56 protein-coding genes (2 of these 56 running past the window's edge) are annotated in these 56,540 nt (G+C 54.0%); 17 read left to right on the top strand and 39 right to left on the bottom strand.

The features are described from left to right. Positions 1 to 310: the 3' end of a TlyA family RNA methyltransferase gene (locus TALK_RS10485; RefSeq protein WP_085618575.1), read on the top strand. 434 nt of this gene lie to the left of the window's left edge; only the last 310 of its 744 coding nucleotides appear in the window; its start codon lies beyond the left edge, outside the window; it ends in the stop codon at positions 308 to 310. A gap of 27 nt (positions 311 to 337) precedes the next feature. On the opposite strand, the gene TALK_RS10480 is transcribed toward TALK_RS10485, so the two are convergent. Beyond that, positions 338 to 766 carry a GlcG/HbpS family heme-binding protein gene (locus tag TALK_RS10480; RefSeq protein WP_085618573.1) on the bottom strand — a complete coding sequence of 143 codons (429 nt, stop codon included), beginning with the start codon at positions 764 to 766 and terminating at the stop codon, positions 338 to 340. A 101-nt stretch (positions 767 to 867) separates the two neighbouring features. After that, on the bottom strand, positions 868 to 1,767 hold the full coding sequence (locus TALK_RS10475; protein ID WP_085618571.1) for a LysR family transcriptional regulator: 900 nt from the start codon (positions 1,765 to 1,767) through the stop codon (positions 868 to 870). Between the two features lie 236 nt (positions 1,768 to 2,003). Between TALK_RS10475 and TALK_RS10470 the strand changes: the two genes are divergently transcribed. Then, complete coding sequence (locus tag TALK_RS10470; RefSeq protein WP_169715000.1) at positions 2,004 to 2,936, top strand: DMT family transporter; 933 nt, start codon at positions 2,004 to 2,006, stop codon at positions 2,934 to 2,936. A gap of 23 nt (positions 2,937 to 2,959) precedes the next feature. Here TALK_RS10470 and TALK_RS10465 read toward each other — a convergent pair whose 3' ends face one another. The 5 genes from TALK_RS10465 to fabI form a co-directional block, all read right to left on the bottom strand. After that, positions 2,960 to 3,427 carry a DUF2269 family protein gene (locus TALK_RS10465; RefSeq protein WP_085618567.1) on the bottom strand — a complete coding sequence of 156 codons (468 nt, stop codon included), beginning with the start codon at positions 3,425 to 3,427 and terminating at the stop codon, positions 2,960 to 2,962. A 41-nt stretch (positions 3,428 to 3,468) separates the two neighbouring features. Then, positions 3,469 to 4,074: a TetR/AcrR family transcriptional regulator gene (locus TALK_RS10460; protein ID WP_085618565.1), complete on the bottom strand. Its 606-nt coding sequence runs from the start codon at positions 4,072 to 4,074 to the stop codon at positions 3,469 to 3,471. Between the two features lie 204 nt (positions 4,075 to 4,278). After that, a complete protein-coding gene (locus TALK_RS10455; protein ID WP_169714999.1) occupies positions 4,279 to 5,718 on the bottom strand; it encodes a hypothetical protein in 1,440 nt (479 codons plus the stop codon). A 101-nt stretch (positions 5,719 to 5,819) separates the two neighbouring features. Continuing rightward, positions 5,820 to 6,911 carry a chorismate synthase gene (gene aroC, locus TALK_RS10450; RefSeq protein WP_085618561.1) on the bottom strand — a complete coding sequence of 364 codons (1,092 nt, stop codon included), beginning with the start codon at positions 6,909 to 6,911 and terminating at the stop codon, positions 5,820 to 5,822. 80 nt (positions 6,912 to 6,991) lie between these two features. Further along, complete coding sequence (gene fabI, locus TALK_RS10445) at positions 6,992 to 7,822, bottom strand: enoyl-ACP reductase FabI (protein ID WP_085618560.1); 831 nt, start codon at positions 7,820 to 7,822, stop codon at positions 6,992 to 6,994. 205 nt (positions 7,823 to 8,027) lie between these two features. Between fabI and TALK_RS10440 the strand changes: the two genes are divergently transcribed. Further along, entirely contained in the window at positions 8,028 to 9,386 is a 1,359-nt protein-coding gene (locus TALK_RS10440) for a YihY family inner membrane protein (RefSeq protein ID WP_085618558.1), read from the top strand. 18 nt (positions 9,387 to 9,404) lie between these two features. Here TALK_RS10440 and TALK_RS10435 read toward each other — a convergent pair whose 3' ends face one another. Continuing rightward, complete coding sequence (locus TALK_RS10435; protein WP_245829831.1) at positions 9,405 to 10,253, bottom strand: SDR family NAD(P)-dependent oxidoreductase; 849 nt, start codon at positions 10,251 to 10,253, stop codon at positions 9,405 to 9,407. A 213-nt stretch (positions 10,254 to 10,466) separates the two neighbouring features. Then, positions 10,467 to 11,864 (bottom strand): mechanosensitive ion channel family protein, encoded by a 1,398-nt coding sequence (locus TALK_RS10430; RefSeq protein ID WP_085618556.1) that lies wholly within the window; start codon positions 11,862 to 11,864, stop codon positions 10,467 to 10,469. A gap of 242 nt (positions 11,865 to 12,106) precedes the next feature. Between TALK_RS10430 and TALK_RS10425 the strand changes: the two genes are divergently transcribed. Beyond that, entirely contained in the window at positions 12,107 to 12,610 is a 504-nt protein-coding gene (locus tag TALK_RS10425) for a MarR family transcriptional regulator (RefSeq protein ID WP_085618554.1), read from the top strand. A 37-nt stretch (positions 12,611 to 12,647) separates the two neighbouring features. On the opposite strand, the gene TALK_RS10420 is transcribed toward TALK_RS10425, so the two are convergent. The 4 genes from TALK_RS10420 to TALK_RS10405 all read right to left on the bottom strand — a co-directional run bounded on the left by TALK_RS10420 (position 12,648) and on the right by TALK_RS10405 (position 14,994). Then, positions 12,648 to 12,896 (bottom strand): hypothetical protein, encoded by a 249-nt coding sequence (locus tag TALK_RS10420; protein ID WP_085618552.1) that lies wholly within the window; start codon positions 12,894 to 12,896, stop codon positions 12,648 to 12,650. Next, positions 12,893 to 13,309, bottom strand: coding sequence for a DUF411 domain-containing protein (locus TALK_RS10415; RefSeq protein WP_085618550.1), 417 nt, complete (start codon positions 13,307 to 13,309; stop codon positions 12,893 to 12,895). The genes TALK_RS10420 and TALK_RS10415 overlap by 4 nt, the downstream gene beginning before the upstream one ends. Positions 13,310 to 13,417: 108 nt before the next feature. Then, positions 13,418 to 14,353 (bottom strand): DnaJ C-terminal domain-containing protein, encoded by a 936-nt coding sequence (locus tag TALK_RS10410; RefSeq protein ID WP_085618548.1) that lies wholly within the window; start codon positions 14,351 to 14,353, stop codon positions 13,418 to 13,420. Between the two features lie 164 nt (positions 14,354 to 14,517). Beyond that, positions 14,518 to 14,994: an RT0821/Lpp0805 family surface protein gene (locus tag TALK_RS10405; protein ID WP_085618547.1), complete on the bottom strand. Its 477-nt coding sequence runs from the start codon at positions 14,992 to 14,994 to the stop codon at positions 14,518 to 14,520. A gap of 147 nt (positions 14,995 to 15,141) precedes the next feature. Here TALK_RS10405 and pdxH point away from each other — a divergent pair, with 147 nt between their 5' ends. Then, positions 15,142 to 15,762 carry a pyridoxamine 5'-phosphate oxidase gene (gene pdxH / locus TALK_RS10400; protein ID WP_085618545.1) on the top strand — a complete coding sequence of 207 codons (621 nt, stop codon included), beginning with the start codon at positions 15,142 to 15,144 and terminating at the stop codon, positions 15,760 to 15,762. A gap of 145 nt (positions 15,763 to 15,907) precedes the next feature. Here pdxH and TALK_RS10395 read toward each other — a convergent pair whose 3' ends face one another. Beyond that, positions 15,908 to 16,213, bottom strand: a complete 306-nt coding sequence (locus tag TALK_RS10395) for an ArsR/SmtB family transcription factor (RefSeq protein ID WP_085618543.1) — start codon at positions 16,211 to 16,213, stop codon at positions 15,908 to 15,910. Positions 16,214 to 16,559: 346 nt separating this feature from the next. Here TALK_RS10395 and TALK_RS10390 point away from each other — a divergent pair, with 346 nt between their 5' ends. Beyond that, positions 16,560 to 17,417, top strand: coding sequence for a universal stress protein (locus tag TALK_RS10390; RefSeq protein ID WP_085618541.1), 858 nt, complete (start codon positions 16,560 to 16,562; stop codon positions 17,415 to 17,417). A 203-nt stretch (positions 17,418 to 17,620) separates the two neighbouring features. Continuing rightward, a complete protein-coding gene (locus tag TALK_RS10385) occupies positions 17,621 to 17,821 on the top strand; it encodes a hypothetical protein (protein ID WP_085618539.1) in 201 nt (66 codons plus the stop codon). A 35-nt stretch (positions 17,822 to 17,856) separates the two neighbouring features. Here the strand turns inward: TALK_RS10385 and TALK_RS10380 are convergent, their stop codons facing one another. Continuing rightward, positions 17,857 to 18,606, bottom strand: coding sequence for an SOS response-associated peptidase (locus tag TALK_RS10380; RefSeq protein WP_085618537.1), 750 nt, complete (start codon positions 18,604 to 18,606; stop codon positions 17,857 to 17,859). 229 nt (positions 18,607 to 18,835) lie between these two features. Here TALK_RS10380 and TALK_RS10375 point away from each other — a divergent pair, with 229 nt between their 5' ends. Continuing rightward, a complete protein-coding gene (locus tag TALK_RS10375; RefSeq protein ID WP_085618535.1) occupies positions 18,836 to 19,579 on the top strand; it encodes an SDR family NAD(P)-dependent oxidoreductase in 744 nt (247 codons plus the stop codon). 59 nt (positions 19,580 to 19,638) lie between these two features. On the opposite strand, the gene TALK_RS10370 is transcribed toward TALK_RS10375, so the two are convergent. From TALK_RS10370 to TALK_RS10320, 10 genes are all read right to left on the bottom strand, one after another. Then, the gene (locus tag TALK_RS10370) at positions 19,639 to 20,145 is read right to left on the bottom strand and encodes a GNAT family N-acetyltransferase (protein ID WP_085618533.1); all 507 of its coding nucleotides are present in this window, start codon (positions 20,143 to 20,145) and stop codon (positions 19,639 to 19,641) included. Positions 20,146 to 20,222: 77 nt separating this feature from the next. Beyond that, the gene (locus tag TALK_RS10365) at positions 20,223 to 20,762 is read right to left on the bottom strand and encodes a hypothetical protein (protein ID WP_085618531.1); all 540 of its coding nucleotides are present in this window, start codon (positions 20,760 to 20,762) and stop codon (positions 20,223 to 20,225) included. A gap of 200 nt (positions 20,763 to 20,962) precedes the next feature. Next, positions 20,963 to 21,385: a nucleoside diphosphate kinase regulator gene (gene rnk / locus TALK_RS10360; RefSeq protein ID WP_245829829.1), complete on the bottom strand. Its 423-nt coding sequence runs from the start codon at positions 21,383 to 21,385 to the stop codon at positions 20,963 to 20,965. After that, positions 21,382 to 22,014: a hypothetical protein gene (locus TALK_RS10355; protein ID WP_085618529.1), complete on the bottom strand. Its 633-nt coding sequence runs from the start codon at positions 22,012 to 22,014 to the stop codon at positions 21,382 to 21,384. Before TALK_RS10355 ends, rnk begins: the two co-directional genes overlap by 4 nt. Before the next feature lie 333 nt (positions 22,015 to 22,347). Further along, a complete protein-coding gene (gene hemA, locus TALK_RS10350; protein ID WP_085618527.1) occupies positions 22,348 to 23,565 on the bottom strand; it encodes a 5-aminolevulinate synthase in 1,218 nt (405 codons plus the stop codon). A gap of 565 nt (positions 23,566 to 24,130) precedes the next feature. Continuing rightward, positions 24,131 to 25,531, bottom strand: a complete 1,401-nt coding sequence (locus TALK_RS10345; protein ID WP_085618525.1) for an aspartate aminotransferase family protein — start codon at positions 25,529 to 25,531, stop codon at positions 24,131 to 24,133. Positions 25,532 to 25,736: 205 nt separating this feature from the next. Further along, a complete protein-coding gene (locus TALK_RS10340; RefSeq protein ID WP_085618523.1) occupies positions 25,737 to 26,579 on the bottom strand; it encodes a universal stress protein in 843 nt (280 codons plus the stop codon). A 178-nt stretch (positions 26,580 to 26,757) separates the two neighbouring features. Beyond that, positions 26,758 to 27,393, bottom strand: a complete 636-nt coding sequence (locus TALK_RS10335) for a hypothetical protein (RefSeq protein WP_085618521.1) — start codon at positions 27,391 to 27,393, stop codon at positions 26,758 to 26,760. A 340-nt stretch (positions 27,394 to 27,733) separates the two neighbouring features. Next, a complete protein-coding gene (locus TALK_RS10325) occupies positions 27,734 to 29,485 on the bottom strand; it encodes a multicopper oxidase family protein (protein ID WP_169714998.1) in 1,752 nt (583 codons plus the stop codon). Between the two features lie 718 nt (positions 29,486 to 30,203). Further along, the gene (locus tag TALK_RS10320; RefSeq protein ID WP_085618515.1) at positions 30,204 to 30,893 is read right to left on the bottom strand and encodes an orotate phosphoribosyltransferase; all 690 of its coding nucleotides are present in this window, start codon (positions 30,891 to 30,893) and stop codon (positions 30,204 to 30,206) included. A gap of 260 nt (positions 30,894 to 31,153) precedes the next feature. Here TALK_RS10320 and TALK_RS10315 point away from each other — a divergent pair, with 260 nt between their 5' ends. The 3 genes from TALK_RS10315 to TALK_RS10305 all read left to right on the top strand — a co-directional run bounded on the left by TALK_RS10315 (position 31,154) and on the right by TALK_RS10305 (position 34,205). After that, the gene (locus TALK_RS10315; RefSeq protein WP_085618513.1) at positions 31,154 to 31,420 is read left to right on the top strand and encodes a helix-turn-helix domain-containing protein; all 267 of its coding nucleotides are present in this window, start codon (positions 31,154 to 31,156) and stop codon (positions 31,418 to 31,420) included. A 129-nt stretch (positions 31,421 to 31,549) separates the two neighbouring features. Further along, a complete protein-coding gene (locus TALK_RS10310; protein ID WP_085618511.1) occupies positions 31,550 to 33,283 on the top strand; it encodes a SulP family inorganic anion transporter in 1,734 nt (577 codons plus the stop codon). A gap of 136 nt (positions 33,284 to 33,419) precedes the next feature. Next, complete coding sequence (locus tag TALK_RS10305; RefSeq protein WP_085618509.1) at positions 33,420 to 34,205, top strand: enoyl-CoA hydratase/isomerase family protein; 786 nt, start codon at positions 33,420 to 33,422, stop codon at positions 34,203 to 34,205. 26 nt (positions 34,206 to 34,231) lie between these two features. On the opposite strand, the gene TALK_RS10300 is transcribed toward TALK_RS10305, so the two are convergent. The 7 genes from TALK_RS10300 to TALK_RS10270 form a co-directional block, all read right to left on the bottom strand. Then, complete coding sequence (locus TALK_RS10300) at positions 34,232 to 34,741, bottom strand: DinB family protein (RefSeq protein WP_085618507.1); 510 nt, start codon at positions 34,739 to 34,741, stop codon at positions 34,232 to 34,234. A 27-nt stretch (positions 34,742 to 34,768) separates the two neighbouring features. After that, positions 34,769 to 36,058, bottom strand: coding sequence for a multidrug effflux MFS transporter (locus TALK_RS10295; protein WP_169714997.1), 1,290 nt, complete (start codon positions 36,056 to 36,058; stop codon positions 34,769 to 34,771). A gap of 425 nt (positions 36,059 to 36,483) precedes the next feature. Beyond that, positions 36,484 to 37,893 (bottom strand): TRAP transporter large permease, encoded by a 1,410-nt coding sequence (locus tag TALK_RS10290; RefSeq protein ID WP_085618502.1) that lies wholly within the window; start codon positions 37,891 to 37,893, stop codon positions 36,484 to 36,486. A gap of 23 nt (positions 37,894 to 37,916) precedes the next feature. After that, the gene (locus tag TALK_RS10285) at positions 37,917 to 38,492 is read right to left on the bottom strand and encodes a TRAP transporter small permease (protein ID WP_085618500.1); all 576 of its coding nucleotides are present in this window, start codon (positions 38,490 to 38,492) and stop codon (positions 37,917 to 37,919) included. Positions 38,493 to 38,532: 40 nt separating this feature from the next. Continuing rightward, positions 38,533 to 39,528, bottom strand: a complete 996-nt coding sequence (locus TALK_RS10280) for a TRAP transporter substrate-binding protein (RefSeq protein ID WP_085618498.1) — start codon at positions 39,526 to 39,528, stop codon at positions 38,533 to 38,535. 587 nt (positions 39,529 to 40,115) lie between these two features. Continuing rightward, entirely contained in the window at positions 40,116 to 41,471 is a 1,356-nt protein-coding gene (locus tag TALK_RS10275; protein ID WP_085618496.1) for a sigma-54-dependent transcriptional regulator, read from the bottom strand. Between the two features lie 55 nt (positions 41,472 to 41,526). After that, positions 41,527 to 43,533, bottom strand: a complete 2,007-nt coding sequence (locus TALK_RS10270) for a sensor histidine kinase (protein ID WP_085618494.1) — start codon at positions 43,531 to 43,533, stop codon at positions 41,527 to 41,529. Between the two features lie 225 nt (positions 43,534 to 43,758). Between TALK_RS10270 and TALK_RS10265 the strand changes: the two genes are divergently transcribed. After that, positions 43,759 to 44,754, top strand: a complete 996-nt coding sequence (locus tag TALK_RS10265; RefSeq protein WP_085618492.1) for a mitochondrial fission ELM1 family protein — start codon at positions 43,759 to 43,761, stop codon at positions 44,752 to 44,754. A gap of 18 nt (positions 44,755 to 44,772) precedes the next feature. Here TALK_RS10265 and TALK_RS10260 read toward each other — a convergent pair whose 3' ends face one another. Next, a complete protein-coding gene (locus TALK_RS10260; RefSeq protein WP_085618824.1) occupies positions 44,773 to 45,699 on the bottom strand; it encodes a LysR family transcriptional regulator in 927 nt (308 codons plus the stop codon). 157 nt (positions 45,700 to 45,856) lie between these two features. Between TALK_RS10260 and TALK_RS10255 the strand changes: the two genes are divergently transcribed. Both TALK_RS10255 and TALK_RS10250 read left to right on the top strand, forming a co-directional pair. Then, entirely contained in the window at positions 45,857 to 47,038 is a 1,182-nt protein-coding gene (locus tag TALK_RS10255) for an MFS transporter (protein WP_085618490.1), read from the top strand. Between the two features lie 116 nt (positions 47,039 to 47,154). Continuing rightward, entirely contained in the window at positions 47,155 to 48,090 is a 936-nt protein-coding gene (locus TALK_RS10250) for an EamA family transporter (RefSeq protein ID WP_085618822.1), read from the top strand. A gap of 153 nt (positions 48,091 to 48,243) precedes the next feature. On the opposite strand, the gene hemN is transcribed toward TALK_RS10250, so the two are convergent. Then, on the bottom strand, positions 48,244 to 49,599 hold the full coding sequence (hemN, locus tag TALK_RS10245; RefSeq protein ID WP_085618488.1) for an oxygen-independent coproporphyrinogen III oxidase: 1,356 nt from the start codon (positions 49,597 to 49,599) through the stop codon (positions 48,244 to 48,246). A 93-nt stretch (positions 49,600 to 49,692) separates the two neighbouring features. Beyond that, a complete protein-coding gene (locus TALK_RS10240; RefSeq protein WP_245829827.1) occupies positions 49,693 to 50,229 on the bottom strand; it encodes an HIT domain-containing protein in 537 nt (178 codons plus the stop codon). A gap of 137 nt (positions 50,230 to 50,366) precedes the next feature. Between TALK_RS10240 and TALK_RS10235 the strand changes: the two genes are divergently transcribed. Further along, positions 50,367 to 51,650 carry an NAD(P)/FAD-dependent oxidoreductase gene (locus tag TALK_RS10235; protein WP_085618486.1) on the top strand — a complete coding sequence of 428 codons (1,284 nt, stop codon included), beginning with the start codon at positions 50,367 to 50,369 and terminating at the stop codon, positions 51,648 to 51,650. A 53-nt stretch (positions 51,651 to 51,703) separates the two neighbouring features. On the opposite strand, the gene TALK_RS10230 is transcribed toward TALK_RS10235, so the two are convergent. After that, the gene (locus TALK_RS10230) at positions 51,704 to 52,405 is read right to left on the bottom strand and encodes an FMN-dependent NADH-azoreductase (RefSeq protein WP_085618484.1); all 702 of its coding nucleotides are present in this window, start codon (positions 52,403 to 52,405) and stop codon (positions 51,704 to 51,706) included. A 131-nt stretch (positions 52,406 to 52,536) separates the two neighbouring features. Between TALK_RS10230 and gcvA the strand changes: the two genes are divergently transcribed. Both gcvA and otnI read left to right on the top strand, forming a co-directional pair. Continuing rightward, positions 52,537 to 53,427: a transcriptional regulator GcvA gene (gene gcvA / locus TALK_RS10225; RefSeq protein WP_085618482.1), complete on the top strand. Its 891-nt coding sequence runs from the start codon at positions 52,537 to 52,539 to the stop codon at positions 53,425 to 53,427. Positions 53,428 to 53,535: 108 nt separating this feature from the next. Continuing rightward, positions 53,536 to 54,321: a 2-oxo-tetronate isomerase gene (gene otnI / locus TALK_RS10220; RefSeq protein WP_085618480.1), complete on the top strand. Its 786-nt coding sequence runs from the start codon at positions 53,536 to 53,538 to the stop codon at positions 54,319 to 54,321. 18 nt (positions 54,322 to 54,339) lie between these two features. Here otnI and TALK_RS10215 read toward each other — a convergent pair whose 3' ends face one another. The 3 genes from TALK_RS10215 to TALK_RS10205 all read right to left on the bottom strand — a co-directional run. Then, positions 54,340 to 55,116, bottom strand: coding sequence for a hypothetical protein (locus TALK_RS10215; RefSeq protein WP_085618478.1), 777 nt, complete (start codon positions 55,114 to 55,116; stop codon positions 54,340 to 54,342). Positions 55,117 to 55,146: 30 nt separating this feature from the next. Further along, on the bottom strand, positions 55,147 to 56,409 hold the full coding sequence (locus TALK_RS10210) for a glycerate kinase type-2 family protein (protein WP_085618476.1): 1,263 nt from the start codon (positions 56,407 to 56,409) through the stop codon (positions 55,147 to 55,149). A gap of 83 nt (positions 56,410 to 56,492) precedes the next feature. Then, positions 56,493 to 56,540, bottom strand: the final stretch of a protein-coding gene (locus TALK_RS10205) for a FadR/GntR family transcriptional regulator (RefSeq protein ID WP_085618818.1). Its footprint extends 702 nt past the window's final position; the window shows 48 of its 750 coding nt (coding positions 703–750); its start codon lies off the right edge, out of view; it ends in the stop codon at positions 56,493 to 56,495.

Genomic DNA, 56,540 nt, shown 5'->3' with positions numbered 1-56,540 from the left:
AATTGATATCGTCGTTTGCGATGCCAGCTTTATCGGCCTTCGCACCGTTCTTCCGGCCAGTATGGAACTGGTCAAGCCGGGCGGCTGGCTGATTGCGTTGATCAAGCCGCAGTTTGAGGTCGGTAAGGAACGTGTCGGGAAAAAGGGTGTGGTCCGAGAACCGGAACTGCATCAGGAAGTTTGTGATACGATTTCCGATTGGCTGGAAAACCTGATGGGATGGGAAGTGCTGGGCATCGCGACCAGCCCGATTACCGGGCCGGAAGGCAATGTTGAGTTTTTGATCGGTGGGCGGAAACCGGCGCTATAATTGCCGGTTCCTGCCAAAATGTTTGTCTTACTTGCCGATGACTTTCAGGAAATGATCGATCCCGGCCTGGGCGCAATCCTGATCCTGGGGCGGGGTGCCGGAACTGACCCCGATGCCGCCGACGACATCCCCGTCTACCGAAACCGGCAATCCACCGGCCACAATTGACAAGCGGCCGTTGCATTCGGAATCAATCCCAAAGGCGACCATGCCCGGCTGGGCGACGGCGGCGTATTCGTGGGTGGCCTTGCGCGCACCTGCGGCGGTGAAGGCTTTGTCCTGGGCAATGGTCGTGCTGGTGACCTTGCCGCCATCCATACGTTCAAATGCAATCAAAACACCGGATTCATCGGTAATTGCGATACACATCGGAATGCCGATTTCGGTTGCACGGTTGCGCGCGCCTTCGATCAGGATTTTGGCATCGTCGATCGACAGGCGTTTGATTGTCAGCATTGGAGGGGCTCCGGCAGGTTTTAGGGCAAAATGCTCTAGGTTAAAATCTGCGGCATCTTAGGGGGCGGGTTGATGACGGATCAACCTGATAAAACGTCTTTTCACATCGTGGAAGCAACGGCGATCATCCTGCCAAGGTCGCTGGCGTCACTTCCGGCTGGTGCAAGGGCGGCAATGGCACCAATTGCCAGTTCGCGGATTGCCGGTGTCGCCTGATCACGTACCAAAAGCGAAACATCAACCTTTGGCAAAGCAGGCAACTGCGCATCGTCAATAATATGCAGCCCGGCATGTTGTGCTGTGCAGCGCGGCATGACGCCAATGGCATGACCGCCATCAACCGCTGTGATGATCAGCGAGTTTGAATTGCTACTGTGGCTGATGTGAAACGGGATGTTGTGGCTGGTTAAAATCTTGGTGACCGAACTGCGGATGACGCATCCTTCGTGAAACACCGACAGACGCAAGGGCCGCGCATCAAGATCAAATTGCCGGTCGGCCACCCAGACAAGCGGTTCGGATATGACATGAAGGGACGGTGTTTCCAGATCGGCGGTCAGGATCGCAAGATCAAGTTCGCCACTGGCAACGCGTTTGCCAAGATTGCGGCTGAGATCGGCATGGCAGCTTATTTCCGTATCGGGCAGGCGCAATGCCGCCACGCGCAGAATTTCCGGCAGATAGACCGCCGCGTAATCATCAGGCAATCCGATGCGTAAAACCGAAGGTGCGGCATCCAGAAGATCGGCCAGCATTTTGTCGTTCAGGCCGATAATACCCTCGGCATAGGATTTGACGACAAGGCCGGTGGTGGTCGGGGTGATGCGTTGGCGATCACGGGTGATCAGCGGTGCCCCGACGGTTTCTTCAAGTTTTTTGATCTGTTGGCTGATGGCAGGTTGCGTGCGCAAAAGCCGTTCGGCCGTTCTGGTGAAACTTTGCGTTTCAAGTACGGTCAGAAAGGTTCTGAGCAGGTCAATATCGACATTAAGCAGGGCCATAAGCGCAATTTATCCCGACGATAAGGCGAAGCAATTTCACTTCGATATAGCATCGCTGCAAGATAAGTGCATCAGCCAAGGCATGTTTTGCACAAACCGGGGAAACCCCCGGGGCCGACATCGCCACCGTTTCGAAAGACCCGACCATGACCCAAGCCATGCATTCAGCCGGAAGTACGTCTGTTGCTCCCTCCGCCACCACGGGAATGGGGCATGGCCAAAGCGGAGTCTTACCATTGGTACAGTCCACAATCTGGGCGGTTGTTGCCCTTGCGGTCTCGGCAATTCTGATGGGGCTTGGTCCGGTCTTTGTGCGGTTTAGCGGTGTTTCGCCCGATGCCTCGGCTTTTTGGCGTGTTGCGCTTTCGGCCCCGCTTTTGGGCGCAGTCGTCTTTTTGATGCCGGCGGGATCATCATCCCGGTCCCTTGATCGCCCGATTACGCCCCTGTCAAACCGGGTGGGTCGCCTTGCCGGTGTTTTGACCGGCAGGGGGGATGCGGGCCTGATGATCCTTGCCGGTCTTTTATTTGCCGGTGATCTGGTGACATGTCATATGGCGATTGAAATGACCACGGTCGGCAATGCCATTTTGCTTAATAACCTGGCGCCGGTGATTATCGGGTTATTGGGCCTGTTCGGGGTGGCACGCAAGCCCGGTGTGATGTTTTGGTGCGGGGTGCCGTTTGCGATTATCGGGGGCTATTTCCTGTTTCGCGCCAGCGATGCCGGGGCGGGATCAATGCGGGGCGATGCCTTTGCGGTTCTGGCGGCATTTTTCTATGCCGGGTATCTAATTGTGATTGCGCGGTTGCGCCGCCATCACAATGCGACTTCGATCATGTTTTGGAGCACCCTGACCACCGTGGTTGCCCTTGGCATCATGATGGCGATCAAGGGCAATTTTGTTTTGCCACCCGATATAACCGGTTGGCTTTCGTTGCTCGCACTTGCGGTTTTGGTTCATGCGCTGGGGCAGGGGCTTGTTTCGGTTGGGCTGAAACGTGTGGACGAGGCAACCGGATCGATGATTTTGCTGTTGCAGCCCTTTGTTGCATCAATCCTTGGCGCGGTCATTCTGGGAGAGATGCTGAACCAGTGGCATATCATGGGCAGCGGATCGGTGATTGTTGCGCTTTTGATTGCAACAAGGCGTCGCCGAACGTTATAGGCGGCAGGGGGCAAAGGGGCAGTTTAGCGCGCAATCATGAACCATAATGTGCCCAGTGGCAGCACGGTTGCGATAATGCCAAGCACGGTCCAGAGCTTGACGCATTTGCCATAGGCTTCAGGCATTGTTGCTTGGCCCGCAGCAGCAGTTTTGGCCGCCAGCTTTGACATATAAAGCTGTAACGGCAGCAAGCCGGTCAGCCATAAAACCGCCGCCATGGCAAACAGGCTGATGCCGATCGTCAGATGCGGACTATCGGAAATTGCGATGCCCCCGGCATGAAACAGGCCAATGCCGCCAATCACCACCAAGGCAGCACCTAGTGCGGTAAAGGCCAGATCGGTGATATTCACCAGCCGACAGGCAAAGGCGATGATCACCGGATTGCCGGTACGATCGGCAAGGCTTTTCCACACCGCCGTTACGATGATATTGCCCAGAAACAAGACAGCACCCAGCAGGTGAATGAATTTGACGGTGGTGTATTCCATGTGCGGGGTCTCTTGATTTTGCCGAGGGTCTGGCGTTTGAATTAATGGTGTTCAGGCGCGGTCAAATCTTCGGCCAGTAATCCCAGAACAAAATCATCAAGATTCTGATCGGCGGGCGGCACTATCATGCCGTCAATCACCAGCATGGCGATGCCATGTGCGCGGCTCCATGCGGCAAGTGCGCGGTTATAGGCCGTTGCGGCCTCGTTAAGCGTCATATTCGCGCTGCGATCAACCGAGGTGACGGCGCGTTGCAAGACATCAAATGCATTGTCGGCGGCCTCGCGCAATTCGGGATATTGATCAAGCGGCGGACGTTCCCGGCCAAAGATCAGGCGAAAATGTTGCGGGAAATCGACAGCAAAATGGACATAGGCCGCGCCAAGCGCCATGACGCGTTCTTGGTGGTTTTCAACCTGTGCTGCAACATTTTCCAGCCTTTCGGCAAAGCGTTCCAGCGCATCAATCGCCACTGCCGCCAAAATGCCATCCTTACCGTCAAAATGGCGATAGGGCGCGGCCTCTGAAACTCCGGTCAGGCGTGCCAGACGGCGCAGTGACAGACCACTTGGGCCTTCTTTGGTCAGGATGTTTTCAGCTTGTTGCAACAAAACATTGCGGACGTCACCGTGGTGGTATTTCCCCATAAGCTCGTATCTCGTTTTTCTTATGTTAACTTTGTTAACATTATAGGCTTGATCCCCTAAATACAAGCAAAAAAGAACCGCCCATCGGGCGGTCCAGTTGGTTCTGGGGAGGCATGTCGTTGATTTGGAAGCCCCGGGTCGGAAACCGGGGGAAAGCAAAATATCTGAGCGTGCGGGCGGTGAGCCGGGGCGCCTGGTGTTGGCTCAGGACTTGGTAGCGGCGTCGGTTGGCGTTGTGTCGGTGGCTGCACCAGCGTTATCGGCGCTATTGGCGTCATCGGGTGCTTTGGCGTCCGGGGTTTTGTCGGTGTCGCTGTTTGATGTGGTTTTGGGCGCGGTGTCGCTGGCGCTGGCGGCAGTATCGGATGACGATGCATCGTTTGTGGCGCTGGATGTGTCGGATGTGGTTTCGGTCGGCGTGGCGGGCTTGGCCGGGGGGGCATCTGATGCCGGTTTGTTGTCCGTATCCGGTGCGGGCGCCGAGGTCGTCGCCGCATTACTATTTGCGGTATCCGTATCCGGGGACTGTGTGGTGTTGCTATCCGCCTCAGACGTGCCGCCGGTCGCGGGCGTTGCCGGATCGGTTGTTGTGGCCGGGGGCGTTGCGGTGTCCGATGCCGGGGTTGCGTCCGGGGATTGGGTGGGGGCGGCTGTGTCGGCCGTTGGTGCTGTGGTCGTATCTGCATTGGCATCAGCATCAGCATCAGCATCAGCATCAGCCGCAGTGCTCGTGGTGGCATCGGCGGTTGGTTCTGCTGTCGTTGCTGGCACCGTCGCTGCCTCGGTCGCAGCGGTATCATTGACGGCTGGCGCTGCAGTTGCGTCGGTTGGGTTTGTGGGCGTTGCCGCGTCGGTTGCAGGTGTCGCAGTTCCGCTGGCATCCGTTGTGGTGCTGGCCGGAGTGGTGGAAGGTGTCGTCGTGGCGGTATCCGTAGCTGCCGCAGTTGCCGGGACTGCTGTCGCTGTCGGTGCTGCATCGGCTGGTGTTGCCGTTCCCGTCGGGGCTTCGGGTTTGGTGTCTGGCTTGGTATCAGGCTTGGTATCAGGGGCGGTCGATAGCGTTGCCGAGGGGGCTGGTTTTGCCGGGGCGGATTTGTCGTGATCGGGCCGGATCAGGAAGCGATCAGCCAGGGTGTCGCGCCCGATCAGCAGCGGCTGGGAGATACCGGGCATTTCAAGCAGGCCCAGTTCGACATCGCATTCGACATTTCGCAAAAGCATCCGGGTGCGGATTACGGGCGCACGCACGGGGGTGCTGTTGGCATTGGTGGTGACCTGACGGAATGTCGAAACCGGCATGGAAAGCTGCCAGGTGATTTGGCGCTGGGTCAGTTTTTCGGATTTTTTGGGTGCACTGTCGACGGTGAGAGAAAAGGAAACGGTCGATGGCGTGGCCGGGGTGGTTTCGTCGCCTGTGTCCATGCTGGTATCGTCGTCATCATCGGGCATCGGGTCAATGACAAGGTCTTTGACGAACAGGCAGCTTTGCGGTGCGGCACCAAGGATCATGGCGGGCAGGGCCGCAATGCCCCAATCGGGCAAGTCGACCGGTTCATCGGCATAAAGGACGGTGCGATTGCCCAAACCAGTATCCCGACCGGCAGGCTTTGACGCCGAGGCCGGTTTGTTCGCAGATGCCAGCATGATGAGGGCTTTGTACAATGTCGGGTTCATGCACCGTTGACGATGCGAAACCGGACTTGTGACAAAGTTAACCGATTAAATTGACGGTGCGTTGGAGAAGGTTATTTGTTGCGGTTCCAGCCATCACACTGGCCGCGATGGCGCAGCAAATGATCGGCCAGAACGATGGCGGCCATGGCCTCGCCAACCGGGACGCCGCGAATACCAACACAGGGGTCATGGCGGCCCTTGGTGACGACATCGACGTCTTTGCCAAAGATATCGACACTTTTGCGCGGGGTTAAGATCGAGCTGGTCGGTTTGACGGCAAAGCGCACGACAACATCCTGACCCGATGAAATCCCGCCAAGAATGCCGCCAGCATGGTTGGAGCCAAAGATCGGTTTGCCGTCTTCGCCCATGCGCATTTCATCGGCATTTTCGATGCCGGTCAGTTCGGCAGCTTCGAACCCGTTGCCGATTTCAACACCTTTGACGGCATTGATGGTCATCATCGCCTTGGCAAGATCGGCATCAAGTTTGTCATAAACCGGATCACCAAGGCCGACCGGAACGCCGGAACAGACGACTTCGATCACGGCACCGACGCTGGAACCGTCTTTGCGCAGGCCATCAAGGTATTCTTCGAAGACCGGAACGGCGGCTGGATCGGGGCAGAAGAACGGGTTGTTATTAACCTCGTCCCAGTCCCAGTTATCGCGGTTGATTTCCTTGGTGCCCATTTTGACCAGCGCACCCCGGATTTTGATGTCATCGCCCAAAACCTTGCGGGCAATTGCACCAGCGGCCACTCGCATCGCGGTTTCGCGTGCCGAAGAACGCCCGCCACCACGGTAATCGCGAATGCCGTATTTTTCCCAATAGGTGTAATCGGCATGGCCCGGGCGGAACTGGTTTTTAATCTCGCCGTAATCCTTGGACCGCTGATCGACATTTTCGATCATCAGGCCAATCGGCGTGCCGGTGGTTTTGCCCTCGAACACGCCAGACAGGATTTTGACCTGATCGGGTTCGCGGCGCTGAGTGGTAAAGCGCGACTGGCCCGGTTTGCGTTTTTCAAGAAACTGCTGAATGTCGGCTTCGGTCAGGTCCAGAAGCGGCGGCACCCCGTCAACGACACAGCCAATAGCCGGGCCGTGGCTTTCGCCAAAGGTGGTGAAGCGAAACAGGGAGCCAAAACTGTTGCCAGCCATTTCAGATATCCAGAAGTCAGGTGTTTCAAGGCAAAACGGGCTGTCAGCAAGACAGCCCGTATCGTCATATCAAGTTCAGATCAGGATTTCTGAACGTTGATGTCAGGTGCGTCGGCCTGTTTCATGCCAACCGTGTGATACCCGCAATCAACGTGATGGGTTTCACCGGTGACACCGGTCGACAGATCCGACAGGAAGTACAGCGCCGAACCACCCACTTCATCAAGCGTGACGTTGCGGCGCATCGGCGAATTGAACTCGTTCCATTTAAGGATATAGCGAAAATCGCCAATGCCGGACGCGGCAAGGGTTCTCATTGGGCCAGCCGAAATGGCGTTGACACGAATACGATCCGGGCCAAGGTCATTGGCAAGATATTTTACGCTGGCTTCAAGGGCTGCTTTGGCAACGCCCATGACATTGTAATGCGGCATGACTTTTTCCGCCCCGTAATAGGACAGCGTCAGCATCGAGCCCCCATCGGTCATCAGCTTTTCCGCGCGCTGGGCGATCGCGGTAAAGGAATAGACCGATATGTTCATCGACATTGCGAAGTTTTCTGGCGAGGTATCGACATAGCGCCCGCGCAATTCGTTTTTGTCGGAGAAACCGATGGCGTGAACGACGAAGTCGATCTTGCCCCATTTTTCTTTCAGGGTTTCAAATACGGCATCCATGCTGGCGGCGTCGGTGACGTCACACGGCAGGACAGTATCGCTGCCAACGGACTCCGCCAGGGGGCGAACACGTTTTTCAAGTGCTTCGCCCTGATAGGTGAAGGCAACCTCGGCGCCGGCCGCAGCCACAGTACGCGCAATACCCCAGGCAATGGATTTATCATTGGCGACGCCCATAACCAGGCCTCGTTTGCCGGCCATCAGGCCGGAAATATTTTCAGCGGAAAAGCTCATTTTCCCTCTCGTTCCCACGATCTCTCTCTCTGGTACGGTTGCCGCGCGGAATAAAGCTGCGACCGTCACAGAAGGCATTAGACATTGGGCGCATCCTACACAAAGCCGGGCCAAGGTCAATCTGGCCTGTTTTATCTTGTGTCGTCACGCTATCCTGATTAATTGACGACACTATAACCGGAAAATGCGTAGGGATAAGTGTTTAATGGTTCCATTTGGGCAAATACTCAACGACCGGACCGGTTTTTGGCGCTATGCAGCCATGCGGTTTGTGTATGACAAGTCGGTCCAGCGGGCGGCGGGATTATCATATACGACATTGTTAGCGATGGTGCCGTTTCTGGCGATTGCGCTGACAGTTCTGTCGGCCTTTCCGGTTTTTGATCAGTGGCAAGACCAGATCATGGGGGTTGTGTTAAACAATTTCCTGCCGGAAACCGGGGCGCAGGTCACCGACTATCTGGGCAATTTTTTAAAAAATACCGGTCAAATGACGGCCGTTGGAACCATTGTTCTGGGCCTGACGGCGGTGATGTTGCTGGGCGCCATCGAAAGCGCAATGAACGAGGTTTTCCGCGTTACCAGCCCGCGCAAACTTTTATCGCGGCTTGTCGTGTTCTGGACCATGTTGACGGTCGGGCCGATGCTGTTGGGGCTTAGTCTGTCGCTGGCGTCTTATATCTTTGCCATGCGCCATCTGGTCGGGGGCGAGGCCCTTGGTGCGCAGATCGGGCAATTGACCTTTTTGGCGCCGTTCCTGTTGTCGGCGATTGCGTTTTCCCTGTTGTTTATCGGCATGCCGAACCGGTCGGTCGACATTATCGATGGTTTTGTCGGTGGTCTGGTTGCTGCGGCCCTGTTTGAGGCGCTGAAAAAGGGATTTGCCTTTTACGTTACCAATTTCCCGACCTATCAGACGCTTTATGGTGCGGTGGCCATCGTCCCGATTTTCCTTTTGTGGATGTATGTCACCTGGATTGTGATCTTGCTTGGCGCGCAGGTTGCGGCTGGCCGGTCTGAATGGCGGGCGGCGCGATCCGCCGGTCTGATCCCCGATCCGCGCGGTGCAATTCCCGGCCAGATGGAGCGGATCATCGCGGTTCTGCGCGTGTTGGAATATTTGCAGCACCGTTTCCAGGACGCATCCAAACCGCCGACTTATCGCATGTTAATGAAGGAACTGAAACTGGGGGGGCGCGACCTTAACTGGGCGCTGGCGGCCCTTCGTCGGGAAAAGCTGATTGACCGGTCGGAAAGCCATCGTTGGCTTTTGTCGGGCGATTTGTCGCGGATTACGCTGGTGCAGTTGATGACGCGGATTGGGCTGTTTTTGGATTATGACCGGTTGCTTTTGGTTAATGCCGATGGGGGCTGGCCTGGCGCGGTGCGGGATCGGTTGGTGGAGCTTGAAAAGAAACGGCAATCGGTTCTTGATATCGATATTGCTGCCTTGCTTGATCTGCCAAAGCCCGATGATCAGGTGCCTGAAATCGTAAAACCCGATGCACATCAGGAAAAACCAAACGAGATCGGGCCAAAGGATATGGCGCAAACCATTGATTAGGGCCAGAACGGGCGGCTTTCAGGCCTGCCGGTTTATCTTGCCGGGACTTATGGCGGGATTTGTTGTGGTCTGAACTTGATCCAAAGCATGGGCTTGGGCCGGTATAGAAACCGAAGGGGCCAGCGCCAGTGCCGCCATATTGTTTTCCGATCTGAGGATTTCATCGCCAATGGCGGCGTTTTTGCGCAAGACCCTGTCAATCATTGTCGGCAGAAGGGCGTTGATCAGGGCACAAAACCGTTCGGGCCAGCCGATCCGAACATCGGTTTCGTGGCTGTCGATGGCTTTGAGGATGCGAAGGGCGACATGCAGCGGGTTGTCTTCGGCAATGTCTTTGCGCCGGTTCAAAATACCGGCCTTACCATTGTTAAGCGGTGTATGCACCGCCCGCGGGGCGATGTGACTGATGGTAATCTGCGTGCCGATCAATTCACGGCGCAGGGCGTCGCTGAAACCTTTTAGCCCGGATTTGGCCGCGACATAGCCGGTCAGATGGGGGGGCGCGATCAAACCGGTCATGCAGCCGATATTGACGATCTGGCCACGATTGCGCTTGCGCATTTCGGGCAGAACGGCCTGTGTCAGGCGCATCGGCACCAGCAGGTTAAGGGTTAAAAGTGCGTCGTAATCCTGATGTTCGGCATGATTGAAATCGGTGGTTCCGGCCATGTTGATCAGGATATCGGGCGTGTTTTCACGCAATGATTTACATGTGGTGTCGATATGTTCCATCAGATCGCCCTGTGTGCCGCGATCATAGGTGCTGACCTTGGCGCCGCGTGCCATCAACAGGCAAAGCAAGGGGACCCCGATGCCGCCGGTCGCCCCGGTCAGGTAAACCGTTTTGCCATCAAGCGACATTTTCATGCCGCCGTTTATGCGCGGTGGTGACATGCAGGGGCAAAGTCGAAAGGCCATCTTTGTTGGGGCCTTGGCTTTGAAGGCGGAGGGTGGCGGCGGGATGGCCGGGGGCGGTATTATTTGGGTAAAGCATGCCTATGTGGCCCTTGACTGCGACGATGGCGCATTCTGACAGGGCAAACTGACAGCAACCTGAACGAAATTTATACCGTGGCGGCGTTACGGGGTATCGGGCTGGGGGGCTTTGGCGTTGTCTTTGTTTTTCTCTTTTTCTTTCTCTTTGTTGATGCCTGTGTCTTTGCGGGTCAGTTCAATCTGAACCGGGCCATCCGTGCTGCGTAAATGAAGGTCGCGCTGCGGGAAGGGCAGTTCGATATCGTGTTCCTTGAAGCTGTCCCAGACATTAAGCAAGACTTCGCTGATAATATTGCCGCGCCCGTTTTGCGGGTCATTGATCCAGAACCGGATTTCAAGATCGACCGAATTGTCGCCAAAGCCGCGTAGCAGGGTATTGGGGCCGGGATTTTCCAAAACGCGGGTGGCTTTTGCAGCGGCCTCGTTACAAAGCGCGATCGCGAAATGCGGATCACAGTGATAGGCAATGCCAACCGGCACTTTAAGACGCAGTTTAACGTCTGTGTGGCTCCAATTTTCAACCTGGGTGGTGATTAAATCTTCGTTCGGGATCAGGAAATCGGTGCCATCACGCGTGCGAACTGCGGTGTATCGCGCCCCCAATGACTGGATCCAGCCAAATGTTTCACCAACCGCAATCACATCGCCGGGTTTGATTGACCGGTCAAGCAACAGGATAACGCCACTGATCAGGTTGGCGACAATCCGTTGCAGGCCAAGGCCGATACCGACACCGATGGCACCACCAAAGACGGCAAGCGCGGTCAGATCGACACCGATGGTCGAGAGCGCAAACAAAACCGCAATCGACAGCAGAACAAGTTTTAACAGCTTGGCCATCAAAACCTGAATTGAAGGGGTCAGGCGGTGGACTTTTTGGATGCGCTGTTCAAACAAGCGCGAGGCAAAGGACGCCACCCACAAAAGGATCGCCAGCGACAGCATCGCCTTGACGATGCCAAAGACCGATACCCGAAACTGCCCGATATGCAGGGCAAGGCTATCAAGCAATTCAATGGTGGGTTCCAGCCAGCCGACAATGTTTAGCGCGGCAAGCCCCCAGGCCATGATCGCGATGCTGCGCGCCCAGACCGGATCATTGACCATCGTCGTGCCCAGCCGGATGACGATCCAGGCATTTAAAAGACTGGCGACCAATCGCAGAACATTGTGCGGGTAATCGGCCTGTATGGCGATGGCATCAATCAACCAGATCAGCAGGACCAGAATGACCGGAAAGGCAAGATTGGGCAAAACCGCAATCAATCGTCGGAAACCGGCATAATGTAAAAGTGCCCGCCAGTTTTGCAGGCGGGCAAGCTGACGGGCGACAACCCCGCGCAACAAATAGGCCGGGATAACGGCGACCATACAGGCGGCAATCTGCAACAGGATCGGGATCAGCAGGATATTGGTTTCGACCCAGATGATGGTTTGTTCAAACCAGGTCACAAGCTGATCAGGATTCCAGAATTGTTCCATATGTCCCCTGTATGCGATTGCCCGATGGAATATCTTTCAATTCTATATGGTAACGCAAAACCATCCCTGCGAGATAGCGCAAGCTTTGGACGTCATCATGATTGAGGTGATGCGGGGGATGTTTAGATTCTATGCCTTGCTGGCGGTGTCACCTGTGATTTTCCATAGCTTTTCTTGACGATAGATAGAGAGCTATCTAAGTATTGTGCGATATCTTGAAAATCCTTCGGCAGGTGTTCCCCATGACAGTTTTAAACGATAGCAATGCGGCCCGTGAACAATTCGGTTTTTGGCTGGGGATGCTGGCGCGGCAATGGCGTGCCGAGGTTGATCGGCGTTTATCGCCCTTTATCCTGACTGAGGCGCGGTGGATGATCCTGTTTCGGTTAAGCACAGCAGACCATGATTTGACCCAAAAGGAACTGGCCCGCATGGCAGGGGTACAGGGACCAACGCTTGTGCGGACACTCGATTGGCTGGAGTCAAAGAAATTGATCGAACGGCGCGAGGTTCCCGATGATCGTCGTGCCAAAACCGTTCATCTGACGGATAAGGCTGCCCCGGCCCTGCGTCAGATACAGGCCGTGATCCATGGCGTGCGGGCCCAGATATTTGCCGATGTTTCGGATACGGAAATCGAGCAATGCCTTGCGGTGTTTAAAAAGATCGGCGGGCAGTTTGACGCGTTTTCCGGTGCGGTATTGGATAAGGACATCATCATGGTTGGGCAGGGCAAAAAAGAATAAACCGGTTGGTCACCTTGGAGCCTGTTTGGGGGAAGGCTTAGTCGGGGGCCTGATTACGCAGAGCTTCCTTTTCCCAGCGTTCCGTCATGACGGCGGCCCCAAAACCTAGTCCACCAAAAATCGCAAGGCTTATCGTCACTGCAGGCAGAAGGTTTTCCAGCGGCATGAAAGTTGGCGAGCCCCCCGGCAGGGATAGCCAAACCATTGCGGCACTGCCCCATAACAAACCGACGGCGGCCATCCCGATCCCGACAAAAACAAGCCGTAAGCCTGACAGGTGTCTCATTGCGTGACCTCGCGCCGTTCGATAGAGCCGTCGTGATGGATTGCGACTGTTTCCCGTGTTTGATCGTCACGGGCAAGGGCAATGACATCGGCGGGTTTTCGTCGCAAAAGCGTGATGATGTCGTTGGCCGGGATGTCGCCAATCACATGATAGCCAGCAACACGCCCCATCATGCAATCGCGCATTGGTGCGGGGGCGATCATCATTGCGCGTTGTTCTGAAAGGGACAGGTTGTCGACCTGTGTTGCGCGAATGTCGAAGCCCTCAGCCGTAAGGTTGCTTTGCCAAGGGGCAGTATTTTTGCAATCGGCTGTATATGAAAGCTCAAACGTTGGGCGCGATATTCCCCCAAACGCCACCAACCCGATCAGAGCAAGACTGGCCAGTAGGGAAGCAAATGCAATTAGTCGCATAATTCCTGCCTTTGTCAGATAAAACGTGCAAAGGCAGAATGCCCCTTTTGCGGGGGCAGAGGCTTGAGGCTGGTCAAGCCGAGAAGGAAGGCGCGACGGCCCCGGGGGTTATCGCGCCTTGTAGGGATGTTTTTCCGACCATTCGCGAACGAAATCGACCAGTTCATCATCGCGTTCTTCGGGCAATTTAACCGTCAGATGCACATATTGATCGCCGCGTTTGTCACCCCGGTTATAGGGGGCGCCCTTGCCGCGCAGGCGCAGTTTAGAGCCGCTATTGGCGTTGGCGGGCAGCTTCATATTGACCTTGCCGTTGATCGTCGGCACCTCGATCGAGCCGCCAAGAACGGCTTCGGCCAGGCTGATTGCCAGATCACAATGCAGATCATTGCCTTCGCGCCGGAAGACCTTGTCGGGATGGATATGCAGTTTGATCAGGGCGTCCCCGGCGTCGCCGCCATTCATCCCGGTCATGCCCTGGCCTTTCAGGCGCAGTGTTTGTCCATCCTCGCTTCCGGCGGGGATGCTGACCTCCAGACTTTTACCACTGGCAAGGTTGATGCGTTTGGTGGCGCCGATAATGGCCTCGGCCAGATCAAGGCTGAGTTCATAGGAAATATTCGGGCCTTTGACCTTTTCCGGGCGTCTGTGGCCGCCAAAGCCAGCGCCGGGATTACCACCGCGTCCGCCCTTGCCGAAAATTTCGTCAAAGATGTCTTCGGCATTGGCACCGGAAAAACCGAACGGATCATCGCCGGCATAAGCGCGTGCGCCGCCTCGGCCGTCAGCATGACCACCACCACGCGCAAACGGGCTGGTTTCACGACCATCGGCATCGATTTGACCGGTATCGAATTTCTTGCGGCGTTCCGGATCACCCAAAAGGTGATAGGCCGCAGAAATTTTTTTGAACCGTTCTTCAATTTTGCTGTCGCCAGGATTGACGTCGGGGTGAAGTTCACGCGCAAGTTTGCGATAGACCTTCTTGATCTCGTCCTGGGGGGCGTTTTTGGCAACGCCCAATATTTTATAGGGATCCTGCATCGCCTGACCGGTTGGATTTGAAATAAGTGTAAAGCTATTATTAGCCCGTCTTGAGGGTGACAAGATAGGCATTTGTCCAAGCAAATGTCTTTGACATCCATCAGATATGAAAAAGCGGCGCCATTCGCAAGGAATGCGCCGCTTTGAATTTTATGTTCGTCGGGTCAGTTTACGACCTGCCAACTGCCATCGGGTTTACGGCATGCGGTGCCATAGGCCTCTTCTTCCTTGCCACCGATTACAACGGTTTGCTGATATTCGCGGCAATATTCCTGGGTTTCCGGTTTTTGATAGGTGCGTGTTGGCGTCACCGTACCGCGGACACCGGTATCAGGGTTGTTCCAGCTTGATGTCTGGCCGGTAGCGGCGCTTTCCAGTGTGCGCTGGGTGCTTTGTGCCATGATGGCACGGTCGGCATTATCAAGCGATTTACCGACTTCGCTGCCGATGAAGGCACCGGCAAGTGTGCCCAATGCCACGCCGACAAGCTGTCCGGACCCTTTACCGAACTGTGCGCCGGCAACAGCACCGCCAACCGCGCCCAAAAGGGTGCCTGCGGTTTGTTTCTGGCCCTGATCCTGGGCGCAACCGGCGATGAATGCCGTCATCATGACGGGGATAATGATATGACGAAATTTCATATTTTTCTGCCTACCTTGTCTTTCCTGTCCCAACCGATATGTTCTGTATTTACGGACCGATCTTTTTGCGCCATCTCACGTAAATGCAAAACCCGTATCTTTCAAATTTGGTGCGGATTTTGAACTATCAAAGGAATCCAGACCCCAATGGACGAAAAAAATACGCCAAAAATGGGGCATGAAGCCCATGCCGTACCATTCGATTTGTTTGACGTGTGGTTTAACGACGCGAAAAACAAGGAAAAACCATATCCTGATGCGATGACGCTGGCCACAGCCGATGCGCAGGGGCGACCATCGGCGCGTATCGTCCTGCTTAAGGAATTTGATCAACGCGGGTTTGTATTTTATACCAATTATGAAAGCCGCAAGGGCAGCCAGCTTGGCGAAAACAGTTTTGCCGCCCTGTGTTTCCACTGGAAGTCGCTTGAAAAATGCGTGCGGATCGAAGGCGCGGTGACCAGGGTTGATGCGGCGGAATCCGATGAATATTTTGCTTCGCGCCCGCGTGGCAGCCAACTTGGCGCCTGGGCGTCGACCCAGTCGCGCGCGATGACGGGTCGGTTCGATCTGGAAAAACGGGTTGCCGAATTTACCGCCAAATTTGGTTTGGGCAAGGTGCCGCGCCCGGAACATTGGGGCGGGTTCCGACTTGTCCCGGACCGGATTGAATTTTGGGCCGAGGGAAAATTCCGCCTGCATGACCGTCAGCTTTATTCCCGCGACGCAAATGATGCGGGCTGGGACGTTCAGAAACTGTTTCCATAGGTTCTTGTGATGCCCGCAATTGCAAAGATTGCGGCATTATGGATCGACCAAAATAAAACGCGCGGCCCAGATTATGGTTCGCGCGTTTTTTATGTCGGTCTATTCCGTCTTGCCCCGTGTTATCCGGGGAGGGAGCAGGACAGATTTATTTCGGTTCGGGCGGGCAGAAAACTTCCTGCAGCACGGCAATGACCTTCATGATTTCAGGGTCGGCCAGCGAATAATAGATGGTTTGCGATTCCCTGCGGGTTTTCACCAGTCCATCGCGGCGCAGGCGGGCCAGATGTTGTGACAGGGCAGATTGCTTGATGCCAAGTTCGCCTTCAAGGGTGCTGACCGATTTTTCGGCCAATCCCAGCGAACATAAAATCATCAGGCGCCACTCGTTCCCCAGTGTTTTGAGAAATTCGGCTGCTTCGCGCGCATTTTCATGCAGGTTTTTATAATTCATCCAGGGGCATCCACTCTAATCGTCGGTTCGGCATTTTTTTGACGTTCTATAACCGACAAGTCGGACAAATTATATGAATTATCGGAGTTCTGAAACGCATTGGTTTGATGTTACACTGCTTTTTGTCGCCACATAAGCAATTCGTTATGGTTGCCGGTGCGGTCATGTGAATGAGCTTGAACCCTAATCGCCTGATTGTGTTGAACATACGGGGGATTTTGTAAAAGTTTTGATCTTGAACAAGGAAAGATGCATTGGATGGTTGCAGGCTGTTCCTGTTTGACGCCTTGTCGAAAATCGAATTCGTAGGTTCAGACCCTAGACATCAATTTCGGGAGTGAGTGTGATGGCCATAAGAACAATTCTGGCCCCAGTGGCGGGTTCCAACATTGATCAGCGTGTGTTGGATTTGGCGTTTCGAGCGGCCAAACGGTTTGATGCTCATCTTGAGGCACTGTTTGTTGCTGCTGAGCCGCAGGATGCCATTCCGATTGTTGGCGAAGGCATGTCCGGACTTATTATTGAAGAAATGATGCGCGCGGCCGAAGCCGAAACCGTGCGCCGTGAAACGCGTGGTCGTGCGGCCTATGACGCGGCACGTGATGGGGCTGCTGTGGCCGAGGCCGGGGCACCGATGTCCGATCTTCAGCCGACCTGTGCCTGGCGCCGCGAGAGCGGCCGCGAAGATGAAACAGTTGCCCGACGGGGCCGGTTGTTCGATCTGGTGGTGATCGGGCGTGACCCGCGTGAAGCTGCGGCATCGCTGACCTTTGATGCTGCTTTGATGGAAACGGGCCGTCCGTTGATGGTCGCGCCGGAAAAAACGCCGGAAACCATTGGCGAAAAAGTCGTCATCGCGTGGAATGGCGGTGTTGAATCCGCACGTGCCGTAACATCGGCGATGCCGCTTTTGCGGACGGCAAAGGAAGTCACGATTATCAGTGTCGGTGATGTTCCGCATGGCCGGGCTTGCGCCAAGGCATTGGCCGAACAATTCCTGTGGCACGGAGTCGAGGCCAAGGTATCTGAACTTCCCGATCAGTCAAATGTTGCTAGTGCGTTGATATCCGAAGCAGATAAGGTTGGTGCCGATTGCATCGTTTTGGGCGCCTACAGCCATTCACGGTTCAAAGAAATGATCCTTGGTGGTGTGACGCAGGATATGCTGGCAAAATGCGACTTACCGTTATGGATAATGCATTAACCTTTTGGGTGGGTAACAGCCTGAAATCCGGATGATTTTTGGTCTACCCATTTGTATGTAGCAAAAAAGGCGCAGTCTTCTGCGCCTTTTTTGTTGCGTATGCGAAGAAAACCCGCCACCGTGACCGAAATCTTACAAAGACGGAACCCCGATTAACGAGGTGTTTCGCATAGTGGAAGACAACGTCTGGCAGGGGAAAGCCCATGTTATCACTTCGCGATGTCATTGATTTCGCCTCTATGTCCGAGGATCTGGCCCAGGAATTAACCCGCCAGAATATTGGTTTGCCTGATCTTGGTGCGGTGGTTGCCGGTTTATCGGATATCGCCAATGGCACTGTTAGCGGTTGCAGCGCAGCACCCTGTGCTGCGGCCTGTATTACCAATGACATGGATGTTGAATAAGGCCTGATCAGCGCCATAAACGCTGTTGCCATCGATCATAAAAGATCGATCTGGCCATCATCATGCTTTGCCGGTTGGGCTATACCGGGTGCATCTTCATGCCAATTCAGAACATGATCGGGCACCGGACCCAGCATGTGCCGTACATCGGCAAAACCATTGTTGCGATTAAGCCAACCAGCAATGTGGTTTGGCCCGATCACGGCGGGCATCCGATCATGGATATGCGCAATCGCATTGGCCGGTCGGCAGGTGGTGATTGTGACCTCGCATCCGTTTTCCAATCCGGCAAACAAAAACGGCTGATGGCCGGGCAGGGTGATTGCGGTTTTGTGTTTCCCCCTGCCATCCTTGCGCCATTCGTACCAGCCCGTCGCCGGAACAAGGCAGCGCCGTTCAAGAAGTGGGCGAAATGTCGGTTTTTGATCAAGGGTTTCGGCCCTTGCATTGATCAACGGTGTGTTTAAGGTTGAAATCGTTAGTCCCCAATTGCGGATGCCAGCCGTATTGCCCGCAAGTATCACGATAACCGGGTCTGTGGGGCGACGGGTACCCGACAGGCTTTCAAATGCCGCATCAAGGTCTGGCCCAACCTTATTGCCATTATCCTTGTCAGTTTTATTCTCAGCCCTGTTTTCTCGGCTTCTTTCTGGCTCATTCCGGCTGTCATCATCGACACCGGGTTCAGACATGCGGTGGAATGGGCGCAGGATATTGCACAGATCAAGTGCAAAGCGTGCCTGCAGGGAATAAATATCGCTGTTAAGGTCGTATCGGCTGCACATTGAATGGCTTACGGTGGATTGCTTGTTGTGACTTGGGACGTGTGGAATTGATAAGGATCATAGCTGTTTGACTGGTTATAGTAAAACCTGCGTCCTATATAGGGGCAGATCCTTGGCGGGGCATTGCATCGATGGGGACTGATCCTTCATTGCATCGGGATGCGATGCTATAAGAATATGAAATGCGGACAAACGCGCCCTGTGGCGCGGGATTTGAAAGAGCCACCAAATGAATGCCACTGCCCCAAAAACGATTGTTCTGACCGGCGCAAGTCGCGGGATCGGCCATGTGACGGTCGGTTATTTTGCCGCGCGCGGTTGGCGGGTGATTTGTTGTTCACGTGAAGCCCCGCCACCCAGTTGCCCGCGTGACCCGGCACAGGGCATTCATATTGCGGCCGATCTTTCAAAACCCGAAGATGTCGACAGGTTCATTAAACAGGCCAATGACGTTCTGGGGGATGATCCGTTGCATGCGTTGGTCAATAATGCCGGGGTATCGCCCAAGACCCCGTATAAGGAACGCTTGGGCTGCCTTAACGGTGATATTGCCGCCTGGCGCGATGTGTTCGAGTTGAACTTCTTTACCCCCCTGACGTTGTCGCGGGGATTTGCGTCTGCGCTTCATCGTGGCAAGGGGGCGATTTGCAACATTACCTCGATCGCGGGGCATTATGTGCATCCCTTTGCCGGGTCGGCCTATTCAACGTCAAAGGCCGCATTGTCGGGTCTGACGCGTGAAATGGCGGTGGAATTTGCCGAACTTGGCGTACGCGTCAATGCGGTTGCGCCCGGTGAAATCAAAACAGCAATGATTTCGCCGGAATACGAGGCATTGGTACCGCGTATCCCGATGAACCGCATGGGAACCCCCGAGGACGTCGCCGCCGCAGTACTTTATCTGGTCGGAGAGGACAGCAGCTATGTCACCGGCACGGAAATTTTTGTCACCGGCGGGCAGCATCTTTATTGATGCGCATTGCATGACGGGGGCGATCAATCGAAAAAACAGCCGGGATTTTCCGGCTGTTTTCAGGTTCGGTTGGTAATGGAATAGGCAGGATCGTAATCGACATTTCCAACCGGGATGTCGTCGATCAGCGGGCGGGCCATGAAATATTTTGGCGAAACGCCATCCAGCTTCAGATCGGGCAGGGGCGCAAAGCCGAACCGGCTGTAATAATCGGGTTCGCCCAAAACGACACATCCGGCGGCATCATTGACACGCAGCCGTGCGATACCGGCCTGGATCAGTTCCGATCCGATACCCAACCCTTGTCTGTCCGGGGTAACGGCCACCGGGCCAAGGCCAAACCAATCGGTTTGCCGGCCATTAATCCGGACCGGAGAAAAAGCAACACAGCCGACAAGTTCGTTGTCTTCAATCGCGACAAGAGACAGGCTAAGCGCGCCCGTGTCACGCAGGGCATCAACAATCAGATGTTCAGTTTGCTGGCTATGGGGTGCTGTTTCAAAAGCACTGGCCAGCAATGCGTGGATTGCCGGGATGTCTGACGCGTTTTCTTCGCGAATAAGCATATTTGTCCCGTCCCATCCTGTGACAAGGCATCTGCTACTTGCAGATGGTCATCGCACGACTATAACGGGAAAATTTCTTAGGCCAACAGGCTTTTAAGCCAATCGCGCTTTTGCTCCAGCCGACGGGCTTCCATATCAAGCCATCCGGTAAACGGGGCGGCTTCGTTTGAATGCTCTTCACGCAGGGCAAGAACGCGGTCCAGTTCGAGTTCGCAAACATCGTGCAGGATTTCGATCTGGTCGCAGCGTGTTTCTTCGTCAAGCAAATGCAGGAACCGCATTTTAAGTGCCATGACAAGGCGCGATAGCTCGCCGGAGGTATCGCGCAATGTGCCCTGCATCAGTTCCAAAAACTTGTCATGCCCGGCCTTGGTCAAAGACAACTGGGCATCGGAAAATGTGCCGCTTTCGGTGTTTTCGCGGACAAGCCCTTCAAGCTTAAGAAGTTGCAGGGAACTGCCCATCATATCAAGCGACGGACCCATGATATGGGCGGTGAAATGGCGCACTGAATTGGCCAGATCAGCATAGCTGATCGGTTGGTCGGAAAGGGCAAGGGTTCCAAGTGCGCACAGGCGCAGACATTCTTTGGGCAGCAAGGTTCTATCCGAATACATAAACGGTCCCTGTCATGTTGCAGACACCGAGGTTAACGCGAACAGTTATTAATTGCAAGTGTTCGGTGCCGGAGAAATCCCGGCACCGGTAAATATAGATCACAAATCCGATTGCGCAAACAAACTGTCATTGGCATCACCGGGTTATACGGTCACTATCTGACCGATGATCCCGCGGGATCATCGGGGGCCCTGCAGAATTATGGGGTGACTACATCGTGGATCGTCAATTCACGAACTTCATGATCGGGCGTTTGCCACCAGATGGTTTCCCCCTTGGCAATTCCGATCAATGCGGCACCGACGGGTGTCATGATCGAAATGCGGCGGGCGGATATGTCGGCTTCTGCCGGCATGACAAGGGCCACGGTTTGCATGTTCCCTGTGGCGTTGTCGCGGAATGTGACTTCGGATCCGATGGTTATGGTATCGGGGGGCAGTTCTGACCGACAGACGATGAGCGCCCTGTCGATTTCGTCAAGCAACCTGTTGGCAACAATCGGATTTCGGACAAGATTGGCCCGTGCGAGGTTTTCAAGCTGTTCGGCGATGGCCCGGTCAATAAAAACGGCCGGATCATGCGATTGGGTTTCGTGGAATGTTGTGGTGCTGGTTTGCATCATGAAAGGTCCTTTTGGATAAGATTTGAGCCATCTGGACGATGAAGGTCGCAGACAGCGCGGATTGTCGGGAATTGGGCGCGGTTGATACTGTGAAGGGTCAGGGTGCCGACAGTGCCATCGGCCGAAAGCAGTCGGGTGCGTTGGCCCGGTTTTAGCCCGATGACGGTCAGACCAATAAAACTGCGCAGGTCAAGGTATGCCTGATTGCCTGAGCCGGTATTGGTGTTGGCATGATGATTGTCTTGATCATTTGAGAGATCGCCATATTGGGTTTCGGGAATGCCAAGTAACGCAGTTTGTGGCGGCTGATCATTCAGGGAATAGGAAATATTGTCCCCAAAGGCTGCGTAAGGATGGGGAGCACCGGCGCTATCGAGCAGACGTGCATCGGCCAGTTTTGTGCAAAGAAGCCGCCCCAACAAAAGGTCAAGCGGGGGGGATTCATGGCGCATTTTCTCAAGCCGGGTAAAATCCTGTGAACACAGCCAGCTTGTCATCGGGCGCAGAGCTTCCAACCGCTTGAATTGGCGCGGTCGGTGGATATGGCGCATACGAAGGTCAAGCGGCGAGGTGCGATTGTTCCTGTTCGGGGGGATGCCACCCGAAGCATGGTTTTTCAACGTTGTCATTGTGATCCTGTCTGTCGGACGATCCCGCAGGATGTCCATCAAAGGTCATTGAAGGTTTGACTTCAAAACCCCGAGTGCAGGTACAGGAATACGTTCCTCACCCCACTCGGGGTGAAGTTCCTGCGAGCAGGGAACCCGCATTGATCACAAAACGAACGTTCAATCGATGGTTCAACATAGCAATGTCAGTTTAGCACACTGACCACAAAGTTGAATGTGCATATTGTCGGGAATGTAAAACCGGCGCATGGAATGCGCCGGTTTTACGTTTTTGGACATGTATTTTGGGTCTTGGACGGTTTTAAAATCGGAACCGCATCCAAATGAGGGGGCTTAGGCCGCCTTGGAAATGCCGAGCTGGCCCCAGACGGCAAGAAGCGAGTCGATCAGGTGATCGACCAGTTCATCATTATGCAATGGGCCGGGCGTAAAGCGCAGGCGTTCGGTACCGCGCGGCACGGTTGGATAATTGATCGGCTGAACATAGATGTCGTGATCAAACAGCAGGCGGTCGCTTGCTTCTTTGCACATGCTGGCATCGCCAACCATCAAGGGCACGATGTGACTGGGCGCATCCATAACCGGAAGGCCTGCATCACGCATGCGTTCGCGCAGCGTTTCAGCGCGTTCTTTTTGGGACTTGCGTTCGGCGTTGCTGTCTTTAAGGTGGCGGACTGATGCTAGCGCACCGGCCGCAATGCTGGGCGGGTGGGAACTGGTAAAGATAAAGCCGTTGCCAAAACTGCGGACGAAATCGACGATTTCATGTTTGGCCGCGACATAGCCGCCAATTACGCCAAATGCCTTGGCCAAGGTGCCCTGAACGATGTCAACACGATCCATCACGCCGTCGCGTTCGGCAACACCACCGCCACGCGGACCGTACATGCCAACCGCATGGACTTCGTCGAGATAGGAAATCGCATTGTATTTTTCGCAAAGGTCAAGAATCTCGGCAATCGGGGCGATATCGCCATCCATCGAATAAACTGATTCAAACGCAACGATCTTGGCGCGTTCCGGGCCAAGATCACGCAGGACACGTTCAAGGTCTTCGACGTCGTTATGTTTCCAGATGCGGCGTTCCGCCTTGGAATGGCGCATGCCTTCGATCATAGAATTGTGGTTGAATTCATCGGAAATGATAACGCAATCGGGCAGTTTCGACCCAAGAGTCGATAATGTCGTCCAATTGGCGACATAGCCCGATGTCATCAAAAGGGCGGCTTCCTTGCCATGCAGATCGGCGAGCTCATTCTCGAGCGCGACATGCAGGTGGTTGGAGCCGGAAATATTGCGTGTGCCACCGGCACCGCCACCCTGACCCGTGATGGCGTTTTGCATGGCTTCAAGAACCTTGGGGTGCTGACCCATGCCGAGATAGTCGTTTGAACACCAGACAGTAATCTTACGCGCGGCTTCGCCATTGCCCGGATGATAAAGGGCCTTGGGAAACTCGCCGACGATACGTTCAAGATTGGCGAACACGCGATAACGGCCTTCGGCCTTAAGGCCGGACAACGCGTCTTTGAAGAAGGTGTTATAATTCATGTTTTGTGTCTTTCGCCTGTCTCTTCGTGCGGGATCGGGATCCCTGATGCGAAGCTCTGGTCTTATCCCGATATGACGTTATATCCGGATCAGCATGGTCCCGTTCGACCGGGTCTTGATCGTATCCTTATCGGGCATGGCGCCCGGTTTGGCATTGACCCTTGTCAAAAAAATTAAAGCGATTCCAGTTTCACTTTAAACTTCTTCGCGAACCACGATGACAAAGAAGGCGTTCCATATTGTTGTGTGTCGATCTCGGTCTTATTCGCGAGCTTGTATTGTTTCGCGTTTAAGGTTCGGTTTCAATTTGGCGCGATTGGCGACATTTTGCAAGGTTTTGAAGGGGTTTCCAGCACATAATTAAATCGATTTAAACATGTGATTTAAACTATCGACCGGATCAATCTGCCTGTTTCGGGTGCTAAGCAACCCGCTATATTTTTCAAAATATAGCGGGTTTTTTGAGCCAAGTATTTGTTTTCAGGGATTTAAATCAAAGGTTGAGCAGCGTTTCATCTGGTGGTTGAAACCAGATGAAACGCTGTTGCCGATGCCGATAGGTTGATCAGCCGAGGCTTGAATGCCATTCGCCAAGGGCGGCTTCGACTTTGTCGAACATGTCATGGACCTGTTCTTCGGTAATGATCAGCGGCGGGCAGAAGGCGACCGTGTCGCCAAGGGCGCGCAGGATCACACCGTGTTCCATGCATTTCTCAGAAACGGCCTTGCCGGCCGAACCGGCAGGCGCGATTGCGGTTTTCAGGCATTTGTCATCGACAAGTTCAAATGCACCTAAAAGGCCGCGACCGCGCGTTTCGCCGACATGGTCGAATTTATTGAGGTCTTTCAGGCGTTTTTGGAACGGCGACATGACATTGCGAACATGTTCGATGATGCCGTCTTCTTCGTAAATACGCAGGGTTTCAAGTGCCACAGCGGCCGCCACCGGATGCCCGGAATAGGTAAAGCCATGGCCAAAGGTGCCGATTTCATCGGATGCTTTTTTGGCCGCCTGATAGATTTTTTCATTGATAAACAGGGCCGAAATCGGCTGATAGGCCGATGACAGCTGTTTGGCGACGGTGATCATATCGGGTTTGAGGCGGAAGGTTTCGGTGGCAAACATCCGTCCGGTACGGCCAAAGCCACAAATGACTTCATCGGCAATAAACAGGATATCGTAGCGATCCAAAACGGCCTGAATTTTTTCGAAATAGGTGCGCGGCGGAACAATGACACCACCAGCACCCATGATCGGCTCGGCGATAAACGCCCCGATGGTTTCGGGGCCTTCGGCCTGGATCAGGTCTTCGAGCTGTTCGGCCAGACGGGTGGCGAAATCCTCTTCTTCTTCGCCGGGTTGGGCTTCGCGCCAATAATGCGGCGTTTCGGTGTGAAGAATGCGGTCAATCGGCAGGTCGAACATTTTGTGGTTGCCCGGAAGACCGGTCATCGAAGCCGCCGCAACGGTCACCCCGTGATAGCCCTTTTTGCGCGAGATGATTTTCTTCTTTTCGGGCAGGCCAATCGCATTGTGATAATACCAGACCATCTTGACCGCAGAATCGGTCGCTTCGGAGCCGCTATTGGCAAAGAAGACCTTGGACATCGGTACCGGTACGAGTTCCAGCAGCTTTTCCGCCAGATCAATCGCCGGGTTGGTGCTGCGCGAGGCAAAGGTATGGTAATAGGGCAGGGTTTCAAGCTGTTTTGTCGCGGCCGCAACCAGGCGTTTCTCGTTAAAGCCAAGCGACGCACACCAAAGTCCGGCCATGCCTTCGATAAAGCTTTTGCCGTTGTCATCGGTCACATAGATGCCGTGACCCTTGGTGATGATATGCGGGCCGTTCTTTTCGTGGGCCGCGAAATTGGTATAGGGATGCAGGTAGCTTGCGATATCGCGGCTGGCAGCAGAATTGCCTTTGGCGTTCGGGGCGGTGGTGGTGGTGGTGGCGTTTATGGGCATGGCGAACCTCTGTTTCGTGCAGGTGTGATCCTGATGATTTCAAGCACTTTAGTCAGCTATTTGTGGCTTGGAAATCATTTGTTGGCGTGCTTTGGGGCGTAAGTCCTGTTGCCGGATGGCAAAAATAAAACCGGCCGGAAAATTTCCGACCGGTTTGTTATGTATGCGGTTATGGCACAGCCTTTGTAAAGGTGCTGCCCAAAGCCTAGTGCGACATCAGAACCGGGACGGTCATGTGACGCAGAAGGTGTTGCGTTACACCACCCATCATCAATTCGCGCAGGCGCGGGCGGCCATAGGCGCCGCAGATGATCAGATCAATGCTTTCATCCGCAGCCCGCGACAGAAGCAGGTCGCCAACGCTGATGCCCGTTGCATTCATGTTTTCCTTGCGGACATTGATGCCATGGCGTTCAAGACGTGCACCAATATCAACACCGGGAACCGGGATACTATCGCGCGCGCCCTTGTTCGGATCAGCACACAGGACCAAGGCGGATTTGGCATTTTCAAGGAAGGCCATGCCGTCATTCATCGCCCGCACAGCTTCGCGGTAAGGTTTCCACGCGACCATGACACGATCGCCAACGGTTTCGAAACGCCCGGCATAGGGCACGACCAGAACCGGGGTGCCCGCCGTCAGGATGGTTTTGTCGGGCATTTCCGAGGTCGATGCGGGATCGGGGCTGTCGGGGTCATATTGGCCCAGAACGGTCAGATCGTGGTGGCGGGCATACATTGCGACAGTGTCGGCAATTTCAGCAGCCGAACATGGCGTTTGCTGCCAGCTATAGGCAACACCGGCGGCTTCGCAGGCTTTGATAAATTCTTGCTCGGCGGCTTTGCCGGATTCGGCCATGGCAGCGCGTTGCTGATTGATGATTTCCTGAGAAATCTGAACTTCCATGAAACGCGGAATTTCAGCATAGGGCAGAAGAAACAGCCCCGTCAGATGCGCTTTGTGCGCCTTGGCAACTTTCAGTGCGACCGAAAGTCGTTCCGCACAAGGGGCTGAATTATCAACGTGAACAAGGATATCCCGATACATCTGCCAGTCTCCTATTCCGAGTAAGGTCGCCTTAAATCAAGGTGACCGCGTGGTTATGAGAAGCACTCTAATGCGATTGGCGGTGGTGGTCTTTGTTCTATCTCAAATGGCATGAGGTGTGGATGCCAAGTTTGTTTCGGTTCTTTGGCGCGAGAATGCGAACGCCAGATATTTGTCCCTAACCGTCAACGGTGGGCTGGGTCATTGGAATGAGTTTTTCCATGGTTGGCGAACCGTTATCAGGCATGGTTTTCATCGGCAGGGTTGATGCGGGGGCGCCGGTTGCAGGGAGGGCGGGCGATGTGATTTGCGGGGTGCCCATTGTTGTTGGATCGCCCATGATCGGCATGCTGTTTGAATTCATCCCCATGGCCGTGTCACCCGAAATGATCGCAAGGCTTTTATGGAGCTGTTGGGACAGGTCCGCCCAGTTGGCTTGAAGCGTATTGCAGGCGGCTTCGTCACGTTGTTGGACGCAACGTTGTGCCATACGGTCAAGGATGCCAAGTGCGATGCGGGCTTCGTCAACCTGTTGGCGTTGCATATCGGTGATGGCCGTTTTTTTTGCGTCGGGGGCCATGACAAAATTGTCATCAGTGGGGGGGCTTGCGGGCATGCCTGCACCTGCGCCTTCTTTCGAAGGCATTGCTGGCGTCTGGGGATTGGATGATGGGATCGATGTGCCCCATGGCGTTAAGATATCGCCGACAGCGGCCGGTTGACTGTCTTGTGCGGTCATCGGCTGTACACAGCCAGAAAGCAGGCCGGCTGCCATAACCAGACCGGTTAGAGCAGCAGTGCTTTGGATCATCATGACTTGCTCCTTGGGCCTTGACGCGGATGATGCATCTGGCCGTTCCCGTGTTTTGATCTGGCCGTTTATTGTACGGCCTTGCTTTTGCTTGGGAATATATTGAACCTTGTTGCGGGCCATGTCCAGAAAAGGGCACGTGACAGTTTCCGGTGTCTTAAACGCCCCGTCGGGATTTTCAATGGTCGCTTTCAGGCGCGATATGATTTGTGCCTGAAGGGCGCATCTTATGAAAACGGCCTGCTTTTGATGTTCAAACGGGCTGGTTTAAGCAAAAAACCACAGATGCCATGAAGAGCGCCTGTGGTTTTTCTGTTCCTTGGAAGGCTTTCCCCGTAGAGGGTTAATGATGCCCGCCAGTCGATATATTGCCGCGCCCATTTGTCAGATAAATGCCAACATTTTGCATCATGCCCTGATCTTCGTGATCAAGGATGTGACAATGCAGGACGAATTCTCCGATATAGCGTTGGTAGCGGGTGCGCATGGTGATCAGGTAATCTTGTTGGACAAAGATGGTATCGCGCCACACACCGGCATATCCGTAATATTGGCTGTCTTTGTCTTGCGTGACGTCTTTGCCTTTTTCATCAAGGACTGAAACGATTTGAAATGGATTGACGTGGATGTGGAACGGGTGCCCGGCAAGGGTAGAGCCGATTTTCCATTCTTCGACGTTATTTAAGGCCAGTTTCTGATTGATGACGTCACTTTGATAAGAAGCCGCATTTTTGATGGAATAGGGTTGATTGTCAGGTTTCAGGTCCAATTCGCCGATCTGGAATTTTGCAGGGGTCGTGCTTGTATCGATGTTAAAGGCAATGGTTCTTTCGCCTTTTACCTCGTCATCCTTGATTGTTGGGTGGGGAACGAAGGATGATAATTTTAAATTGTCTTTCAGGTCTTGTGCGATGGTCGATTGTAAGTTGGCCGGCATGAAATTTTCAGCAGTGACGATCAACTTGTCTGAAATGATGCGTCGTGATCCGTGTTGTGCCGGTTCGCCTGATACCATGACAAGTGCAAGAATCTCTGCCTTATGTTGCTGTTCATTGATGGTTTGGCCTGTGTTCAGTTTGTAATCGATCATGCAATAGTTTCCTGGCTCGGTAAAAGACAACAGCATGTCTTCGCGATATCCAGGTTGGAAAACGGTTTCATCCTGGAAGGACGCCTGGGCGCGTGTCAGGCCATCGGTTGCGATCAAGGTTTGTTCGACAATTGTGCCGCTGCAATATTTATCGACTAAAGCCTGCTTTTCGTCGGCCGATATAGCTGCTTTATAGGCTTTTTCGATTTCTTCTTCTGAGGCATCGGTCGCGAGTTTTTGAAAGCGCAGATTGATCGTGTCCCTGACCCCGGCATGGATGAAGCGCCACCGTTCGACATCGCCAGTTTGAATGTCTTTGAAATAGGGGATGACTTTGCCGTTGATCATGGTGTAACGGCCAGAAGAATTCCATGTGCCCGGACCAAATTGCAGGCTGTAATTTTCGATCTCGCCGGTTTGGCCTTGCTTGCAGTTCCAGATGGATTGGGGATCTGTGTCATTTTCATTTTGAAGGCAGGCATAGGTGTTTTGCTGGAACAGGACGACACGTTCTTTAAAGGGCGTTCCGTCTTCATTTCGCAAAAGCGTATCGATATCGCCGGTTTTGACGGCTTCACCCTTTTTCTCGGGCAAACGATTGCCATGAATGATCAAGGCGCCGCTCATGCCACTTGATACCTGAAGCGCGGTCGATCCATGCAGATGGGGATGATACCAGAATGTTCCGGCCGGGTGGTCGGTCGGAATGTTATATTCGTATTGAAATGAAACGGATGGATCGATCTTCAAAAGGACATTGTCGCTATTGCCCGTTGGGCTGATCCATAAGCCATGGGTATGCATGTTGGTGCCGTTGAAACAATGCGGCGTGTTGGGGGACATGTTCATATTGGGGGGTTGTTCGTCATTATAGCAGCTAGGGTCATCGGGTAATTGATTGTTCAATGTCAGGCGGAATGTTTCGCCAGGCCAAATATTGACTTCAGGTCCCACAAAGGGCGTTTTTTCGCTGGTGACGTCCCCGACAAGCGAGCGCAATTTCACCGCGTCATATTGATCCGTCGTGGGGTTATAGATTTTGCCTTCGGTGAAGGTGACATTTAAATTGTAATATATCTGGTTCCCAGGACCCCGGGTGGCGGGCATGGTGGCCAAATTTTTTAGGACCGTTTCGCTATCAGGTAAAGGATTGCCGTCACGATCTGTCAGGGCCGCTTCTGCAGGGTTTTCTGCAATGCGCCCGTTCGTTGCTGCATGGGTATCTGTGGCCAGGATTATTGTCGGTAACAGTGCCAAAATCCCCGCGGCAATCATGGACGTGCCTGTGACAACAGCGCCTTGATAATTTCTCCGTAAGAGTTTCATTTTCCTGCCTACTGATAATGTACGAGAAACGTGGCAAGAATTTTAAACTAAGAAGAAGAGATCTATCAACCTTGGATTGAATTTAATCCGGAGAACCTGCCCTTAATGGGGGCGTGTTGAATTTCTACTTAAGGGTAGGAAGGGATATGTTCTGGTCGAAAGCATAGTCTTTGTTTGCGATAAGTTTCCTTGCAGAAAGCAGGCGGAAAGTATGGCTCCGACCCGCTGCGATAACCACACAAGTAGGGCAGCAGTGTTTCAGATCAGCATGATTTTTCTTTGCTGTTTTCTTCTTGTTGCTGGCGATGCCTACAATAAGGTCGGATGAGAGTTGGCGGAACGCAAAACGCCCGCCGGTTTCCCGACGGGCGTCTGAAATTTGTTCACGGGCAAAGAGCTAGTCGTGCTTGCCGCCATTGGCCTTGGACCATGCGACCGGGTCGCTCAGGAATGACCGCACGCCTTCGATGGCTTCTTTGGGGAAGTATTTTCCTTCTTCGGCAACGGCTAGGATATCGGCCCAGGTTGCCAGATAATGCAGCTCGATATCGTCTTTTTTCAGTTCTTCAAGCGCATTGGGGAACACACCATAGAAAAAGACAACAAAGGCATGTTTGCATTCGGCACCGGCGTCGCGGATGGCATTGACGAAATTGACCTTTGAGGCACCGTCGGTGGCAAGGTCTTCGACCAGAAGAACGCGTTGGCCTTCGTGGATGTCACCCTCGATCCGGGCCTTGCGGCCAAAGCCCTTGGGCTTTTTGCGGACATATTGCATCGGCAGGTCCAAAACATCGGCCAGCCATGCGGAATAGGGGATGCCAGCGGTTTCACCACCTGCAACCGCGTCAAAGGCTTCGTAGCCGGCTTTGTCAGAAACCTGACGGGCGGCGAGTTCCATGACCTTGCGGCGTGCACGCGGGAAGGAAATCAGTTTGCGGCAATCGATATAGACCGGGCTTGCCCAGCCTGAGGTCAGGATATAGGCCTCTTGCGGGCGGAAATTCACGGCCCCGATATCGAGCAGGATCTTTGCGACGGTTTTGGCAGCATAAGAACAATGCGTGGTCGAAATCTCGTTGGTCATGGCGGCTATACCCTTTTCCGGATCGAATATTTGGCCACCTCTTAGCGTTTTTGGGCACAAAGCGCAAAGAAAAGCCGCTGTCCGTTTGGTCAGGATTGGCTGTTCGGGGATATTAGCCCTGATTTTATCGTGATAATGGGGAATGCAATTGCACCAGAAGGCCGATTTAAAATGGCATAATTGATATCTGAAATATCATTGTTGCATGTTTAGATGTGTTTTGTTAGGGTTTGGATATCTTCACATAAAGGATCTTTTTGATGATCACCGCAGGACAAATGCGGGCAGCGCGTGCGTTGCTGGGCATTGATCAGAAAACACTGGCGGAAATGTCCGGGGTTTCTGTGCCAACCATTCAACGGATGGAAGCCAGCAAAGGCAATGTGCGCGGCGTGATCGATACCCTTGCCAAAGTGGTCGAGGCGCTTGACCGGGCGGGGATTGAACTGATTGGTGATAACGTGCCCAGCGTCGCCATCGGGCGTGGTGTGCGTTTGAAGGAATCCGATGTGAAACCGTTCCTGTAATCCCTGTTATCTTTACCGACCGGATCGACCGGACCGGGTGAAGGATTAGGACCGCAACATAATTTTGCGACGGCGACCGCCGACTGATGCCGACGATCCCGCCGCCTTGTCACGAGGCCGCCGGAAATAATGAAAACTGCAACGAGTGAAATCAATCGAGTATCCGAACCCGGATATGTCGAATTGTTTACCCCGAAACTGGTCACGGTATTGCGCGAGGGATATGGACTTGCACAATTGCGTGCGGATGCGATTGCCGGATTGACCGTGGCGATTGTTGCTCTGCCATTATCCATGGCGATTGCGATTGCATCGGGGGTGTCGCCAGCGCAGGGGCTGTATACCGCTGTCATTGGCGGTATTTTGGTATCGCTTTTGGGCGGCAGCCGGTTTCAGATTGGCGGCCCGGCGGGGGCGTTTATCGTTCTGGTCGCGGGAACGGTGCAGGCGCATGGGCTGGACGGGTTGATCATTGCAACGATGATATCGGGTTTGATCCTGATGGCTATCGGTGGGCTTAAGCTTGGTACTTATATCAAGTTCATTCCTTATCCGGTGACTGTCGGTTTTACCGCTGGTATTGCCGTGGTCATTTTTTCCAGTCAGATCAAAGATTTGCTAGGGTTGACGTTGTCGGGGCCAGAGCCGGGACCGATCCTGGAAAAGTTCCCGATGATTTGGGCCGCTTTGCCAGGGTTTGATCCGGTAACGGTGATGCTATCAGGGGTGACGATCCTTGTGATTGTCGGGCTTAAACGGGTTCGTCCGCATTGGCCGGGGATGTTGATGGCGGTGGTCGGAACGGCGGTGGTGACCGCATTGTTCGGGTTGCCGGTATCAACCATTGGCAGTGTGTTTGGCGGCATCCCCAGCAGTTTCCCAATGCCGACCTTGCCCGCATTCACGATGGCCAAAGTTCAGGCGGTTTTGCCCAATGCGATTGCCTTTGCGTTATTGGGCGCGATTGAATCGCTTTTATCCGCGGTTGTTGCCGATGGTATGACCGGGCGACGCCATCGGTCCAATTGCGAATTGGTGGCCCAAGGGGTTGCCAATATGGCATCGGGGTTATTTGGCGGTATTTGCGTTACCGGCACGATTGCACGCACTGCGACCAATATTCGCGCCGGCGCCCATGGGCCGGTTGCAGGCATTCTTCATGCGCTGTTTCTGTTGGCATTCATTTTGATTGCCGCACCATTGGCAAGCTTTATCCCGCTGGCTTGTCTGGCCGGGGTGTTGGCAGTTGTGGCGTGGAACATGATTGAAAAGCATGCCTTTGCCACATTGATGCGGGCCTCGCGCGGGGATGCGGCGGTTTTGATGGCGACCTTCCTTTTGACGATCTTTCGCGATTTGCTTGAGGCGATTGTGGTTGGTTTTGCGCTGGGGTCGGTTTTGTTCATTCAGCGCATGTCAAAAACCACCGCGATTGCCACCCATACGCCGTTTGTGGCCGAGGATCAGGCGGATGTTATGGGCAGGGCGGCCGCAGCATCAGATATCGGGCCGGTGACCGACCCCGATATTATGGTTTACAGGATTTCGGGTGTGTTCTTTTTCGGGGCGGCGGCATCCATCGGATCGGTTCTGGATCGGATCGCGGATACCCATCGTGCCCTGATTGTTGATTTTGCTGCCGTACCCTTTCTGGATTCAACGGCGGCAAATACCCTTGCCAGTCTGGCGTCAAAGGCCGATGGGCGCGGGGTGCGGGTAATCTTGACCGGAACATCGCATGATGTCAGGCGTGAATTGTTTGCCCATGGCATCAAACCGCCCCTGGTGCATTATGAACCTGATATCGAAAAGGCGGTGGGGCGACTTCGAGCCGAACTTTCGCTGGCTGCTACGCGATCATAGTTTGCGGGTTGTTTTCATTGAAAAATTACCGGCGTTCCGGATTTCATTTACCGCCAAGCCTTTGTCCGAGCTTGGCAAAATCCGGTTTTGGGTTTAATAGGTATAGCTTTACCGAATTAAGCTGAAAGGTATTGCCATGTCGCTGGAAACCGGACTTGTCGTTGATATCGATGGCGGCATTGCGACCATCACCATTTCCCAGCCGGACCGCAAAAACGCCCTGACCAAACCGATGTGGGGCGAATTGGCGCGGATTACCGATGATCTTGGCCGGGATAATGCGCTTCGGTGCGTGGTTATTCGCGGTGGCGGCAGGGTTGGTTTTGGGGCTGGTGCCGATATTCATGAATTCGTGCGCGAACGCGACGGTTTTGCCAAGGCCCGCGATTACGGCATGTTGCACGCTGAGGCATTGCAGGCGATCGAGGTTTGCCAGCATCCGGTGATTGCCGCAATTGACGGGCCGTGTATCGGGGCGTCATTTGTGTTGGCAGCGGCCTGTGATTTACGGATTGCGGCCGATAATGCGAAATTTGCTGTACCGCCGATGAAGCTTGGCGCGACGTTGGGATACCCGGAATTGCAAATCATGCTGGATCTTTTAGGTGAGGCGGCCTTGTTTGAAATTCTGCTGGAAGGACAAGTTTTTGGTCCCGAGCGGGCGCGAGAAATCGGCTTTATCGCCCGCCATGTTCCGCTTGATGCGTTCGAGGCCGAAATTAAAACGACCGCAAACCGCATTGCAGGCGGGGCACCGATCACCCAACGCCTGCATAAGAAATTGATTAATCGCCTGAAAGAAGGTGGTTCAATCGGGGCCAAGGAATTCGACGAAGGATATCGCGCATTCGATAGTGCCGATTTCAAGGAAGGTTACACCGCCTTTTTGGAAAAGCGCAAAGCGGTGTTTCAGGGGAAATAGGGGCAATCCCCCGTAACCCTTTCGGATCAGATAGGCAAATCTGGCGTCAGCGGGACATCCGTAATGCCGTAATCAAGGCCCATTTTGTGCAGTTCGCTGGTGATTTGTGATCTGTGATGGGTTTGATGATTGAACAGCTGCATTAAAAACAGCTGGCGGGGCAATTTACGTGTGATGCCATCAAGCCCTGTCAATTCGCGGATTTCATCCTGCCAGCTATGATCATTGTCATCGACAAAGGTGGCAATTGCGGTGTCGGTTTCAGCGCGCATTTTCACCAGCGTTCCGAAATCATCGGCAACGATGGTGCATGCATCATAGGGTTCCGCCTGCCCGGTTTGAAGGATGCCCAAGATGCGCAGATCGATATAAAGCAGATGGTTCAGCGTTCCGTGGATTGACCCGAAAAACATGCCACGGTCATGGCGACGTTCCGTATCGCCAATCTGTTCGCAAAGGCCGAACAAAACACCGTTCTGCCAAGTATTGTAGCGGGCCATCGCGCGGCCGTAATCATTGAAATTCATCTTTGCCATTTTGGTGGGGCTCCTGTTTGGCGGGGATTAATCGGCACGGGTCGTGACGGTGTCACTGTTGTTGTTGCGGTTGTCGTTGCTGTCATCGTCATAGTGCGCGGGGGCGGGCTGTTCGATCTGCTTTGCCTCGGCTACGAAGTGAACCATAATATTGGCGAAAACACCAAATGCCAGCATTGATGCCGTGACGGGCAGAAGGCTGCCATCATGGACCTGACCAATGATCATACCCGCCATCGCACCGGTTGCGAATTGGATGGTACCCATCAATGCCGTTGCGGTCCCCCCGATATGCGGGAAAAATTGCATAAAGGATGCGGTGGCGTTGGGCGCGGTCAGGCCGATCATGCCAACGGCGACCATCACCAGCGGCACTACGGCATAAAGTGATGGTTCAAACAGGTTGACCGCGATAAACAGCCCGATCACCGCTGCCAGTTGAATGCCCGTACCAATCGCCAGAATTTGATGGCATTCCATGCGTTTCAGCATTGGATTGTTCAGCCGGTTACAAATGACAATGACCACAACATTGGCGCCAAACAGATAGGGGAACTGGCTGGGCGAAACGCCGAAAAAGTCGATATACATGAACGGGCTGTCGGTCAGGAAACTGAACATTACCGCGCTGGCCCCGGTATGGGCCAGCATGAAGCCAACCGCCTTGCGGGTTTTGAAAACTTCCAGATAGGTCCACCAGATACGGCGTGCCGGGCCGGCATAACGCGGGCGCAGTTTGGTTGTTTCAGGCAGCTTGAACCAAACCACCACCAACATGATGCTGCCATAGATCACCAGCAGGACGAAAATCGCCTGCCATTGGAAATAGACCAATAACGCCGATCCGACGGTTGGCGCGACCAGTGGCGCAATCATCATGATCACCGCAATCAGGGCAAACATGCGCGCGGCCTCTTTGCCATCAAACAGATCGCGGACCGATGCCCCGACAATCACCAGGGCAAACCCGCCGCCAATGGCCTGAATAAAGCGCATGACGTTAAGCGATATCGCACTGTCGACGCCGATGATGATCGCACTGCAGATAATATAGATCACCAATCCGATCAGGGCGATGGGACGCCGCCCGACACGATCCGAAAGTGGCCCGCCAATCAATTGGCCCAATGCAAAGCCGATCAGGAAGGTGCTGATGGAAACTTCGACATTGTGGGTGGGGGCACCAAAATCGGCTGCCATGGCCGGGATGGCAGGCAGATAGGTGTCAATTGCAAAGGGCGCGGTTGCGATCAATGCGGCAAGCAGGATTGCAAGACGCTGTGTATTGATCGGGGCGCTGGCATCGATATTTGCCATAAACTTTCGTTCCGTTTCTTTGGGTGGCAGGTGGGGTGCGATCTGTCCGGTTTTCCGTTGTCTTTTCCCCGCTGCCTTTTTAAGGCACCAATTACGCAATGACAGAATGGGGGGCATCACTGCCTTTGTCTATAAGGTCGGATAGGGCGGAGTGTTCTGTTCTGGTCATTGTATGGTAGTGGCGGCAATTGGATCGCCACGCCATTGCTGGGGCGCGGGCTTGTAACGGGCCGGGCGGATTGCTGTCTGAAACGATTCAAGTTGTTCTATTATTCACGGAAATTCTGTTTTTTCCAGCGTGACGGATATATGGGGTCGAATATCAGCCATGCGTGTAACCATTTGAAGAACCAAAAGAAAACGGCACCCGCGATGGGGTGCCGTTTTTGTCGGTCTGGAATTGATCGGGTTTTGGAAATCTGAGCCTAGCGGTTCAGGATCCTTTCCGGGCCCATCAGGCTGTTGGGCAGCCAGGTGGAAATCGCCGGGATATAGGTAATAATCACCAGGAAGACCAGCAAGATCAGAAGCCATGGGAAGGCGGCTTTGACGACCTTAAGCAACGGCATCCCTGTTATCCCCGATGTGACAAACAGGTTCAATCCAACCGGTGGCGTGATCATGCCGATTTCCATGTTGACGACCATGATGATGCCAAGATGGATCGGATCGATGCCAAGCTTCATGGCAATCGGGAACAGGATCGGGGCCATGATCAAAAGGATTGCGGACGGTTCCATAAAGTTACCGGCAATCAGCAGAACAATGTTCACCACAATCAGGAAGCCCCATGCCGGCAGGCCCCATCCGGTGATGGTTTCTGCAATGGTATGAGGAATGCGTTCGGTGGTCAGGACATGGGCGAACAGCATTGCATTGGCAATGATGAACATCAGCATGATCGTGACTTTGCCTGCCTCAAGCAGGACGTGACGGACGTCTTTGTCAAAGGGTACCAGCGCCAGCGCCTTGACCATTTTCGGAACGTTATAGGCGATCAGACCACCAATGCCGGGATTGCCGGTTGCCGGAATCCAGGACTGATCCTTGATCGGGCCCATATCGCGGTAAAACAACACGGCAACAAACATGGCATAGAAGGCGGCAACGGCGGCGGCTTCGGTCGGGGTGAAGACCCCGCCATAGATACCGCCCATGATCAGTGCCACCAGCAACAGGCCACCCGATGCCGACAGCAGCGCACTTGACCATTCACCAAGCGACGGTTTTGGTTGGCTTGGCAGGTTTTTGATGCGGGCCACGATATAGATCGCGGTCATCAGCATAACACCGATCATAAGACCCGGTATCACCCCGGCCAGGAACATACGGCCAACAGAAACCTCGGTCGCGGCGGCATAGACCACCATCACAATCGATGGCGGGATCAGGATGCCTAATGTTCCGGCGTTACAAATCACACCGGCGGCAAAGCTTTGCGGGTAGCCTGATTTGACCATACCGGCAATCACGATTGAACCAATGGCAACAACGGTTGCCGGGCTGGAACCCGATACCGCCGCAAACAGCATACAGGCCAGAACCGATGCCATGGCAAGGCCGCCCGGGAACCAGCCAACTGTATCAACAGCAAAGCGGATCAGGCGTCGCGCCACACCGCCGGTCGATAAAAAGGCCGATGCCAGAATGAAATACGGAATGGCCAGAAGGGTGTAATGTTCCATCCCGCCGAACAGTTTTTCAGTTAATGTCGGCAGGCTGTCGGTCCCGAATAAAAGGATCGTGGCCAGCGATGAGACACCCAGCGAAATCGCAATTGGTGCGCCCAGCGCCATCATCCCGAACAGCAGAATGAACAGAAATGCAATCGTCATAATCTAGTGTTCCCCTGCGGCGCTTACGGCGTCTGTTGTTTGTTGGTGGGGGCGGCGTTTTCGCCGTCTGGGGTATTCGTATGCGCCAGCTGGTCTATGGCTTCGCGGGCTTCGTCGGCCAAATTAAAGCCAGTTTGTTGGCCCGTGATGATACGCCAGCCGACCTGTGCCAAACGGAATGCCAAAAGGGCACCGCCAACCGGCATGATCAGATAAACGAACCACAGCATGACCGGGCTGTCTTCGGCTTCCATTTCCAGCATGTGGTTGAAAGTCACCAGTTCCCAGCCACCCCGAATGAGCCAGTAGGAATAAAGCAACCCGGAACAAACCACGAGAAGGCCAATAGCGCGCTGTACCTTGTTGGGGAACAGGCGCACAAGGGCATCAACCCCGATATGCGACCCGATCTTTACGCCGTATGACATGCCAAACAAGATCAGCCAGGCGAAAATAAATTCGGTGGTTTCCAGTGCCCAGGTCAGGCCGGAATTGAAGATATAACGCATGACCACATTGATGAAGGTTAGCGTTGTCATAGCGGCGAGCAGGAGGGCAATAATGCCCTCCTCCAGCCGGTTAACGACCGTTGAGATCATCTTGGAACGGTCCTTTTCCAGGAAATAACGTCAGACGTGATTACGAGTTACAGGCCGCGGCAGCATCGATCAGGTTCTGACCGATTTCACCCGAGAACTGATCCCAAACCGGTTTCATTGCACCCTGCCAAGCTTTGAATTCGTCGCCCGACAGTTGCAGGATTTCAGTTTCACCGGAATCGATCACGGCCTGGCGCTGTTCAGAGATCAGGTCGGCAGCAAGGCCGTTTGCGTAATCGGTGGATTCTTTCATAGCCTGTGCCAGGCCATCACGGATTTCCGGATCAAGACCTTCCCACCATTTGGTCGAGGTCACGACCATATAGTCGAGCAGGCCGTGGTTGGACTCGGTGATGTAATCCTGAACTTCGAAGAATTTCTTCGAATAGATGTTCGACCAGGTGTTTTCCTGACCGTCAACAACGCCGGTCTGAAGAGCGGAATAGGTTTCGGCGAAGGCCATTTTCTGCGGAACGGCGTTAACAGCTTCGAACTGGGCTGCGATCACATCCGACGACTGAATACGGAATTTCAGGCCCGCAGCATCAGTAGGCATACGCAGCGGCTTGTTGGCTGAAAGCTGTTTCAGGCCGTTATGCCAGTAACCAACACCAGTCAGACCTTTGCCATTCATGGAATTCAGAAGTTCCTGACCACTGTCTCCATTCTGGAAGCAGGAAACGGCGTCCATGTCCTTGAACAGGAACGGAAGATCATAAATCTGAAGTTTTTTGGTCCATTTGCCGAATTTGGCAAGGGACGGTGCGCCGAACTGGACATCGCCACGCAGGATAGCGGCCAGAACTTTGTCATCATCAAACAGCTGCGAGTTCGGATAGATTTCGACCTGAACTTTGTCGCCCAGAAGTTCTTCGGCGCGCTTCTTGAAGAATTCAGCGCCCTGGCCCTTTGGGGTGTTCGGAGCAACAACGTGTGCGTATTTGACAACAACCTGCGCCGAAGCGGCATTGGTCATTCCAAGAACTGCGGCCATTGCAACGCTGGCAGCAAGAAGTTTTTTGGTAATTGGACGCATCAAGAGTCTCCCTATAAGCTTTGTGCGGTTTCCCGGTAGCGCGCCAGTTATCGGCGTCATTTTCGTCGCCGTTTGGCGCTGGGGTGCAACACTGCAATTGCCGGGCCAGTTCTGCATAGCTGCTATTACTATAAGGAATATCAGCAGTTTGCAGTTTTCATTAGCATGGTGCGGTGCAGCGTAAGCTCTTATTTTTGTTATCTTTACCGCACAACCTTCCCTGCGAATGTGCGGTCTTCCGCACAATATCTCAAGTTGAAAATTCAATTATTTTCATCTATTGCGGCGTCTGTGCTGTTTCTGCTGCTATCGTGGTATGACCAATGCGGGAAATAATCGGCGGTCAAGGGCGTGATATTCATGCCAGGGCGGTCAGAAACCGGGGGGTGTCGCCGCGCGTTGCCTGAGCCCGGACCGGGATTAACATCGGGTGCTGCGAACTTCGGGGCGGTGACCAAGTAAAAGGCACGGGCACAGGCCCGCACCGAGGCCAGAGTCGACACCAGATCAGCAAGCAGACCAGATATTAGAGCCGTTGGTCACGTATTTCATGGTCGCCGTGATCGCGGGTCGGGCGTGTAATGGCGCTAGCTATCGGTCTTGCTGCGAAATTCGGCCGGGACGATGCCGTATTTGGCCAGTTTGTCGTAAAATGTTTTTCGCGGAACGCCGAGCGCGTTGACGGTCGCCGTTACATGACCGCCATGTTGGCGCAGGGCTTCGTTGATGATGCCCTTTTCGAAGGCTTCGACCTGTTGGGGCAGGGACGCCACATGTTCGATGGTTTGCGCACTGTCCCCGGCAAAGGGATCAAGCCCCAAAACCCGGCGTTCGGCGGCATTGCGAAGTTCACGAACATTGCCCGGCCAGTCATGGCCGGTGAGGCGGGCGATTTCGCTACCATTGAGCGGGGCAAATTCGCGACCGAACCGTTCCTGAGCCTGTTTCATGAAATGCTGGAACAAAAGCGGGATGTCATCCTTGCGATCGCGCAGTGGCGGGATATGCAATTGCACGACATTTAAACGGTAATACAGATCTTCGCGGAAGGCACCGCGTGATGATGCATCGCGCAGGTCGACCTTGGTCGCGGCAACAACGCGTAAATCAATAGGCTGTAATTTGTTCGAGCCAAGCCGTTCCAGTGCGCGTTCTTGCAAGACACGGAGCAATTTCACCTGAAGCGATAGCGGCATGCTTTCAATTTCATCAAGGAACATGGTGCCCTTGTCGGCGAATTCGAACTTGCCGATACGTTTGTTTTCTGCGCCCGTGAAGGCACCGGCTTCGTGGCCGAAGAGTTCGGATTCAATCAGATTTTCGGGCATGGCGCCGCAATTGACGGCAACAAACGGGCCCTTGCGACCGGATGCTTCGTGCAGGGTGCGGGCAACGACTTCTTTGCCTGAACCGGTTTCGCCATTGATCAGGACATGTGCATCGGTTGCGGCGATGTTGCCGATCAGGGTGCGCAGCTTTTCCATCGCCGGGGTGCGCCCGATCAGGCCAGAGACTTCCTTGCTGTGGCGGGCAAGTTCGGCCTTTAAGGTCCGGTTTTCAAGGATTAGCTGCCGGTGCGCCATGGCACGGCGAGCAACATCGACAAAATGATCGGGCGAAAAGGGTTTTTCGATGAAATCAAAGGCGCCGTCGCGCATTGCCCGGACGGCGGTGGCAACATCCCCATGACCGGTAACAAGGATGACTGGCATTTCCGGTTCGATTTTACGGACTTGTGATAACAATTCCATGCCATCCATGCGCGGCATCCGGATATCGGAAACAAGCACGCCCGGCCATCCACGGCGGATGCGGTCAAGTGCCGATCCGGCTTCGCTGTGGCATTCGACGATGATATCGGCAAGTTCCAGCGTTTGTTGTGCGGCTTCCCGCACATCTTCATCGTCATCGACAAAAAGAACGCAATGGGCTGAGTTGTTCAACGAGCTTCCCCTTTTGATCCTTGTGCGGATCAGGGGGCAATCATGCGATGTGCCGTCAGATCCGTTCCCCGCTTGCGATTGCGGTGGTTTCGGTGCCCGTTGTATCAGGCGTATCAGGCGCCGTCGAGATCGATGTAGGCGTTTTGCCGCCGGTCCGTTGCGCACATCGTAGTTCGATCGTAAAGCAGGCGCCGCCCGCCGGGCGGTTTTCCGCACGTATTGTGCCGCCAAAACTGCGCATGATGCCGTAACAGATCGAAAGACCCAGCCCAAGCCCGTCCCCAAACGGTTTGGTCGTAAAGAAAGGATCGAAAAGTTGCGGCAGGTTTTCGGGCAGGATGCCGGGCCCGTTATCCGATATTTTTACCAGAATGCGGTTTCCCTTTTCGGCAATTGCGATACCGACTGTCGGGCATTCCTCGTCGCGGCAGGCATCGGCTGCGTTGCTCAGGATATTTAAGAATACCTGTTCAAGTTGGTTTTCCTCGGCCGTGACCAGCGGCAGGTTTTCAACGGCTTGATAATCAAGTTCGGCAAGACCGGCGCGGCCTGTTTCGCGCAAAAGGTCGATGACCTTTTGCAGCGGTTCGGTGATGTCGACCGGGTGAGTATCGTGTTTGGGACGACGCGCAAAGGTTTTCAGGTGGTTGGTGATCCGTCCCATGCGTTCGGTCAGTTCGGAAATCCGGCCCAGATTGCGGCTGGCGGTTTCGTTATTGCCGCGCGAAATGAATTTCAGGGCATTGTCGGCATAGCTTCGAATGGCGGTCAGGGGTTGGTTGATTTCATGGGCAATACCGGCCGACATTTGGCCAAGAGCGGCAAGCTTGCCTGCTTGTACCAGTTCGGCCTGTGCCGTACGCAGGGCGTCTTCGGTGCGGCGGCGTTCGCTGATTTCTTCGGCAAGACGAAGGTTGGTGCTCATCAAATCGGCGGTGCGCAGGCGGACCTGGCGTTCCAGTTCGCGTTGTGACCAGTCGCGGATTTCAATCTGTTCCAGCATGGCACGGCGGCGTTGCAACAAGACAAAGATCGTCCCCATGACGATGATATGCATCGCCCCGCCAATAAATCCCGCCGTCAGGATCGATTGATCCAACACGGCCTTGTCCGTCAGAAGGTAAATCTTCCAGCCCTGGCGGGGCAGGGTGCTTCGGGTGACGAGATAGGGTTTGGGATTGCTTTTGGTTTTTTCGGTGTGTTGGGCGTTTTTGTTCGCGGGCGCATCTGAAATCAGCCCCTCGGATGGTGCGGTTTCGCTTGACGCCAGCGACAGGATGCCAAGGGTATCATCATCGGGCCAGGCGCCTTGATGAACCGGCATCGGGTCAAGCGGGTAGTTGCCATATTTGCGCGATGCCATCAATTCAGGCCGGATTGATGGCGGGATTCCCGCCAGATCGCGAAAACGCCATTCCGGGCGTGATGTGATGATCACAATGCCGTTTTCATCGGTGACCAGAACGTTCTCGTTGCCGCGTGCCCAGCGTTGAACCAGTGTTTCCAGATGGGTTTTAACCACCATCGCACCTTCGAAATCGGCCCCGTTCGGGCGCACCGGATGCGAAATATAATACCCCGGGACATTCGATGTGATGCCAAAGGCAAAGTAATGTCCGGTCAGTCCTGCCTCGGCCTGTTTGAAATAGGGGCGAAAGGCAAAATTGCGTCCGACAAAGGATGCGTCGCTGTTCCAGTTGCTTGCCGCGATGGTCGTGCCGTTGCGATCCATGAAATAGATATCGGATGCGCCGCTATCGTCGGCGAGTTTTTCCAGATAAATATTGACCGCAGCGGCGTCTGCGGGGCTGGCGCGCTGTGCCAGATCAAGGATGCGTTTGTCACTGGCAAGCGTGATTGGCAGGTATTCATGTTCCTTGATCGCACCCTGAAGGTTTGATTGATACAGTTCCAGCTTGTTGCGGCCGTCCTCGGTGATTTCGACCAGACGGGTTTCGCGCCATAATTCGGTCGTCAACCATACGGTTACAGGTAACAATATCAGCATTCCGGCCAGAACCAGCCGGGCACTGCGTTTTGCCGATATTGATGTCTTGAGCATTTCCTGTCAGACCATTTTTTTAAATTATATCGGCCCATTATGATGACATAACGGTAACAAAGCATAGTCGAAAAAGCGTTGTCCCTGTCAGGTGCTTGATAAAAGCGCGGACTGTCTGTACCAATCAGGAAATGGACATTGCGACAACCATTTTCCCGGAAATGACGGTTTAAAGTTTCGCGCAGCATGTTCAGCCCCAATAGTCCGACAAGGATGCAATCCTACATGAGCGACGATGATGCACATCTGATCTGGGTTCTGGCCGATGACCGGGCCGGTAACGTTAATCAGGCCATCGGCGTGGCCGAAGCATTGGCGCAGCCGTTTAAACGGATTGATGTCGGCTATACCAAATTTGCCAGATTGCCCAATGCCCTTCGCCAGGCAAGCCTTTTGGGGGTTGATGTTGCATCGCGTACCCGTCTTGTCGCGCCCTGGCCCGATCTTGTGATTGCGGCGGGGCGACGGACCGCACCGGTTGCGCGCTGGATCAAAAAGCAAAGCCAGGGCCACACACGATTGTGCCAGATTATGCGGCCCGATGGCGGCGAGAGGGCGTTTGACCTGATTGCCGTTCCGGCACATGATCGGATGCCGCCGCGCGACAATATTCTGGAAATTCCCGGCGCGCCGCATCGGGTAACAGAAACCCGTCTTTTGATCGAGGCCGATAACTGGCGCCCGCATTTCAAGGGATTGCCGTCGCCGCGTGTTGCCCTGATCATTGGCGGAAACACCAAAAACGCAGTCTTTACCGCCGATATGGCACGTGAGGTTACCGGGCGCGCGATTGAGGCGACCAAGGCCGTCGATGGCAGTCTTTTGGTGACGACAAGCCGCCGGACCGGGCCGCAGAACGAAGAAATCATTGCGCAAATGCTTGGCAGTTCAGGTGTTGCTTATCATCTGCATGACTGGAGCTCGGATGCGGAAAATCCGTATTTTGGTTATCTGGCGCTTGCCGACATGATCATCGTGACAGCCGATTCCGTTTCGATGTGTTGCGAGGCCGCCGCGGCACCGGGCGGAGTTTATATCTATGCCCCGGACGGGCTGGCAAGCCAGCGTCATCAACGCCTGCATCAGGCGCTTTATGATGGCGATTACGCAAGGCCGCTTTTGGCCAAAACGGAAATCGTTCCGTTCAAACACCCGTCATTGCAACCAGCCCGGATGGTTGCGCAGCGGTGTTTGGAGTTGCTGAGTTCCCCGGTTTCGTAATCTACTTTTCTGATTGGGTTATTGCGGCATTCTGATTCCGTTGCCCAGTGGATCAATGTGATCGACCAGAAAATCGATGAAGGCACGAATACGTGCGGCAAGATGTTCGTGACCGGCGAACATGGCGTGGATCAGTTGTTCATCCAGCGGGTTCCAGTCGGGCAGGATTTCAACCAGTGCCCCGGCTTTGATATCGGCCAGAACATGAAACCGGCCAAGCCGTGCCATGCCAAGCCCTGAAAGACACAGGCGGCGCATTGTTGGGCCGTTATCACATTGAAAATTGCCAGATACGGTGCGACCAAACCGTTCGCCGGTTTCGGGATTGCGAAACGGCCATTCATTCATCGGCATCGGAAAGTTGAACTGCAGGCAATTATGGTCCGCCATTTGATCGGGATGTGTCGGCAGGCCATGTTTTGCCACATAGTCAGGGGCGGCAACGATCATGCGGTTGCTTTTGATCAGTTTGCGCGCCTTAAGTGATGAATCGGGCAGTGATCCGGACCGGATGGCAATATCGGCCCGTTCTTCAAGCAAATCGATGATCCCGTCGGTCAGGGAAAAATCAAGCTCGACCTCGGGATAGCGTTCCAGAAAAGCCGGGATGAGCGGTTGGACATACATGATCCCGAACGCAATCGATGCGTTGACGCGCAATCGCCCGCGCGGGGCGGCTTTGCCACCGCTGGCAACCGCACGTTCGGCATCATCGATTTCATCAAGTACGCGCTGGGCACGTAGCAGATACATTTCGCCTTCGGGGGTTAATTGCAGACCACGGGTGGATCGCACCAAAAGCCGGGTCGCCAATCGGTCTTCGATCCGGGTGACCAGCTTGCTGACAGCGGATGGCGACAAATGCAGTTTCCGCCCGGCGGCGGAAAAGCTTTTGAGTTCGGCCACGCGGATGAAGGCGTCCATTTCCCCTGCACGATTATCCAACTGATCCTCCGGCTTTGAATTCAATTCAAAAGCATTTGTCGCGCAATCTGGATTATCGTGCAAGCCTTTGATCGGCATAGTGGGCGGCAATCAACGGGGTCAATGGCCCCAACCTTTATTGCCCGTAGCCCGTTGGCTTGCGGGCCGGAGAATTGAAATGCCGCTTGCTTTATTTGCGTTGACGATCGCGGCCTATGCGATCGGCACGACGGAGTTTGTTGTCGTCGGTTTGTTGCCGACTGTGGCAAATGATCTTTCTGTCAGTCTGCCGATGGCGGGGCTGATTGTTAGTGTTTACGCCCTTGGGGTGACATTTGGCGCGCCGGTTTTAACCGCCCTTACCGGGCGGATGCATCGCAAGACTTTGATGCTGGGCCTGATGGGGTTGTTTGTGATCGGTAACAGTGCCGCAGCACTCAGCCCGACTTATGAAATGTTACTGGTTGCACGGGTGATTTCGGCCTTTGCCCATGGTGTGTTTTTCTCGATCGGGGCGACAATTGCGGCTGATCTGGTGCCGGAAAACCGCCGGGCATCGGCAATTGCCATGATGTTCATGGGATTGACAGTTGCGATTGTGACCGGTGTGCCGTTGGGCACATTCATTGGCCAGATGTTTGGTTGGCGGGCGACGTTCTGGGGCGTGGCGATGCTTGGCGTGATTGCCTTTGGTGCGATTGCGGTTTTGTTGCCATCGAATTTAAGCCGTTCCGAACCGGCACGCCTGCTTGATCAGGTGCGGGTGCTGGGCAGTGGCCGTTTGTTGTTGGTCTTTGGCATGACGGCGTTTGGATATGGCGGTACGTTTGTCACCTTTACGTATCTGTCAGCCGTTTTGCAGGACATTACCGGGTTTAGTGAATCCGCTGTCAGCCTGATCCTTGTGTTTTATGGTTTGGCGATTGCGGCGGGGAACCTTGTCGGGGGTCGAATTGCTGATCGCAATCCGGTGCGGGCATTGACCGTGCTGTTTGTCTTGCAGGCGATCACGCTGCTTATCTTTACCTTTACGGCTGTTTCGCCGGTGCTTGCTGTGGGGACGCTGGCTGTCCTTGGCTTCCTGCAATTTGCCAATGTGCCGGGGCTTCAGCTTTATGTCGTGCAATTGGCGAAATTGCATCGCCCGGGCGGGGTGGATGTGGCATCGGCGCTTAACATTGCGGCATTTAATCTTGGCATTGCGATTGGTGCATGGGTTGGTGGATTGGTGGTTTCATCGTCGCTTGGCCTGTCGGCAACACCGTGGGTTGCGGCCCTTCTTGTTGCCTTGGCGGTTGGTTTGACCATGATCAGCGGTGTGCTTGATCGCCGGTCAATCGCCGTCCCGCAGGCCGCATAAAAGGAAATCGGGGCGTTGCATCGGCTGTGCTGTATGCAGCGCCCGGCCCTGAAAGGCTTGTTTTTATTGTCTTTCTGGCGTTTTCTGATCGTTCATTCCACAAAACCGGTTTTGATATGTCTGTTTCGACTGACCAACCTGCTGTTGCTCCTGCACATTTCCCACGCCAGATTGCGGTTTTGATCCTTGTTACAGTTGCCTGTTCCTTTGGGGGGAACCATGTGGCCGCGCGGTTGGCGTTTGAAAACGGCACCGGATTGCTTTTGGCGATCCTGTGCCGTTCGGGCGTGGCGCTGGCAATCCTGATTGCGCTTGTCATCTGGCAACGCCAAACGATCCGACTTCCGGCCGGAAGTCGTAAATGGCAAGTGCTGCTGGGGATTCTGGTCACTATTCAAAGCCTGTGCCTTTATTCGGCGGTGGCGCGCATTCCGGTTGCTCTTGCCCTTTTGACAGCAAACAGTTTCCCGATCATTCTGGCGTTATTGACCTGGGGGTTGGGAGGGGCGCGACCGACATTGAAATCGGCGGCGTTGATGTTGTTCATTCTATCCGGACTTGTCCTGGCGCTTGATGTGCCCGGCGTTTTGGCAATGGATGGCGATATCGGTACGAACTGGTGGCAGGGGATCGGCTTTGCGATGGGGGCGGCAACGTCCTTTGCCGTGGCCCTTTGGGTGACTGATCACAAACTTTCGGTCATGCGCGGATCTGTGCGCAGCATGTTCACCATGCTGATCGTTTTCGTATCCATGATCATTGCCGGTTTTGCCGAACTGGTCCCGGGCGGGATGGCATTACCGTCTGCCATGCCCGGCTGGTTCGGGCTTGGTGCATTGGTGCTGCTGTATGGTGGTGCTTTTTCGGTCCTGTTTATCTCGGTGCCGCGCCTTAATATGGCGCGAAATGCGTCGGTGATGAATATGGAACCGATTGCCACCTTGCTGTTTGGCTGGGTGGTGCTGGACCAAATGATCAGTCCGGCCCAAATGGCGGGTGGATTGGTTGTGATTACCGGGATTGTTATTTTGACGGTGCGCAAATCGGCCTGATTAGGCCGGATGCGGAGCTATCGGTGCTGATCGCGGTTATCAGGGCAGTTGCTTGAAGTTATATGGCTGCGCAGAAAAGATGTCTGTTTTTGATTCAAATGCGACGGGTCGGGATTTCCGACCCGTCGATACTTTCCTATTTTGATCAGATGTTTAGACCGCCTGAGAATGGCGCCCATGGGCATGATCAAGATAGGTGTCAAACGCGGCACATACTGCCCGAACCAAGGGTCGGCCACTATTGGTTAACGTGATGTTTGTGCCGTTAACTTCGACGATGCCATCATTGGTCATGGCGCGAATGCGATCAAGTTCCGGGGCAAAACGGTCGGCCGAAATGCCGTGATCGGCACAGATTGAGCCCAGATCAACCGTCAGGCTGCACATTAATTCGTTGATGATGTCGCGGCGCAGGCGATCTTCGGGGTTAACCGCCACACCCTTTTCAATGGCACATGCTCCGGCTTCAACCGCGCGCTGCCAACGGGCAAGGGCGGGGTCATTTTGGGCATAGCCCTGTGGCAGGGATGAAATCGCCGACGGGCCAAACCCGATCAGGGCTTCGGCGCGGTCGGTGGTGTATCCCTGAAAATTCCGGTGCAACAGACCGTTTTGAAGGGCGATGGCCATGTCGTCGTCATCGCGTGCGAAATGATCAAGGCCGATGGCGGTATAGCCGTGGCTGGTCAGGCGGTTCTGGATGGTTTCGTATTGCGCCCAGCGCGCAGCCGTATCGGGCAGGGCCTCGGTCGGGATCAGGTTCTGATGCTTTTTCATCCATGGCACATGGGCGTAGCCAAATACCGATAACCGGTCGGGGTTCAAAGTTACGGTCTGGTCAACGGTTTCGATGATGCTGGCGACGGTCTGAAACGGCAGGCCATACATCAAATCAACATTGATGCCGGAGATTTTGTGCCAGCGCAGATGTTCAATAACGCCTTTTACCAATTCAAAGGATTGCACGCGGTTGACCGCACGTTGGACAAACGGGTTGAAATCCTGAATGCCAATGCTGGCACGGGTAAAGCCGCATTCGGCCATCGCATCGATAAAGTCCGGGGTCGCGGTGCGCGGGTCCATTTCAAGGGCGACTTCGGCGTCATCAAGGATATCAAGACGATCCGTCAGATCGCCCATGATGGCGCGCAGGTCATCGGCGGTAAGGGCCGTAGGGCTGCCACCGCCAAAATGGATATGGGAAACTTTGAACCGATGGGCGGGATCAAGCTTTGATAGAAGGCTTGCGATTTCCATGCGCAGGGCATGGACGAATTTTCCCACGGGCTCATATTGTTTGGTGATTTTGGTGTTGCAACCGCAGAACCAGCACATTTCCTGACACCATGGAATATGCAGATACAGCGATAGCGGTTGCGCGGGATCAAGGTCGCCCAGCCAGCCTTCGAAAACCTTGCCGTTTACGGCGGTGTTGAAATGCGGTGCTGTGGGATAGCTTGTATAGCGCGGCAGCCGCAGATCGTATTTTTCGTAAAGGGCGAGTTGCATGACGGACATCCCGAAAATTTTGTTCTGTCCGTCTTTTGCATTATTCCAAAGTCACCTGCCTTGATATGCGTCAAGGTCGGCCAAGGTGTATGATCACAGGTGCTTAAACGCTGAAATCAGGTCTGCACGCAAGATCGCCAGACGTTCCTGACCGGCGTCTTCGTCATAGGGTTCAGCGTTGCCAACACCCCAGATCGGACCGGGCCATGCCGCGTCATCGGTAAAGCGTGCAACAACGTGGCAATGTAATTGCGGAACCATATTGCCCAGCATGGCAACATTGGTTTTATGGGCCTTGAACCGACGTTTCAGGGCCGATGATACAGCAGCACATTCATCACCAAGGATTTTGCGTTCATCGGCACTCAGATCATCGTAATCGACCAGATTGGCACGTTTTGGCACGAGGATCAGCCAAGGATAGCGTGCATCATTCATCAACAGGACGTGGGACAACGGGCCATCGGTGACGATGGTTGTATCGGCGGCCAATTGGGGATGAAGCTGGAATGTTTCGGTCATGGGGGCCTCGTCGGTGGCATTATATTGGAACGTTGAAATCAATTCGATGGTTATAGCCGGAACGCTTTGGCTTGTCGCGCGTTCCAAGCGGGCGGTACTGTATGTCATCGTGACGGCAGTCGCGGTGTCTGAAAACCTGAACATAATCCCTAAGCAATTGTTCCAGATGCGTTCCTTGCGATTTCAGGTGTTTCTGACTAGTTGAGGACGGGGTCGGATCAACATAAAGCAGGAGTACGACCAGCATGACAGACAGAAAACGTGTGGTGATTGTCGGTGCGGGGTTTGGTGGCATCAGTGCGGCCAAAAAACTGGCAGGCAAAGAAGTCGACGTCGTTCTGATCGACCGGCGTAATCACCATCTGTTTCAGCCGCTGCTTTATCAGGTTGCGACGGCGGATCTGTCGCCTGCCGAAATTGCCTGGCCGATCCGCAGCATTTTCAGCAGTTATGCCAATGTGTCGGTCTTTATGGGCGAGGTGACCGGCCTTGATTTGGCCGGGCGGCGTGTTATCGCCGGGGATCGCGACCTTGGTTTTGATTATCTGGTCATCGCGACCGGGGCAGTGACATCCTATTTCGGTAATGATCATTGGGCAAAGGTGGCGCCGGGCCTTAAAAATATTACCGAGGCAACGGATATCCGTAAAAGACTGCTTTTGGCGTTTGAGCAGGCCGAAAACAGCGAAGACCCAGAAGAACGGCGACGGTTGTTAAATTTTATCGTGGTTGGCGGTGGCCCGACCGGTGTCGAGATGGCCGGCGCAATTGCCGAATTGGCCAAACAGGCGCTGTCGCATGATTTTCGCCGCATTGATCCACGGGATGCCCGCATCATTTTGGCCGAAGGTGGTCCGCGATTGTTGGCCGCATTTCCCGAAGATTTGTCCGATTACACGCAAAAATCATTGGAAAATATCGGGGTGGAAGTCAGAACCAATCACCAAGTTTCCGATATTACCGCGTTGGGGGCTCAAATCGGCGATGAATTCATTCCAAGTGCCAATGTGATCTGGGGGGCCGGTGTGCGTGTTGATCATCTGGGCGACTGGACCGGGCACGAGACGGATCGCGGCGGGCGGATGATGGTCAATGCCGATTTGTCCATTCCGGGCCATGACGATGTCTTTGTGATTGGTGATGCCGCCCATGTGCCATGGCGCGATGGTTTGACGGTGCCGGGCATTGCGCCCGCAGCCAAACAGCAAGGCAAATATGTTGGTGCCCGTATTCTGGATCATATGGCGGGCCGCAAAACAAAGCCGTTTGCGTATCGCCATGCCGGGAACCTTGCGACGATTGGCCGTCATCGGGCCGTGATTGATTTTAACGGGTTTAAACTGCGCGGCTGGTTGGCGTGGTGGTTCTGGGGGCTTGCGCATATCTATTTCCTGATCGGGTTGCGCGCCCCCGCCCTTGTGATGGTGCAATGGGTCTGGAGCTATTTATTCCGCAAGAAGGGGGCGCGCCTGATCACGGGGCAGATGCCGGGTGAAACAGCCGATCCGGTTACACCACCGGTTAATTGACGATATTATGCGTCAATTGCCCGGTGGTGCTTTTCCAAGGTGCTTAGTGCATTTCAGGCTGCGCCTGCGACGGTTGATGTGTCTGCGTGTCGGATCAGCAATTCGGTGATGATATTGGCAACCTTTGCCTCAGCATCGGTAATTGATTGTGCCGTGCGATCATCGCCGAATTCGTCATATTCGATGGCGGCACGGTGTTGATCGGTGATGCCGATATATTCCAGTGGGGAAAAAACGCCGTTTTCGACATGGTTCAAATGTGCGACGCGCCCGCCCGGATCATATCCAAAATCGCCACGCGCAGATAAAACCACGATGGATTTTTCACCGGTAACCATCGGCCAATAAGGTAGGCCATCGCGTGATCGGTCAAAGCCAAATGTCTTGCCGACCCGGACAATGTTTTCAATCCATGCTTTCATCTGGGCGGGCATGCCGAAATTATACATTGGCACACCGGCAACGATCACGTCCGCACGCAGCAATTCATCAACCAGTTCATCGCTTTCAGTCAAAACCTGATGCATCCAGTCTTCGCGATCATCCGGTTTGGTGAAGGCCGCATGGATCCAGTCACCGGTGACTGGTGTTGGGGGATTGGTGCCAACATCGCGATAAATCACAGTGTCATTCGGGCGTGCCGCCAACCAGCTTTCGACAAATTTTGCACTCAGTCGGCGGGAATGGGAACCGTGGGCCTGCGTGTCGGACCGACCGGGGCGGGCGCTGCTGTCGATATGCAGGATCGTTTTCATCTGAGGCTCCTGTGATGTCATTTGATGATCTGAGGTCATCTGTTGTGTTTTGGTTGCCCCATACTTGACGTGGATACAGGCTTGGATCAAAGTCGAATACCTCAGCCAATAGATGAATTGAGATCACCTATATGCCCTTGCCCCCGCTTGCCACCCTGCGCGCCTTCGAGGCTGCGGCCCGCCATCTTAGTTTTAAACGTGCGGCATCCGAACTTGCGGTAACGCCAACTGCGATCAGTCATCAGGTGCGGCTTTTGGAAGATACGCTTGGTGTGCGTTTGTTTGACCGGAAACCACGGCAGGTGACATTGACCCCGGCCGGGCAGGAGCTTTATCCGACATTGCGTGACGGGTTTGCCGGTTTTAGTGCGGTGATTGACAGGGTTCGGGCGCGTAAATCCCAACGCGGCCTGACAGTGTCGGTTCTGGCATCTTTTGCGGCGAAATGGTTGTTGCCCCGTCTTGCGGGTTTTCAGGCGGCCCATCCTGACATTCACATGCGGTTGCATACGTCGGCAGAGGCGGTCGATCTTAAATCCGGGATGGCCGATGCTGCGGTTCGATACGGGCGCGGGCCGTTTCCGGGGATGGTGGTGCAAACCCTGTTTGCGGATCGGTTTGCCCCGGTATGCAGCCCGATGCTAAACATTCGACATCCGGGTGATTTGCGCAATCATGCGCTTTTGCATCTGGAATGGTTGCGCCCTGATGATGTGACGCCAACCTGGTCACGCTGGTGCAAATTGGCCGGCGTGGACGGTGTTGATCTGGCCGCGGGGCTAAGTTTTAGTGACGATACCCATGCCATTCAGGCGGCAATTGCCGGGCAGGGCGTTGTTCTGGCCAGTTCGGAAATGGTGCAGTCCGAACTTGAAAGCGGCGTGTTGGTGCAGCCTTTCGGTCCGGTGATCGAAGGCCATTATTATCATTTGATCCATACCGGCAAGAGTTCGAACCTTGCCGAGATTGAGGCTTTTGGCGCATGGTTGGCCTCTGAAATTACCAATACCCAATCAGCCTGATGACAGGGGTGGGGTTTGTCATTGACGCGGGGAGGCGGTTGATAAACCATGGGGATGGTAATCATCTTCCACCCCGTTATCTTTTACCTTTTGCCGATCAGGTGCCCCATGCCCCGTTTTAGCGCCAATTTATCGTTTTTGTTTGCCGATCTTCCGTTTGAAAAACGGTTTGAGGCGGCGGCCGCCGCCGGGTTTGGCGCGGTGGAATATATTGGTGCCTATGATTTACCGATGGCGAGTGTCAAATCGTTGTTGGTTGATAATGGTTTGGAACAGGTTCTGTTTAATATGCCTTTAGGCGATTGGGACAAGGGTGACCGTGGTCTTGCCTGTCGTCCGGGGCGAGAAGATGAATTTCGCGATTCCGTGGTTCAGTCACTTGATTATGCCGCGGCAACCGATTGCAAGATGATCCATTGCATGTCGGGCGTGACGGGCAAGGGTGAAAATGCCGGTGAATTGGCGAGGCTTTATTGCGATAACCTGCTTTATGCCGCTGATCTGGCCGAGCAGGCCGGGGTAAAAATCCTGCTGGAACCGATCAACCCGATTGATATGCCGGGATATTTGCTTAATTCGATTGAACAGGCGGCGGTTATTTTGCAACAGCTTGATCATTCCAGTCTGGCGCTGCAATTTGATATTTACCATTCCCAGATTGTCGGCGGAAATATTGCCGCACGGCTTGATAAACATCTGGACCAAACCGCCCATATTCAGATTGCGGGTGTGCCTGGCCGCCATGAACCTGACAGCGGCGAACTCAATTATCCGTTCCTGTTTTATATGCTGGACCGGGTCGGGTATGAGGGGTGGATCGGCTGTGAATACAAACCGCATGGCGATACCAATGCCGGGCTGGAATGGATCCGCCCATGGATGCCAAAGGGGTGACTATAATGAAAGTAAATTTTATTTATCTGTCATTACATCAATTAGGAATTTCTCATTCTTTCCGTATTTTATAGGGGGTAGTTTTTCTCGTATTTTTATTATCTTGGAGTGATGCGTTCTGTATAAAAAGATTGAATCAAATCCTCTTGTCTCTAGGTGGTTTATTTTTTCTAAATCTATGTCTAAATTTTGATTTGAAGAGGGATCTATGTAGTTAAAGACTATAAGCAGAGAATTAATGTCAAATTTCTCGTATTTTGGGTCGTGGAATTTTTCTGATTTCTTTCTGATTGTATCAGCCAGTCTTTCTATTTTTAGATCTGGTTCTATATCGTAACCTTGAATGTGATTAATATCCAATTCATGATGGGGGATAATGTGAATATTTTTAATAAAATTTTCGTCAATAATTTCGCGTGATATGTTCCCATTAAATGTAGTTAATTCTCCTGATATTACATTTTCTATCAGTCTTATGGTTGAGGTAATATTTTCTTCTGTTTTGAATTCCTGTGCATTATCGTTAAATGTAATGGATATCTTTGATTTAATTTTTAAATCGTCTAATTTGTTTTTTAATATTTTTATAAAATTTTTTCTTCTTTGTTCTTTCCTTTTTCCATTTTGGGCGCTGGATCCGTCGAAAGTATGAAATTCTGTTACTTCTATGCCAATAGATTGGTTGTCGAATTTTACTGAAAAGTCAGGTCTCTCTCGACAAAATAAAGGAGATTCTTCTGATTCGAAGAATTTGAAGAATCGTTCAAGATAGTATTTTTCTTCTTCCTTGTTCATTTTGCCTACCTCTCCTTCCTTTTTTGATTTTCATTCAATCAGGATCGCTCGGAAGTCGTTTACATTGGTCAATGTCGGGCCCGTAATCAGCAAGTCATCGATCTTGGCAAACGCGCTATAGGCGTCGTTATGAGCCAAAAATTCCCGCAAATCGACCCCGGCGGCAATCGCCTTGCCCCAGCTTGTCGGGTCAATGATCGCACCGGCGTTATCTTCGCTGCCATCAATGCCATCGGTATCAATGGCCAAGGCGCTAAAGCCGGATTGATCGCGGAACTGGATCAGCAGCGATAACAAAAACTCGCTGTTACGTCCGCCGCGACCGCCCTTGGCGCGCACTGTGACGGTGGTTTCGCCGCCCGATAACAGAACGCAGGGTTTGGGGGCGGGTTGTCCGTGATGGGCGACTTGTTGGGCAATCCCGGCATGGACGATGGCGACCTCGCGCGATTCACCTTCGATGGCGTCGCCAAGAATAACCGGGTTAAGGCCCAATTCGCGGGCGGTTTTTGCCGCAGCTTCAAGGCTGTCTTGCGGGCGTGACAGCATCACGGTTTCATGACCGGCAAAGCACGGATCACCCGGTTTGATCGTTTCATGTGCCGGGTTGCTTAGCAATTCACTTGCCGCAGGTGGCAGTTCGATGCGGTAACGGCGGATGATGTCGAGTGCGTCTTGACCGGTTGTTGGATCGGAGACCGTTGGCCCCGATGCGATGATTGCCGGATCATCGCCCGGCACATCTGAAACCAGATAGGTCACCATGCGCGCAGGCGCACTTGCCAGGGCCAGACGCCCGCCCTTGATGGCCGACAGATGTTTGCGCACGCAATTCATTTCGGAAATGGTCGCACCACTGTGAAGCAACGCCTTGTTGATGGTTTGTTTGTCGCCAAGGGTCAAACCCGGACCGGGCAGGGCCAAAAGCGCGGATCCGCCGCCTGAAATCATGCAAACCACAAGATCGTCGGGACCGGCCGATGTAACGATTTCAAGGATACGTTCGGCGGCCTTTTGGCCAGCGGCATCGGGGACGGGGTGGGATGCTTCGACAATTTCGATTTTATCGCAGGCGACAGCATGACCATAGCGGGTGACGACAAGGCCGGAAATCTCGCCCTCCCATGCTTGTTCAAAGGCGTGCGCCATATTGGCCGATGCCTTGCCCGCACCAATGACAATGGTTTTACCCTTTGGCTTGGCGGGCAGGTTGCGCGGGATTTGAATGGCTGGATCGGCGGCTTTAAGGGCTGCGTCCATCAAAAGCAAAAGCTTTTCGCGCGACGTCGTCATGTTCGATTTCCCCTGAATGGTCGTGTTTCTTGTGGTTGTTTATTGTTGTCGTTCTTTTTGCGTGCAGAAGGCCGATTTTCGGCTCAGTTTGGTTTGTTGACGGCGGAAAGAGTGAAATATTTGATGACCGC

Origin of the sequence: Thalassospira alkalitolerans (genome assembly GCF_002115745.1) — a bacterium.
In the GTDB taxonomy this organism is placed as follows: domain Bacteria; phylum Pseudomonadota; class Alphaproteobacteria; order Rhodospirillales; family Thalassospiraceae; genus Thalassospira; species Thalassospira alkalitolerans.
This window is presented reverse-complemented; position numbering and strand designations above follow the sequence as displayed.

Coding starts and splice junctions, on each gene's coding strand:
- TALK_RS10250 (WP_085618822.1), top strand. CDS start 47,155: ATGTCTGTTTCGACTGACCAACCTGCTGTTGCTCCTGCACATTTCCCA.
- TALK_RS10255 (WP_085618490.1), top strand. CDS start 45,857: ATGCCGCTTGCTTTATTTGCGTTGACGATCGCGGCCTATGCGATCGGC.
- hemA (WP_085618527.1), bottom strand. CDS start 23,565: ATGAATTATAACACCTTCTTCAAAGACGCGTTGTCCGGCCTTAAGGCC.
- TALK_RS10355 (WP_085618529.1), bottom strand. CDS start 22,014: ATGACAACGTTGAAAAACCATGCTTCGGGTGGCATCCCCCCGAACAGG.
- TALK_RS10395 (WP_085618543.1), bottom strand. CDS start 16,213: ATGAATTATAAAAACCTGCATGAAAATGCGCGCGAAGCAGCCGAATTT.
- TALK_RS10280 (WP_085618498.1), bottom strand. CDS start 39,528: ATGCGTCCAATTACCAAAAAACTTCTTGCTGCCAGCGTTGCAATGGCC.
- TALK_RS10270 (WP_085618494.1), bottom strand. CDS start 43,533: ATGCTCAAGACATCAATATCGGCAAAACGCAGTGCCCGGCTGGTTCTG.
- rnk (WP_245829829.1), bottom strand. CDS start 21,385: ATGATGCAAACCAGCACCACAACATTCCACGAAACCCAATCGCATGAT.
- TALK_RS10320 (WP_085618515.1), bottom strand. CDS start 30,893: ATGACCAACGAGATTTCGACCACGCATTGTTCTTATGCTGCCAAAACC.
- aroC (WP_085618561.1), bottom strand. CDS start 6,911: ATGGCTGGCAACAGTTTTGGCTCCCTGTTTCGCTTCACCACCTTTGGC.
- TALK_RS10440 (WP_085618558.1), top strand. CDS start 8,028: ATGGTTCCATTTGGGCAAATACTCAACGACCGGACCGGTTTTTGGCGC.
- TALK_RS10425 (WP_085618554.1), top strand. CDS start 12,107: ATGACAGTTTTAAACGATAGCAATGCGGCCCGTGAACAATTCGGTTTT.
- TALK_RS10375 (WP_085618535.1), top strand. CDS start 18,836: ATGAATGCCACTGCCCCAAAAACGATTGTTCTGACCGGCGCAAGTCGC.
- TALK_RS10475 (WP_085618571.1), bottom strand. CDS start 1,767: ATGGCCCTGCTTAATGTCGATATTGACCTGCTCAGAACCTTTCTGACC.
- TALK_RS10430 (WP_085618556.1), bottom strand. CDS start 11,864: ATGGAACAATTCTGGAATCCTGATCAGCTTGTGACCTGGTTTGAACAA.
- TALK_RS10230 (WP_085618484.1), bottom strand. CDS start 52,405: ATGAAAACGATCCTGCATATCGACAGCAGCGCCCGCCCCGGTCGGTCC.
- TALK_RS10285 (WP_085618500.1), bottom strand. CDS start 38,492: ATGATCTCAACGGTCGTTAACCGGCTGGAGGAGGGCATTATTGCCCTC.
- TALK_RS10455 (WP_169714999.1), bottom strand. CDS start 5,718: ATGCTGGCATCTGCGAACAAACCGGCCTCGGCGTCAAAGCCTGCCGGT.
- TALK_RS10345 (WP_085618525.1), bottom strand. CDS start 25,531: ATGCCCATAAACGCCACCACCACCACCACCGCCCCGAACGCCAAAGGC.
- TALK_RS10435 (WP_245829831.1), bottom strand. CDS start 10,253: ATGAAAATGTCGCTTGATGGCAAAACGGTTTACCTGACCGGGGCGACC.
- TALK_RS10240 (WP_245829827.1), bottom strand. CDS start 50,229: ATGACATACAGTACCGCCCGCTTGGAACGCGCGACAAGCCAAAGCGTT.
- TALK_RS10290 (WP_085618502.1), bottom strand. CDS start 37,893: ATGACGATTGCATTTCTGTTCATTCTGCTGTTCGGGATGATGGCGCTG.
- TALK_RS10305 (WP_085618509.1), top strand. CDS start 33,420: ATGTCGCTGGAAACCGGACTTGTCGTTGATATCGATGGCGGCATTGCG.
- pdxH (WP_085618545.1), top strand. CDS start 15,142: ATGGACGAAAAAAATACGCCAAAAATGGGGCATGAAGCCCATGCCGTA.
- TALK_RS10390 (WP_085618541.1), top strand. CDS start 16,560: ATGGCCATAAGAACAATTCTGGCCCCAGTGGCGGGTTCCAACATTGAT.
- hemN (WP_085618488.1), bottom strand. CDS start 49,599: ATGCAACTCGCCCTTTACGAAAAATACGATCTGCGGCTGCCGCGCTAT.
- otnI (WP_085618480.1), top strand. CDS start 53,536: ATGCCCCGTTTTAGCGCCAATTTATCGTTTTTGTTTGCCGATCTTCCG.
- TALK_RS10405 (WP_085618547.1), bottom strand. CDS start 14,994: ATGAAATTTCGTCATATCATTATCCCCGTCATGATGACGGCATTCATC.
- gcvA (WP_085618482.1), top strand. CDS start 52,537: ATGCCCTTGCCCCCGCTTGCCACCCTGCGCGCCTTCGAGGCTGCGGCC.
- TALK_RS10365 (WP_085618531.1), bottom strand. CDS start 20,762: ATGTATTCGGATAGAACCTTGCTGCCCAAAGAATGTCTGCGCCTGTGC.
- TALK_RS10315 (WP_085618513.1), top strand. CDS start 31,154: ATGATCACCGCAGGACAAATGCGGGCAGCGCGTGCGTTGCTGGGCATT.
- TALK_RS10235 (WP_085618486.1), top strand. CDS start 50,367: ATGACAGACAGAAAACGTGTGGTGATTGTCGGTGCGGGGTTTGGTGGC.
- TALK_RS10380 (WP_085618537.1), bottom strand. CDS start 18,606: ATGTGCAGCCGATACGACCTTAACAGCGATATTTATTCCCTGCAGGCA.
- TALK_RS10265 (WP_085618492.1), top strand. CDS start 43,759: ATGAGCGACGATGATGCACATCTGATCTGGGTTCTGGCCGATGACCGG.
- TALK_RS10410 (WP_085618548.1), bottom strand. CDS start 14,353: ATGCAGGATCCCTATAAAATATTGGGCGTTGCCAAAAACGCCCCCCAG.
- fabI (WP_085618560.1), bottom strand. CDS start 7,822: ATGAGCTTTTCCGCTGAAAATATTTCCGGCCTGATGGCCGGCAAACGA.
- TALK_RS10300 (WP_085618507.1), bottom strand. CDS start 34,741: ATGGCAAAGATGAATTTCAATGATTACGGCCGCGCGATGGCCCGCTAC.
- TALK_RS10415 (WP_085618550.1), bottom strand. CDS start 13,309: ATGCGACTAATTGCATTTGCTTCCCTACTGGCCAGTCTTGCTCTGATC.
- TALK_RS10335 (WP_085618521.1), bottom strand. CDS start 27,393: ATGATGATCCAAAGCACTGCTGCTCTAACCGGTCTGGTTATGGCAGCC.
- TALK_RS10420 (WP_085618552.1), bottom strand. CDS start 12,896: ATGAGACACCTGTCAGGCTTACGGCTTGTTTTTGTCGGGATCGGGATG.
- TALK_RS10215 (WP_085618478.1), bottom strand. CDS start 55,116: ATGAACAAGGAAGAAGAAAAATACTATCTTGAACGATTCTTCAAATTC.
- TALK_RS10385 (WP_085618539.1), top strand. CDS start 17,621: ATGTTATCACTTCGCGATGTCATTGATTTCGCCTCTATGTCCGAGGAT.
- TALK_RS10310 (WP_085618511.1), top strand. CDS start 31,550: ATGAAAACTGCAACGAGTGAAATCAATCGAGTATCCGAACCCGGATAT.
- TALK_RS10210 (WP_085618476.1), bottom strand. CDS start 56,409: ATGACGACGTCGCGCGAAAAGCTTTTGCTTTTGATGGACGCAGCCCTT.
- TALK_RS10340 (WP_085618523.1), bottom strand. CDS start 26,579: ATGTATCGGGATATCCTTGTTCACGTTGATAATTCAGCCCCTTGTGCG.
- TALK_RS10460 (WP_085618565.1), bottom strand. CDS start 4,074: ATGGGGAAATACCACCACGGTGACGTCCGCAATGTTTTGTTGCAACAA.
- TALK_RS10480 (WP_085618573.1), bottom strand. CDS start 766: ATGCTGACAATCAAACGCCTGTCGATCGACGATGCCAAAATCCTGATC.
- TALK_RS10295 (WP_169714997.1), bottom strand. CDS start 36,058: ATGGCAAATATCGATGCCAGCGCCCCGATCAATACACAGCGTCTTGCA.
- TALK_RS10465 (WP_085618567.1), bottom strand. CDS start 3,427: ATGGAATACACCACCGTCAAATTCATTCACCTGCTGGGTGCTGTCTTG.
- TALK_RS10370 (WP_085618533.1), bottom strand. CDS start 20,145: ATGCTTATTCGCGAAGAAAACGCGTCAGACATCCCGGCAATCCACGCA.